Origin of the sequence: Pseudomonas fluorescens, assembly GCF_000802965.1 — a bacterium.
In the GTDB taxonomy this organism is placed as follows: Bacteria; Pseudomonadota; Gammaproteobacteria; order Pseudomonadales; family Pseudomonadaceae; genus Aquipseudomonas; species Aquipseudomonas fluorescens_A.
The window spans coordinates 1-55953 of record NZ_JSAK01000006.1 but is presented as its reverse complement, the minus strand read 5'-3'; the positions used below and the strand labels follow the sequence as shown (position 1 = coordinate 55953).

Here is a 55953-nt window from a genome sequence, read left to right as displayed (position 1 = left end):
TAGGCGTGATAACCCAGCTCCTTGAGCAGATCGAACACCAGCATGCGCACCGCTGGATCGTCTTCCACCAGCACCACGGTTTCGCCGGCAATCGCCGACGGCGCCTCACTGATCACGGGCGACAGCACATCTTCCAATTCCAATCCGTACAGCCGCGGCAGGTACAAACGCACGCTGGTGCCCTGGCCGGGCATGCTGAACAGGGTCACGTGGCCGCCGGATTGCTGGGCAAAGCCGTAGATCATCGACAACCCGAGCCCGGTACCCTGGCCGATGGGTTTGGTGGTGAAGAACGGATCAAACGCTTTGGCCAATACCTTGGGCGTCATGCCGGTGCCGTTGTCGCTGACGGCGATCATCAGGTAATCGCCAGCCTTGACCGGTTCCAGGGTGGTGATATCACTGCCGTCCAGGTACACGTTCGCGGTCTCGATGCACAACTGGCCGCCATCGGGCATAGCGTCCCGGGCGTTGATCACCAGGTTGAGCAGGGCGTTTTCCAACTGACTGACGTCGGTGCTGACCAGCCAGACGTCTTGGGTCAGTTGCAGCTTGAGTTCGATGTGGTCGCCCTTGGTGCGGCTGAGCAAGTCTTCCAGGGAGTGGATCAAGTCGTTGGCGTTCAGCGGTTTGCGATCCAGCGATTGACGCCTGGAGAACGCCAACAGGCGATGGGTGAGGGCGGCAGCCCGGTTGGCCGAGGACACTGCCGCTTCGGTGAACCGGGCGATTTCGGCGGCGCGGCCATCGGCAATGTAGCGCTGCATCAGGTCCAGACTGCCGATGATCCCGGTGAGCATGTTGTTGAAGTCATGGGCGATGCCGCCGGTGAGCTGGCCGACCGCTTCCATCTTCTGCGCATGCCGCAAGGCTTCTTCGGCGCGTTCACGCTCGAACATCTCGCTGAGCAGTTTTTCATTGGCCTCGGCCAACTGACGGGTGCGGGCGCTCACGCGTTCTTCGAGGGTTTCGTTGAGGTTGCGCAGGGCTTCTTCGGTCTGTTTACGCTCGGTTTCATCGATCACGAAAATGTAGAAGCCATTCACCGCGCCGTCTGCGCCGTGGCGTGGCAGGTAGTTCATCAATGCCTGACGGAGGCTGCCATCACGGTGTGGGGTGCTGATGCTGAAGCAGCAGGTTTTGCCGGACAGCGCTTCGGCGATGTACTCGGCGCGCAGGGCGTAGGCCTCATCACCCAAGACCTCGCGAATTGTCCGGCCAAACAGTTCCTGGGGCGTCAAGCCGTACCAGTCCAGATACGCGGCGTTGTTCAGGCGAAAGCGTTCCTCGCGGTCGACGTAGCTGATCAGGATCGGCATGGCGTTGATGATCAGTTGCAGCTCGGTCTGGCTCTGGCGCAGGGCCTGTTCGGTGTTCTTGCGATCAGTCAGGTCGAGGGCGGCGCCGAGGAAGCGGATCGGCCGGCCATGGTGATCCTTGTAGCAACGGCCTCGGGCAAACACCCAGCGCAATTGGCCATCGGGTTGCAGCAGGCGATATTCCTCGGCGTATTCGGTGCCGTGAGTGATGCAGTGCTTGATGCTGCGGGCGATCAGGGTGCGGTCTTCGGGGTGGACGCCGTGCAGGTATTCGCTGATCGGCAACTGGCCGGAGAGGGTTGGTTCGACGCCGTGCAATTGGGCGAAATGAGCGTCGGCGATGAAGCGGTCTTCACTGATGTCCCAGTCCCAGGTGCCGACCGCGTCGGTGGCCGCGAGCGCCAGTTGCAGGCGTTCTTCGGTTTCTTGCTGGGCCTTGAGGCTGGCGGCGGAGCGCTGTTCCAGTTCGAGGGCGATGCGCCGGCGCTCGTTGGTTTCGATGGCGGTGACCAGAATCCCGGCGACTTCGGCGTTTTCGTCGCGGATGGGGCTGTAGGTAAGGTCGAGCCAGAAGTCGGAATCCTCACCATCCCGTTGCAGGCTGAAGCGCTGTTCGCTGTAGGTTCGCACCTGGCCTTGTAGGACGGCGCTGTAAATCGGGTCGGTAAAGTCTTTTAACTCAGGCCAAATCAGGTGCGTTGGCTGTCCGAAAGCATGCGGATGCTTGTTGCCGGCCAGCAAGGCGAAGCCGTCGTTGTAGATCTGCGTCAGCTCTGGCCCCCACAGCAACAACATGGGCATCGGCGAATGAATCACGATGTCCACGGCCGTGCGCAGGCTCTGCGGCCAGTGACTGGCAGCGCCCAGCGGACTGCTCGCCCAGTCCAGTCTGGCTATCAAGGCCTGGGCATCGCTGCCGGTCGGTGATGCGTTCATCAAGGTGTCCTGCACTTAAGTCGGTGTGGCGGCGTCAACTATGCTTGCTGAGCGGTAGACGCTGGATGACCCGCTTCGGGTCATTTTCTCATTGAATGCTTCGCAGGTGTTTTTTGCCATGGAAATCGATGCGTTGTTAAGACGCCTGGCCAGCCAGGATGGCTCCGATTTGTATCTGTCTACGGGTGCGCCACCCAGCGCGCGGTTCGACGGCGTTCTCACACCCTTGACCGACCGGCCGTTCGAACCGGGGCAAATTGCGGCGATGGCCGCGTCCATCATGGACGCCGAACAGCGGCTGGAGTTCGATCGGGAACTGGAGATGAACCTGGCGATCTCTCTGCCGGGCATCGGCCGTTTTCGGGTCAATATTTTCAAACAGCGTAACGATGTGTCGATGGTGGTGCGCAACGTCAAACTCGACATTCCACGCTTCGAGACCTCAAGTTGCCCTCAGTACTGCTTGAAACGGTGATGTTAAGGCAAGGCCTGATGCTGTTCGTCGGTGCCACCGATTCGGGCAAGTCGACCTCTTTGGCGGCGTTGATCGATTATCGCAATCGCCAAAGCCATGGGCACATCGTCACCATTGAGGACCCGATCGAGTACATCCACCGGCACAAAAAATCGATCATCAATCAGCGCGAGGTCGGCGTCGATACCCGCAGTTTTCATGCAGCGTTGAAAAACACCCTGCGCCAGGCGCCGGATGTGGTGCTGATCGGCGAAATCCGCGACCGCGAAACCATGGAGCACGCACTGGCTTTTGCCGATTCCGGGCACTTGGTGCTTTCAACGCTGCATGCCCACAACGCCAATCAGGCGCTGGATCGCATTATCAACTTCTTCCCCGAAGAGCGCCGGGGGCAACTGCTCAATGATCTGGGCAACAACCTCAAGGCCTTCGTTTCCCAGCGCTTGGTACGCACCCGTGATGGTCAACGGCGGGTGGCGGTGGAGGTGATGTTGGGGACGCCGACCATTGGCGATCTGATCCGGCGTAATGAGTTTTCGGACCTCAAAGGGGTGATGGAAAAGTCGGCGGCGCTGGGGATGCAGACGTTTGATGCTGCGTTGTATGCGCTGGTGCTGGAAGGGGCGATTGATGAGCAAGAAGCGCTGAAGCATGCGGATTCGGTCAACAACTTGCGCTTGCGCCTGAAGTTGCATACCGAGGCATCGCCCGGTGAATGGGGACTGATGGATTGACACAAAACCCCCTGTAGAAGCTGCCGCGGGCTGCGATCTTTTGGGGCCGCTACGCAGCCCAGCGGGAGCAAGCTCCCTCGCCACAGGTATGAGAGTGATGCTGGGGGGTAGCGTAACTCTGTAGGAGCTGCCGCAGGCTGCGATCTTTTGACGTTGATTTTAAGAAGCAAGATCAAAAGATCGCAGCCTGCGGCAGCTCCTACAGGGGGGTATTTCAAGTCTTGAGTTCGGGGCGGTTGCGGAATTGCTCAAGCGCTTCTGGGTTGGCAAGCGCATCGGTGTTTTTCACCTTCTGCCCGTGTACCACATTGCGCACCGCCAATTCGACGACTTTGCCGCTGATGGTCCGGGGAATGTCGGTGACCGGGACGATCTTCGCCGGCACATGCCTCGGCGTGGTGTTGGCGCGGATGACCTGGCGAATCTGCTGTTGCAGCGCTTCATCCAGTTCAACGCCATCGCGCAAGCGCACGAACAGCACCACTCGAACGTCGTCCAGCCATTGCTGGCCGATGGCGACGCTGTCGAGTACCTGCGGGACTTTTTCCACCTGACGATAGATTTCCGCCGTGCCGATGCGCACGCCGCCGGGATTGAGCACTGCATCAGAGCGACCGTGGATCATCATCCCGCCGTGGGGCAACTGTTCGGCGTAATCCCCTTGCGCCCAGACGCCGGGAAACTGGCTGAAATACGAGGCCCGCAGCTTGTCGCCGTCAGGGTCGTTCCACAGGCCAATGGGCATCGCCGGGAAGTGCCGGGCGCACACCAATTCGCCTTTTTCACCCATCACCGGTTGACCCGCGTCGTTCCACACTTCGACGGCCATGCCCAGGCTCTTGCCCATGTTTTCACCGCGACGTACTGGCGACATAGGGTTGCCGTTGACGAAGCAGGAGACGATATCGGTGCCGCCGGACATCGAGGCCAGGCACACATCAGCCTTGAGGTCGCGATAAACGTAATCGTAACTTTGCGGCGATAGCGCGGAACCGGTGCAGAGCAAGGTTTTCAGGCTGCTCAAGTCGTGACTTTGCTTGGGTTTCACGCCGCTGCTTTCAAGTGTGGCGAGGTACTTGGGGCTGGTGCCGAACACGCTGATGCGCTCGTCGTCGATCAGGTCGATCAAGCGTTCCGGATCGGGTTGGAACGGCGAACCGTCGTACAGCACCACCGCACTGCCCACCGCGAGGGCCGAGACCAGCCAGTTCCACATCATCCAGCCGCACGTGGTGTAGTAAAACAGACGCTCGCCGGGGCCGAGGTCCGAATGCAAGCCGTGTTCCTTGACGTGTTGCAACAGCGTACCGCCGGTGCTGTGGATGATGCATTTAGGCACGCCGGTGGTGCCGCTGGAATAGAGGATGTACAGCGGATGGGCGAACGGCACCGGGACGAAATCCGGCTCGCCGCCGGGGACATAAAAGTCGTCCCACAGCGTGACGTTGGCCTGGGTGTGGAAGTTTTCGATGTGCGTTTCGGGCCGTGCGTACGGCACGATGACCAGCTGTTGCAACGAAGGCAGGCGTTCGAGAATTTCGTTGACCTTGATCGTTTGGTCGATTTCCTTACCGGCATAACGGTAGCCGGCGCAGGTGATCAGCACTTTCGGTTCGATCTGGCCGAAACGGTCGATCACGCCTTGGGTGCCGAAGTCCGGCGAAGAACAGGACCAGATCGCCCCAAGGCTGGTGGTCGCCAGCATCGCCACCAGGGTCTGCCAAGTGTTGGGCATGCATGCGGCCACGCGGTCGCCGAGTCCGACACCGGCGGCAATCAAGCCGTTCTGAAAACCGGCGATATGCTCGGCCAGTTCGGCCCAGGTCAGCTGTTCGCGCTGACCGTTTTCGCTCACGGCGATTACCGCCACGGCATCGTCGCGTCGGCTTAGCAGGTGTTCCGCGAAGTTCAGGGTCGCGCCTGGAAACCACTGGGCGCTTGGCATCTGCGGGCCTTCCACGAGCACCGCGTCGGGTTGCTGATGAAAGCGTATGTCAAAGAAATCGACGATGGCCTGCCAGAAGTCCGGGCGCTGGTCGATGGACCATTGGTGCAGGGCGGGGTAGTCGTCGATAGTCAGGTGGTGACGCTGATTGATGAAGCGCCGAAAGGCCTCCATGCGGGTTTTGCTGATTCGCTCGGCGGTGGGTTGCCAAAGGATGTCGGACATGGTCTGCCTCTTTGTTCTTTTGTAGGCACAAGGCTATGGTCGAGCACGCTGTTGTGGCGAGGGAGCTTGCTCCCGCTCGGCTGCGCAGCAGTCGCAAATGCAGGCAGCGGGTTGTGGCTGGGAACCTCTTGGGGCGGCTTCGCCACCCAGCGGGAGCAAGCTCCCTCGCCACAGGGAACGCGGTGAATTACTGCGCCAGCCACCCGCCATCAATATTCCACGCCGCGCCACGCACCTGGCTACCGGCTTCGCTGCACAGGAACAGCACCAGTTCACCCAATTGCGGTGGCGTCACGAACTCCAGCGACGGCTGCTTTTCGGCCAGCAAATCATGCTGCGCCTGCTGCGGATCAATGCCGGTGGCGGCGCGATCGTCGATCTGCTTTTGCACCAACGGCGTCAGCACCCAACCTGGGCAAATCGCATTGCAAGTGACGTTGGTGGTAGCGGTTTCCAGGGCGACCACTTTGGTCAAGCCAATCACCCCATGCTTGGCCGCGACATAAGCCGCTTTGCCCACCGAACCAACCAAACCATGCACCGAAGCAATATTGATCACCCGGCCCCAGCCCTTGGCGCGCATGCCCGGCAGGCTCAGGCGGGTGCCGTGAAACACCGACGACAAATTGATGGCGATGATCGAATCCCAGCGTTCCACCGGAAACTCGTCCACCGGTGCCACGTGCTGGATGCCGGCGTTGTTGACCAGAATGTCGACACCACCGAACTCACGCTCGGCGTAGGCGATCATGTCGGCGATCTGCGCCGGATCGCTGACGTCGGCCGGGTGATGGCCGACCTTGCCGCCGAATTGCTCGACTTCGGCAATCACTTTGGACGCATCGCCGAAACCATTGAGGATCAGATTGGCCCCGGCCTTGGCCAGGCTGAGGGCGATGCCCAGGCCGATACCACTGGTGGAACCGGTGACCAGTGCAGTCTTGCCCGAAAGAGTCGTCATGAATACCTCACACAATGCCAGTGGCGTAGAAAGTACCGATCACCACAAAAACCGCCAGGGTCTTGATCAGCGTAATACAGAAAATGTCTTTGTAAGCCTCGCGGTGAGTCAGGCCGGTGACCGCCAGCAAGGTAATTACCGCCCCGTTGTGCGGCAGTGTGTCCATGCCGCCACTGGCCATCGCGGCCACACGGTGCAGCACTTCCAACGGGATGTTGGCGGCGTGGGCCGCTGCGATGAAGTCATTGGCCATGGCCGCCAGCGCAATACTCATGCCGCCGGACGCCGAACCTGTGATGCCCGCCAGCAGGGTTACGGTGATCGCTTCGTTGACCAGCGGGTTAGGGATGCTTTTGAGCCAGTCGGCCAGAACCAGAAAGCCCGGCAACGACGCAATCACCGCACCGAAACCGTATTCCGACGCGGTGTTCATCGCTGCCAGCAATGAACCGCTGACCGCACTTCTGCTGCCTTCGGCCAACTTGCCGCGAATCGCCTGGAAGCCGAACGCCAGCACCATGATGATGCCGACCAGCAACGCCGCCTGAACTGCCCAGATCGCGGTGAGCTTGGCGATTTCGGTGGTCACCGGCGCAGCCATGCCCGGCAACGCGAGGCTGTGGGTCTTGCCGTACCACTGCGGAATCCACTGGGTAAACAACAGGTTCATGATGCCGACGGCCAACAGCGGCGACAGTGCGATCCACGGATTGGGGAGTTTGATGTCGGCGGCGGTTTCCGGCTCGTTGCGCAGCTCGGTGCCATAGCCTTCACCGCGAAGCTGAGCCTTGTTGCGCTGGCGCTGGAGAAACAGCATGCCGGCACAGACCACGAAGATCGAGCCGATCAGACCCAGCCATGGCGCGGCCCAGGCCGTGGTGTTGAAGAAGGTGCTGGGGATGATGTTCTGGATCTGCGGGGTGCCGGGCAGGGCGTCCATGGTGAACGAGAACGCGCCGAGGGCGATGGTTGCTGGAATCAAACGCTTGGGGATATTGCTCTGGCGGAACATTTCAGCGGCAAACGGATAGACCGCGAACACCACCACAAACAACGACACGCCGCCGTAGGTGAGCAGGGCGCAAACCAGCACGATCACCAGCATTGCCTGGCGGGTGCCCAACAGGCGAATGGCCGCAGCGACGATGGAGCGCGAGAAACCCGACAATTCGATCAGCTTGCCGAACACCGCACCGAGCAGGAACACCGGGAAATACAGTTTGATGAAGCCGACCATTTTCTCCATGAACACGCCGGTGAAGGCGGGCGCAACGGCGGAAGGATCGGTGAGCAGCACGGCGCCGAGGGCGGCGATGGGGGCAAAAAGGATAACGCTATAGCCACGGTAAGCAGCCAGCATCAGCAGCGCGAGGGCTGCCAAAGCGATGATCACACTCATGGTGTGTCTCCTGGATTGTTATTTTTGTGATGAAGCTTGGGTAAGGAAACCCTATAGCGAGTTCTGTGCCATAAACGTATATTGTTGAAATATAAGGAATTAATTTGTTTTCGGTATAAGATCGATTTCGTTATGTCTCTAGTTTGAGAATTTTAGTGAGCCGAAAAGATCGCAGCCTTCGGCAGCTCCTACAGGGAAACGCGAAAACCTCTGTAGGAGCTGCCGAAGGCTGCGATCTTTTGATCTTGAAAATTTATCTATAAATAGAGAAAAAAGTCTCTTTATAGAGACTCGGCAATCCCCAACGCCACCATCTTCTTGTACAAAGTAGACCGCCCCAACCCCAATCGCGCCGCCGCTTCAATTACCTTGCCCCCGCATTGCGCCAGGGTGTTTTCAATTAACTGTCGGTCAAACCGCTCCCGCGCAGCGCTGAACGTCTCATGCTCCACCGGTTCGATGGTCAACGGCGCCACACGCTCAACCGGCGTAAACGTCCCGATCGCCGCACGGATGTCCGCAACCGTGAGTCGCAAATCATCACTGAGCAGCGCCGCCCGTTCCAGCACGTTACGCAGTTCGCGAATATTCCCCGGCCAGGCATGCTGCCCCAGCAGCGCCAGCGCTTCGCTGTTCAATTCGTGTTGGCTGCGCAACTCTTCAAGAATCGCCTCGCTGAGGGCTGGCAGATCGTCGAGACGGTCGCGCAGCGGTGGCACCTGGATCGGCAAGACATTGAGACGGTAATACAAATCGGCACGGAACTCGCCGCGTTTGATTGCCGCTTCCAGGTCTGTAGACGTCGCGGCGATCACCCGCACATCGCTCTGGATCACGTCATTTGAGCCTACCGGTTCGAATTCCTTTTCCTGCAACACCCGCAGCAATTTGCTTTGTAGCGGTAGAGGCATGTCGCCGATTTCATCGAGGAACAACGTCCCGCCCTGGGCAATCTGCAACTTGCCGGCGCGACCCTTGCGGTCCGCACCGGTAAAGGCGCCGGGGGCGGTGCCGAAGAATTCGGCTTCCAGCAGTGATTCGGGGATCGCTGCGCTGTTGATGCTGACAAACGCCTTATGCGCGCGCGGCGATGCATTGTGGATCGCCTGCGCGAGCAATTCCTTGCCGGTTCCGGTTTCGCCGAGCAGCAACACCGGCGAATCGGTGCTGGCACTGCGCCGGGCGCGGCGTTTGACTTCCAGGCTGGCGGCACTGGTGCCGATGAAATGCGCGAAGTTGTATTTGGTCTGCCGCGAACGCAGCAGCGAGCGCGTGGAAGCCAGCTCTTCCTGCATGCTCATGTAGCGCTTGAGCATTGGCGACAGGCTGCGCAATTCGTCGAACAGGGCAAAGCCGATGGCGCCGATCACCTCGCCAGCATCGTCGTGAATTGGCAGGCGCATGACCACCAGCGGCTCTTTCGGAGTGTCCTGCATGTCGAGCAGAATCGGCCGACCAGTGCGCACCACCTCACGCAGCAGACTGCCGGGAATCACGCTTTCGCAGGCCTTGCCAATGGCGCCTTCGGCCGATGGCAAGCCGAAGCGCTTGGCATAGCGTTCGTTCATCCAGACGATATTGGCATCGCGGTCGACGATCACCGTGCCTTCACTCGACTGCTCGATGATCTCGAACAGCGAACGGATCGCCAGCAGGCGGACGCGCTGGTAGTCCTTGAGGCTTTCGGTGGTGTTCATGGTGTGCATCCATTTTGGAATCAGGATCAAAAGATCGCAGCCTGCGGCAGCTCCTACAGGGGAATGCGGTCCTGCGATTTTTTTGGGAATTATGCCTGCGCTACCTGCGCCGCCGCCAACAGCTCTTTGGTGTACGGATGCTGCGGCGAATCGAACACGTCGTGGCTGGCGCCGCTTTCCACCACTTTGCCGTCCTTGATCACGATCATGTCGTGAGCGAGAGCGCGCACCACCGCCAGGTCATGACTGATGAACAGATAGGTCAGGCCATGTTTTTCCTGAAGCTGGCGGAGCAGGGCGACCACTTGCTTTTGCACCGTGCGGTCCAGCGCCGAGGTCGGTTCGTCCAGCAGGATCAGCGCTGGCTTCAGCACCAGCGCCCGAGCGATGGCGATGCGCTGGCGCTGGCCGCCGGAAAACTCGTGGGGATAACGATGGCGGCTTTGCGGGTCGAGGCCGACTTCCTGCAGCGCCCGAATCACCTCGGCGTTGCATTCTTCAGGGTTCAACTGACTATGAACTTCCAGGCCTTCGCTGATGATCTGCGCCACGGACATACGAGGACTGAGGCTGCCAAACGGGTCCTGGAACACCACCTGCATTGTCTTGCGCCATGGGCGTAGTTGCTTCTGCGTCAGGCCATCCAGCGCCTGCCCCTGGAAGCGAATGCTGCCCTCGGAATCCAGCAGGCGCAGGATCGCCTGGCCGAGGGTGGACTTGCCGGAACCGGATTCGCCGACAATGCCCAGCGTCTTGCCGCGCTGGATATTCAGGCTGATGCCATCCACGGCGTTCAGATAAGTCTTGCGCTGGAAAAGCCCGCCGCTGACCGCGAACTGCACTCGCAGATTGTCCACCTCCAGCACATTTTCGCGCTCGTCCCGGGGCAAGGCTTCGCCTTCCGGCTCGGCGTTCAGCAGTATGCAGCTGTACGGATGCTTGGGTTCGGTGAAGATGGTTTCGCACGTGGCCTGCTCGACGATTTCCCCGGCCTTCATCACGCAGACGCGCTGGGCAATGCTGCGCACCAGATTGAGGTCGTGGCTGATCAACAGCAACGACATGCCCAGCCGTCGTTGCAGCGATTTGAGCAGCAGTAGAATCTTGCGCTGCACGGTGACGTCCAGCGCGGTCGTGGGTTCGTCGGCGATCAGCAATTCGGGCTCACAGGCGAGGGCCATGGCAATCATCACCCGTTGGCGCTGGCCGCCGGACAATTGATGAGGGTAGGCCTTGAGCCGCTCCTTGGGTTTCTGAATGCCCACCAGATGCAGCAATTCCAGAATCCGCGCCTGCGCCGCTTTGCCGGCCATGCCTTTGTGCACCAACAAGGTTTCGCCAATCTGTTTTTCAATGCTGTGCAACGGATTGAGGGACGTCATTGGCTCCTGGAAAATCATCGCGATCCGGTTGCCCCGAAGCTCGCGCAGTTTTTTCGCATCGGCGCCGACCAGTTCCTGGCCGCGATAGCGGATGCTGCCGCTGGTTTCGGTCCCGCATTCGGGCAGCAGTTGCAGGATCGAGTGGGCAGTTACCGATTTGCCCGATCCCGACTCGCCGACCAGCGCCAGGCATTCGCCGGGGCGGATATCCAGACACAGGTTGCGCACCACGGCCTGGCCACTGAAGGCCACGCTGAGGTCGCGGATTTCGATCAGGTTGGTCATATCAACAGTCCGCCTTACGACCGGGGATCAAAGGCGTCGCGCAACGCTTCGCCAATGAACACCAATAAAGAAAGAATCAACGCCAGGGTAAAAAACGCCGTCAGCCCCAGCCATGGCGCCTGCAGGTTTTGCTTGCCCTGACCGATCAACTCACCCAGTGATGCACTGCCGGCCGGCATGCCGAAACCGAGGAAATCCAGGGCGGTGAGGGTCGAGATGGCCCCGGTCAGAATGAACGGCAGGTAGCTCAAGGTCGCGTTCATGGCGTTGGGCAGGATGTGTCGCACAATCACCTTGCGATCGCTGAGCCCCAGCGCCCGGGCGGCTTTGACGTATTCCAGATTGCGTCCGCGCAAGAACTCCGCACGCACCACGTCCACCAGCGCCAGCCATGAAAACAGCGCCATGATCCCCAGCAGCCACCAGAAATTCGGCTCGACAAACCCCGACAAAATGATCAGCAGGTACAACACCGGTAACCCGGACCAGACTTCCAGCAGTCGCTGACCAAGCAGATCGACCCAACCACCGTAATAGCCTTGCAGGGCGCCAGCAGCGATGCCGATCAGTGCGCTAACGAAGGTCAGCATCAAGGCAAACAGAATCGACACCCGTGCGCCGAAAATTACCCGCGCCATCACGTCGCGCGCCTGGTCGTCGGTGCCGAGCCAGTTCACGCTCGAAGGCGGGCTCGGTGCAGGTTTGTTCAGGTCGTAGTTCGGCGTGTCATCGCTGAAGGGGATCGGCGGGAACAGCAGCCAGCCGCCGTCCTTCTTGATCAGGTTCTGTACGTACTCACTTCGGTAGTCGGCCTGGAATGGCAGCTGCCCACCAAATTCCTGCTCGGTGTAGCGCTTGATAGCCGGGAAATACAACGAGCCCTGGTAACTGACGATCAGCGGCCTGTCGTTGGCGATCAGTTCGCCACCCAGCGTCAGCGTGAACAAACCGATAAACAACCACAGCGACCACCAGCCACGGCGGTTTTTCTTGAAGCGTTCGAAGCGGCGACGGCCCAGCGGCGAGAGCTTGAACATCAGGCATTCCTCGCGGCGAAGTCGATACGCGGGTCGACCAGGGTGTAGCAGAGATCGCCGACCAGTTTTATCAGCAGGCCAAACAGCGTGAAGATGAACAGCGAACCAAACACTACCGGATAGTCCCGCGAAACTGCGGCTTCGTAACTCATGCGCCCCAGGCCATCGAGGGAGAAGATCACTTCGATCAGCAATGAACCGGCAAAAAACACACTGATAAACGCCTGGGGAATTCCCGATACCACCAAGAGCATGGCGTTGCGAAATACATGGCCGTACAGCACCCGACGTTCACTCAGCCCCTTGGCGCGGGCGGTGACTACGTACTGGCGGGTGATTTCATTGAGGAACGAGTTTTTGGTCAGGATGGTCAGGGTTGCAAAACCACCGATCACCAGCGCCGTCACCGGCAGCACGAGGTGCCAGAAGTAATCGGCGATCTTGCCCACGGTCGACAGCGACTCGAAGTTATCCGAAACCAGGCCGCGTACCGGGAACCAGTTCAGCGAAGTCCCCCCGGCGAACACCACGATCAGGAACATGGCGAACAGGAACGCCGGCATGGCGTAGCCAATGATGATCGCGGTGCTGCTCCAGATATCGAAATGGCTGCCGTGATGCACGGCCTTGCGGATGCCCAACGGGATCGACACCAGATAGGTAATCAATGTTGCCCAGAGCCCGAGGGAAATGGTCACCGGCATTTTTTCCAGGATCAAGTCGGTGACCGTGGCGCCGCGAAAGAAGCTCTTGCCGAAGTCCAGGCGTGCGTAACTGGTGAGCATCAGCCAGAGACGTTCATGGGCCGGTTTGTCGAAGCCGTATTGTTTTTCGATGTCCTTGATCAGTTGCGGATCGAGGCCGCGACTGGCCCGGGAGCTGCCATTCATGGTCTCGCCGGATCCGCCGCCGACACTGGCCCCGCCGATGCCTTGCAGATGCGCGATGGCCTGTTCCACCGGCCCGCCCGGCGCAGCCTGGACGATCACGAAGTTGACCAGAAGAATGATCACCAGCGTTGGGATGATCAGCAGCAGGCGCCGCAGAATGTAAGCCCACATCAATGCGGTCCTCCGGGTTTGCCGCGGCGAATGCGCTCGGCGGTCATTTCCTGGTTGGTCAATGGCGTGGTGCTAATTTCCCACCAGCTCTCGATGGCTTCGTCATTGCTGGCTTGCACGTTCGGGATGCCGAAGCGATTCCACCACACGGTGGAAGTACCTGGCGGGTAGTAGTTGGGAATCCAGTAGTAGTTCCATTGCAGCACCCGGTCGAGCGCATGGGCGTAGCGCAACATGTCCGCCTGAGTATTGGCGCGCACCAGTCCGGTGAGCAGGGTGTCCACCGCTGGATTCTTCAGCACCATGTAGTTGTTCGAGCCAGGATCGGTAGCCGCGGCCGAGCCGAAATAGTTGAGCAGCTCACCGCCGGGAGAGGTGGTGACCGGGTAGCCGGTGACGATCATGTCGTAGTCGCGGCTCATCAGGCGATTGACGTACTGGGACGAGTCGATGCGACGGATGTTCAGGTCGATACCGATCTGTTTCAGGGTGCGCTTGTACGGCAACAGCAAGCGGTCCATGCCGTTCTGGCTGACCAGGAAGGTGAAGCTCAGCGGCTCACCATCGGCGTTCACCAGTTGATCTCCCTTCGGTTTCCAGCCGGCCTGTTCCAACAAGTCCAATGCCTGGAGCTGTTTGTCGCGAATGACGCCACTGCCATCAGTTTTCGGTGGCTCGAAGACTTTAGTGAAGACTTCGTCGGGGATCTGCCCGCGCAAAGGCTCAAGTATCGCCAATTCGCCGGCATCCGGCAGTTGTCGGGCGGAGAGGTCGGTATTGGAAAAGAAGCTCTGCTGGCGAATGTACATGTTGCGCATCATCTGCCGGTTGCTCCATTCGAAATCCCAGAGCATGGCCAGCGCCTGGCGCACTTGGCGATCCTGGAACATCGGTTTTTGCAGGTTGAACACAAAGCCTTGGCTTGGTTGCGGGGCTTCGGTTGCCAGATGCGCCTTTTGCAGGCGACCGTCACTCAGGGCCGGGCTTTCGTAGCCGATGGAGTAACCGGTGGCGGAAAATTCGCGGTTGTAGTCGTAGGCACCGCCGCGCAGGACCTGGCGGGCCACGTCGGTATCGCCGAAGTACTCAATGCTGAAATGATCGAAGTTGTAGAGGCCGCGGCTGACCGGAAGATCCTTGCCCCACCAGTCGGGGTTGCGCTCGAAGGTGATGCTGCGCCCGGAGTCGACCTTGCCTACCTTGTACGGCCCGCTGCCCAGCGGCGGCTCATAACCGCCACCGCCGGCAAAATCACGGGTTTTCCACCAGTGTTCGGGAAACACTGGCAAGGTCGCGATGTCCAGCGGCAGGGTGCGGTTTTCGTTGTTCTTGAAATCGAAGCGCACGGTCAGCGGCGACTCCACTTCGACGCCTTTGACGTCGGCGAATTGCGTGCGATAACGCAGGCTGCCCTGGGTCATCAGCAAATCAAAGGTGTAGCGCACGTCTTCGGCGGTGATCGACTTGCCGTCGGCAAAACGTGCCTTGGGGTTCAGATAGAAGCGCAGGGACAGGCCGTCATCGGAACGCTCCATTTTCTGCGCCACCAGGCCATAGACGGTGTAAGGCTCGTCCAGCGAACGCTGGGCCAGGGGCGAGTAGAGCAAACCGTCGATCTGCGTGACGCCAATGCCTTTGTCGATGTATGGCAGCACATGATCGAAGTGACCGATTTCGATCGCCGAGCGCCGCATCGTGCCGCCCTTGGGTGCCTGCGGATTGGTGTAGGCAAAATGACTGAAACCGGCAGGGTATCTGGCCGGTTCGCCGTAGACGGTCAACGCATGTTGCGGTGCGGCATTCACACCGGCGGCGCCCAGCAGCAGGGCCACGGCAGTGAACAACAAAGTAGGGAAAGCCAGTCGCATTGTCAGCCTTAGAGCCGGGTGGTCGTTAACGACAATTTGTACGCTAGCGGCGCGTCCCTCGCCAGCCGAATTACGTATCCGAAGCACAACGGCCCACCAAAAGGCGGGCCGTTATGTAGAACGATCAGGCGACAATCAGTCCTGACGGCTGGTCACTTCCAGCAGGTGATAACCGAACTGGGTCTTGACCGGACCCTGTACGACGTTGAGCGGTGCGCTGAAGACCACGGTGTCGAATTCCTTGACCATCTGGCCCGGACCGAACGAACCCAGATCACCGCCCTGGCGGCTGGAAGGGCACGTGGAGTTGGCTTTGGCGACTTCGGCGAAGTCTGCGCCGCCCTCGATTTGGGTCTTGAGTTCGTTGCACTTGGCTTCGCTGGCAACCAGGATGTGACGGGCAGTGGCTTTAGCCATGGGAAATACTCCTTTTCAATGTTCGTTAAAGTGCTGAGCCTACCGGATTCAGTGAGCTATTTCTTCTCAAAGTTCCGTTCCATGCGGCCTGGGCGGCAGGGGGCGGATCAAAGGCCGGCTTTTTTCAGGCGTTCTGCGTGCTGCACATAGAGGTCGATGGGGTCGAAGCTGTTTGCGAGCAGGCTGGTGGTCTGGCGCAGGGTGCCCAGATGATCCAGCGGGAAGTCCGAACGAATGATTGTGCCCAAATGAGAGCTGTAGCGACCGACCATGCCATCGTTCTGCTCCGCTTCGGTGACGAAGTATTTGGAAAAGGCATGCAGCAAGCCGTGTAGCGGATCAAGCGCGTGAAGTCCTTCATCCAGAATATCCCCCGGCAAGACACCACTCCAAGAGTAGTAGCGAACGCCATTGACCAGTTCGCGGCCCTTGCCACCCCACGTTTTCGGCAGCCCTTGAGGGTATTTGTCGTTGAATGCGCCGACACCTTCTGTGGTCAGGGCATTCAGTGCCGCAATGGCGTTTTGCGGGAGGCCGGGGTTGCCACTGATTAATGAAAGGAAGTTAGCGAAAAGCGTCGCCACGGCCTCGGCGACATGCTCCGGCAATTGTCCGGGCTTCAGCGCCTTGCGCAGGAAGTCTGCCAGCTCCGATCCATGGTTCGGCCCACTGACCGATGTCACCGAAGCAACCAAGTGTGGCGCTAACGCTGCCGCATATCGTGCGGCCAGCGCGCCCTGACTGTGACCGATCAGGTTGACTTTGCTCGCACCTGTGCCTTCCAGAACTCGTTCGACCTGCGCCAGCAACTGCTCGCCCCGCGCTTCATTGCTGTGGGTTGCTGACAGGTGCGGGACGAAAACCCTCGCGCCTGCGCTTCTGAGGGCCTGTTTGACGTCATGAAAGAGTTCAACGGTGCCGATCCGGTCGAAGCCGAAGAGCCCGTGGACCAGCAGGATTGGGTGTTGAGTGCTTGCATTCCGTTGCATGGGTTTTACCTTTTTCAGGGTTCAGGGAGTTGCCTTGCGTTGCACTCTAAAACACTCGGACGATGGCGCGATGTATGAAAAAGCCGCGGTAAACAGGCGAAAACGGAATAGAACAGCGGTGAAAAATCAGATGTGCATGAGGTCCCGGTCGGAATGTTGCGCCATCCTTTCAGCGGGTCGCGGGCGTTTTCAGTCATTGGCCTACCCGGCGCAGGTCATTTGTCCGTGCTTTGCGAAGGGATCTCCCGACATCGGAATTCAGGCCTGTGCGGTTCAATAGGGTTCGTTTGATGCCAGCCAGCAGGCGGCATTTATTCCAAGGACTGGAGCCTATAAATGAACAGGTATGAAACCGAACACGAGCTACCGAAGCCGGTGGTGGATCAGGCTGAAAACGCCATGCTGGACCCCTCTGATAGAAAGGCAGTGATCAAGGTAGAACCTTATGCGGGCATGACCTGTGGCGACAAATTGCGGTTGTCCTGGGTTGGCCTGGATGTCGAAGGCCTGGTCTACCGACACGAAGCGACACGTTTCATCAGCGAAGCACAGGTGGGCATGGCGATGGTTTTTACCGTGTCAGCGGTACACATTGCGGCGCTTGATGGCGGCTCGCTTGAGATCTATTACACATTGGTCAGTGCAGGCCGGCCTGAGCCGGTGCATTCGCCGCGCTTGCAGTTGAGTGTTGGCGATATCAAGCAAGACCTGCTGCCAGTGATTGCGAACGATGCCGTAGGCGGCACGCTCGACCCGGAGCGGGTATCAGAGGGAACGCTGGTTTCAATCAGACCCTATTCGCGAATGGTTGCGGGGGACCGTGTTCTGCTGGCCTGGGCAGGCTCGACGCCTGAAGCGAGCTTCAATGACACGCTAAAGATTGAGCCCTTTGCGGTGGGTAGTGAGCTGTCATTCTGGGTGCCACCGGACTGCATCGCTCCCAACCTCGGCGCGACTGTGGCACTGAGTTATTGCGTCTATCACGAGGGACAACCTCCACGGTATTCGGAGCCGACACAGTTGGTGATCGGGACGTTGACACGTGAACCGCTTATACCGCCTATCGTGCTGGAGGCCGACGAAGGTTGGCTGGACCTGCAAGACGCGATGGATGGCGTCACGGTGGTGATCGAAGATGCGCAGACAGAGGAGGGCGAACTGGTTTATTTGAAATGCGATGGCGAGTATTTCAGTCATCGCGATGATCGGGACATCTCCAGGGACATGGCCGGTCAACCGCTGGTCTTCATCGTGCCCTACCGATTCTGGAGGGAGCACCGGGATTTGCCGGTGCGTGTCTCTTATTCCGTTGAGCGACTGGATGATGTCAGTCAGCTATCCGATGTGACGGTGGTGCAGGTGCGTTCTTAACATGGCTGACTGCCAAGCCGTTCCCGAATGAGGACGGCTTGGCGGGTGAAGGTCATCCGAAGTCAATTGCCGCCTTGCGCACGCAGACGTTCCGCTGCCTGACGCAGCAGATGTTCCGTCCCACTCCAGCCCAGGCAACCATCGGTGATCGACACGCCGTATTTCAGAGATTGACTCAACGGTTGGCAACCTTCGAACAAATGACTTTCGATCATCATGCCGATGAGCGAGCGGTCACCTTGCAGGCGTTGTTCAAGGACGTCATTGAACACCGCTGGTTGGCGCAACGGATCTTTACCGCTGTTGGCGTGGCTGCAGTCGACCATGATTCGTGCCGGGATCTTCAGTCTGGTCAGGTCGCCATGCATCTTGGCAACGCTCGTGCGGTCGTAGTTCGGTCCGTTGTGCCCACCGCGCAGCACCAGGTGGGTGTCCGCATTGCCCTGAGTTTGAATAATGGCGGGATGCCCCTGGCTGTCGACACCGAAATGGCGATGTGGATGGGCGGCAGAGCGCATGGCGTCACAAGCAACAGCGACACCACCATCGGTGCCGTTCTTGAAGCCGACCGGCATGCTCAGGCCGCTGGCCATCTCGCGATGGATCTGTGATTCGGTGGTGCGAGCACCGATGGCCACCCAGCTCAACAGATCGTCGAAGTAGCCGGCAGCCATGGGCTGTAGCAGTTCGGTCGCAACCGGCAAGCCCAGCATTAGCATTTGGCGCATCAACTCGCGGGACAGGGTCAGGCCGCCGGCCATGTCGTCGCTTCCATCCAGGTGCGGATCGTAGGCGAGGCCTTTCCAGCCGACAGTGGTGCGGGGTTTTTCGACGTAGGCGCGCATCACCAGCAGCATTTCGTCGCTGACCTCGGCGGCGAGGCGAGCCAGGTTGTGGGCGTATTCGAGCGCTGACTTGGGGTCGTGAATCGAGCAGGGGCCGACGATGACGAGCAGGAGGGAGTCTTCACCGTTGAGGATCGCGCGGACCGCCTCGCGGTGCGCAGCGACCTGTTGGGTCAGGGCGGTGCTGAGTGGCAATTGTTGTTTGAGTTGCAATGAGCTCGGCAGGCGCAGGGTCAGCGCTTCATTGGCAGGGCTCAGGGTGGATAGTGGCAAAGCAGAGACGGACGAGTTCATGTTCAGGCTTCCTGGGCTGGCGGCGGGTTCGGTCCCGCTCGCTCGGCCCTACTGGGGTGTTCGACAATTGGCCGGATTGGCTACGAGTGTGCGCTTGCCACCTGTGGGTGACCGATCGGAGGCGGCAGGCTGTCCCGAGCGGAGGGTGGTAAATCGCCAGGCGAAAAAACTGTCGTAACGGTAATAAGTGGCGTAGTTCATTTTCTAAATCCTCAAGTTGTCTGGTGTGTCGCTAAAAAATCTGGGGGCCGAAAAAACAAAACCCCCGGTCGGGAGGCCGACCGGGGGTTGAAAATTCTCTGGTGGCGACCCGTTTGATATGGGCGCCGTGTGGGTATCAGGCGCGCCAGTGGCTAAACCAATACCCAAAATAAAAGCTGACCGAAGCACAAACGTCGTTCACCCGGGCAGCCGCAACCGAGCGCAGGGCGCTGGTGGTATGAAGCTGTGAGAGGGCGTTGAACATGGTTTGACTCCGATGGATGCGCCGAGCTTACTCGAGGCTGGTGCGAGGATTCAATCAGAAATTGCTATTGATGTTTAGCGACGTTTTCTATCGCTTGGATGCTGCGAAGGGTGTGACACTCTCCCTTTCTTACGGATACACAGAGGGACTAATCATGCGCTCGTGGAGGCTTGATGGTATTTGAGTGGCGCCACGGGTCTGATCGCGACCTCGATTTTGCCCGCGATCTGAGCCGCAGCAACATGCTGCGTTACTACATTCAGCACAGCCTGCTGTGGCAAGACGAGGCCTTCGACGTCGCTTGGGCAGGACGTGAACACCGGATCATCACGCACACTGATAATCGCGTGGGTTACGTCAGCCTGAGCCGAGACGCCAGGGCTCTTTATATCCGCGAACTGCACATTGCCGAAGCTTTCCGCGGGCAGGGTGCTGGTTCCTGGGTGATCGACCAGGTAATGGCCATCGCGCGAAAGGAGCGACGCCCGGCATTGCGGCTGACGGTTTTCGAAAACAACCCGGCGCGATCGTTGTATGAAAGAAAGGGACTACAGGTGGTCGGGAAGGACGAGTGTTTCCTGAGAATGCAGCTGGATGTCAATGGCTCGCATCGCTGAAACACGCTAGGCACAAGCCTTTCAAGATGAATTGAAACTTTTTATATGACGCTTTCCGCTAGGTCTGCCAGTTGCTTTTTGCTAAGGTGTCGGCAACCCAATAAGACCATATCGCGAGGTGTCTGCTTGATTAGGGTGCTAGTAGTCGATGACCATGATCTCGTTCGTACAGGCATTACACGAATGCTGGCTGACATCGATGGCCTGCAAGTAGTCGGCCAGGCTGAATCAGGTGAAGAATCCCTGTTGAAGGCGCGTGAGCTGAAACCCGATGTGGTTTTGATGGACGTCAAGATGCCGGGGATCGGCGGCCTTGAGGCCACTCGAAAATTGCTGCGCAGCCATCCGGACATCAAAGTCGTCGCAGTGACTGTATGCGAGGAAGATCCGTTTCCTACAAGGCTGCTGCAAGCCGGCGCCGCAGGTTACTTGACCAAAGGCGCGGGTCTGCCGGAAATGGTCCAGGCCATCCGATTGGTGTTCGCCGGTCAACGCTACATCAGCCCGCAAATTGCCCAGCAACTGGCGATCAAATCTTTCCAGCCGACCAACGATTCGCCTTTCGACGCCCTGTCGGAGCGGGAAATCCAGATCGCGTTGATGATCGTGGGTTGCCAAAAGGTCCAGATCATTTCCGACAAGTTGTGCCTGTCGCCGAAAACCGTGAACACCTACCGTTACCGCATTTTCGAGAAGCTCTCGATCAGCAGTGATGTCGAGTTGACGCTGTTGGCGGTCCGTCACGGCATGGTCGACGCCAGCCTCTGAAAATGACCGAGACCTTTGATCCAAGCGCTTTTCTGTCAACCGTCAGTGGGCGCCCCGGTGTGTATCGCATGTTCGACAGCGACGCGCGCCTGCTCTATGTCGGCAAGGCCAAGAACCTCAAGAATCGCCTGTCGAGTTACTTTCGCAAAACCGGTCTGGCACCCAAGACCGCTGCACTGGTCGCACGTATCGCACAGGTCGAAACGACCATCACGGCCAATGAAACCGAGGCATTACTGCTTGAACAGACACTGATCAAGGAGTGGCGCCCGCCGTACAACATCCTGCTGCGTGACGATAAATCCTACCCTTATGTTTATCTCTCGGACGGCGATTTCCCACGCCTGAGCATCCATCGCGGTGCCAAGAAGGCCAAGGGCAAGTATTTCGGTCCTTATCCCAGTGCCGGCGCGATTCGCGAAAGCCTGAGCCTGCTGCAAAAAACGTTTTTCGTTCGGCAGTGTGAAGACAGTTATTACAAGAACCGTACTCGCCCTTGTCTGCAATACCAGATCAAACGCTGCAAGGCACCTTGCGTCGGTCTGGTGGATCCCGAGGTGTACGCCGAAGACGTGCGGCACTCGGTGATGTTCCTTGAGGGGCGCAGTAATGCGCTTACGGATGAGTTGTCCGCCGGGATGGAAGAGGCGGCGATCAACCTCGAGTTCGAGCGTGCCGCCGAATTGCGCGACCAGATCTCGCTGCTTCGTCGTGTTCAGGATCAGCAGAGCATGGAAGGCGGGACGGGTGATGTCGACGTGATTGCGGCATTCGTCAATCCGGGTGGCGCTTGCGTACATTTGATCAGCGTGCGCGGTGGGCGAGTCCTCGGAAGCAAGAACTTCTTTCCGCAGGTCGGTATTGAAGAGGACGTTTCCGAAGTCATGGCCGCGTTTCTCGGCCAATACTTCATCAGCAGTCCCGAACGCGACTTGCCAAGCGAACTGATCGTCAACGTGGTCCACGAAGACTTTCCGACATTGATCGCGGCCATTGACGAGTTGCGCGGTCGCGAGCTGACCATCAGTCACCGGGTTCGTGGTACACGAGCGCGCTGGCAGCAATTGGCAGTGACCAATGCCGAGCAGGCACTGGGCGCGCGCCTGGCCAACCGACAACACGTGGCCGCACGTTTCGAAGCGCTGGCAGAAGTGTTGAAACTGGACGAGCCACCACAACGCCTCGAATGCTACGACATCAGTCACTCCAGTGGCGAAGCGACCGTTGCCTCGTGTGTGGTCTTCGGTCCCGAAGGTCCGATCAAGTCCGACTACCGTCGCTATAACATCGAAGGCGTAACGGCGGGCGACGACTACGCGGCGATGCATCAAGCGCTGACCCGGCGCTTCAGCAAGCTGAAGGACGGGGAGGGCAAACTCCCGGACATTTTGTTGGTGGACGGTGGCAAGGGGCAGTTGTCCATGGCTCGCGACGTGCTCAATGAGCTGGCGGTGCCGGACCTGATCCTGCTCGGCGTAGCCAAAGGCGCAACACGCAAGGCCGGTTTCGAAACCTTGTACCTCAATGACGCCGCCCACGAATTCACGTTGCGCGGAGATTCCCCCGCGCTGCATTTGATCCAGCAGATTCGCGACGAAGCCCACCGTTTCGCCATTACCGGGCACCGCGCCCGCCGTGGCAAAACCCGTCGTACGTCTACACTTGAGGGCGTCGCCGGCGTCGGGCCGACCCGTCGCCGCGATTTGTTGAAACATTTTGGTGGATTGCAGGAGCTGTCTCGTGCCAGCATCGAAGAGATCGCCAAAGCACCCGGGATCAGTAAAAAGCTCGCAGAGTTGATTTATGCAAATCTGCACAGCGAGTAGAATGCCACCTCACCTCGTAGCCAGTTGTGCCGATGAATATCCCTAATCTGATTACCGTTCTACGCGTCCTGCTCATACCGATCTTTATTTTGCTGTTCTACCTGCCTTACCAATGGAGCTACCTGGCTTCCGCCTCGGTGTTCGCATTTGCCGCCGCCACTGACTGGCTGGACGGGTATCTTGCCCGCCGTCTGGAACAAAGCACGCCGTTCGGGGCTTTTCTCGATCCTGTTGCCGACAAGCTGATGGTTGCCGTTGCACTGGTATTGCTGGTGCAGGAACACGGTAACCTGTGGCTCACGCTGCCGGCTGCAGTCATCATTGGTCGCGAGATCGTGGTGTCCGCTCTGCGGGAGTGGATGGCCGAGCTCGGCGCTCGCGCACACGTTGCCGTATCGAACCTGGGCAAATGGAAAACCGCTGCGCAAATGCTCGCACTGGTCATCCTGTTGGCCAATCCCAAGGACTTCAGCTTCTGGGTTCTGATGGGTTACGTACTGTTGATGGTGTCTGCTGGCCTGACTTTGTGGTCCATGGTCCAGTACTTGCGGGCTGCCTGGCCGCATCTGAAGACCGACGTTGAAAAGAAATAAAACTTTTTTGAATCAAAGGGTTGACGGGGCTTCTGGATTCTATAGAATGCGCCACACCAAGACGCGGGAATAGCTCAGTTGGTAGAGCACGACCTTGCCAAGGTCGGGGTCGCGAGTTCGAGTCTCGTTTCCCGCTCCAAGTTTGTACACGTTTGTTGTTGAGCTACTGGCAACAAATGTTTTGAGGCCGAGTAGCAAAATGGTTATGCAGCGGATTGCAAATCCGCCTACGCCGGTTCGATTCCGACCTCGGCCTCCACTAATAAACAAGCTCCGTAGATCAATGATTTACGGAGCTTTTTTATTTGCACAGTCCTGCAAGATTTAGTCTTGAAAAGGACAGATGCGAACTTGCTTCACCGGGACGGGATGTATATATTTCCCCCTCTGCTGCACAAGCGTCAGGACTGCCAGATCGTTATTGGCCAAGACTCAGACTGCTTTATCGCGCTACCGCCCGAATGGCGAAACTGGTAGACGCATGGGACTTAAAATCCCCCGCTCGTAAGGGCGTGCCGGTTCGATTCCGGCTTCGGGCACCATCTTAAATCAAGGGTTTGCGGGCGAAAGCTGATGCAAGCCCTTGTTTGTTTCCGGGTTGAAAAATTTAAAGGAGAGGGTGCTATGGACAAGGCATTTCGAAACCCGCTGTTTCTCTGTGGTATCCCGTTGGTGATTTGCGGATTCAGTTTTGGTCTGACCGGGCTGCTCACCGAAGGGACGTTCGCGTATGTAGCTCCGGGCCTGCTTATCCCAGGATGTGCGTTCATGTTGATCGGATGGATGCAAAGGAATAAGTGAGAACCCGCGGATGGGTCAATCAGCCAGGCCCTATAACGCGATGTCCGACATTATCCCAACTACCAGAATCGAAAAAGCCCGGCATTTAGCCGGGCTTTCTGTAGATGGGCCAAATCCTTTTGGCTGATCCCATTGTGCTTGCTGGATGTGACGTGCGCATGACAGAAAGCAGAGAATCGACGCTGTACCGGGCTGGGACAAACAAGCGTTACTGACGCTTAACTCCCGGCTCTACTACCACCTTGAGTCGTTCCATCGTCCTTTGAGTCCGACGCGCCCGTGTCTTTTTTCATGGTTTCAGAATCGGCGCCGGAGTTGGACCCAGCAGCTTCCTCACCTTTTTTGTTGGCCTTTTCTTCGTTGGATTCAGAGGGGATTGGGTGAGTGCCGGGAATAGTCGCGGCCTCCGTTGCCTCGGTGGCAAGCGCTACAAGCGGGCACGTCGAGAGGAAACTCGCGAAGGTGAGGGCAGTGATTATTCTGTTCATCATTGTGGTCTTCCGAAAGAGATATAGATGTTGGAAGAACTGGGGCAGGGAAGGTGCTGGGAGGCTGACGAGCGGCAGAAATGGAAAACCCAGCCATTGGCTGGGTTTCAACTATGTGCTCCGAGCCACTGGCCCAGAAGTGAACGGCCATTACTGAGTAGCGTCGTCGCTCGCCAGATTCGGTTTACGTCGATCACTGCCGGCAGGATTGCCGGAATTGATCAGTCTTCTTTCCAGCAAAATATTCTGCAACGCCTGACGATCTGATGGGTTCAGCTGATGCTCTCGCTCCCTGAGTTCTAGCAGGATCGGGCTCGACCATTTGCGATAAGTTTGTTCGGCACTACGAATGGATGACATCTCTTCCTCCTTGATCAGGCTCCCGCCCATAAAGGAACGCAGTTCGACACGAAAGAGACCCTAGTTGAGGAAGCTGAATGCCGCCAATGCATTGCGTCGGACTAGTCCCCGCTTGCCCAGACTGCCGTAGCGGCGGTGCGCTGGACATAGTCACTGAAGTCGCGCGCCGGGCGGCCCAGGGCACGCTGCACGCCATCGGTAACCGCTGTGTTGCGGCCGTCGAGCACGGTGGTGAACAGATACAGCACAAGGTTGATTAGTTGCGCTGGCAGCTGTTCCTGCTCCAGCGCATCGCGATAGGCGTCCGGTGGGACGGCCACAAAATTTATATCGCGATGTGTCGCGCGGGCGATCTCGGCGACGGCTTCGGAAAACGTTATCGCTCGTGGTCCTGTCAGTTCATAGAGTTGGTCGGAATGCCCGGTTTGGGTCAACGCGGCGACGGCGATTTCAGCGATGTCTTCTACATCGACAAATGGCTCCGCGATGTTGCCGACAGGTAGCGCCAACTCGCCTTGCAGGATCGGCTCAAGAAAATGCGCTTCACTGAAGTTCTGGCAGAACCAGCTCGCGCGCAGGATTGTCCAGTCGACGCCGCTGTTCTGCACGACGCGTTCGGCCTGTTCTGCTTCGTGTTCACCGCGTCCGGATAACAACACTAATTTTCGGACGCCGTTCCTGACGGCCAGGTCAGTGAACGCCTGGACTGTTTCGAGGGCGCCGGGCACTGCGAGGTCCGGTTGATAGGAAATGTAAACCGCGTGAACACCATTGAGCGCGGCGTCCCAGGTCGATCGGTCTTCCCAGTCGAAGGCCGGAATTGCTGCGCGGGATCCCCGGCGCACGGGCAAGCCCGCGGCCTCGAGCCGTTGTGCGATCCTTCCGCCGGTTTTGCCATTTGCGCCGAGAATCAGGATGGTTTCTTGATTGTGGTCCATCGCGTTCATCTCCATCGGTTAATGTGAGTGATGCTCACGTTTAAAAGATGATAAACGCTCACGTTCTCTCGTCAATCACCAGAAACGTATAAACCGACGTACGGATCTGCCTATTGGGCGGGCACGTTCGCAGTGCTAAGGTGAGGCAATGTCATGTTATTGATCGGGTAGTATCTCCGTGCGCAAAAAGACTTCCGACGCGATTAACCATCCAGTTTCCGAGCCGACTCGACGCAACCCAACGCAACGACGCAGCCGCGAGCGTCAGGAGCGGATTCTCGCCGTAGCGACGCAGTTGATTGCGGCCAAGGGCAGCGATCAGTTGAAGATGAGTGAGATTGCTGAGCGCTCGGAAATTTCGATCGGTTCTCTGTATCAATACTTTCCTGACAAAAGTTCAGTCATCCGCACATTGGCCGAGCGCTACAACGCCGAAAGCCGTCGTTGCATCGAGGAGGCGCTGGGGGCGGTCGAGGATATGCAAGGACTGCAAGCGGCCTTTTCTGGATTGCTTGATGAGTATTACGAGATTGTTCTGTCTACGCCGGCGATGCGTGATATCTGGTCTGGTATGCAGGCCGACAAGCAACTGCTGGAACTGGAACTGCAAGAAAGCCGACTCGCAGGTTCGATGCTTGCGGCCGCGATGCTTCGAGCACATCCAGGTGCGGACCCGGTGCGGATGGCGGATGCTGCTTTCCTGATCTGGCACCTGGGGGAGGCGACCATGAGGCTGGCGGTTTCTTCCGCGCCAGAAGAAGGGCGTCGGCTGGTTGAGGCGTTCAGACGCATGTCGCTGCGCGAAATCATGCAGCCAGCGTTGCTGATCGATTGAGCTCGCAGGCAAAAACCGGAAAACCGGGCCAGGTTGATCGGCCCGGTTTTCTTCTATCTAAACGAAAGCCTGACCACGAAATCCCCGTGGCAGTCTTTGTCTTCCGGTCATGGCGGTCAGCCGCTCGGTCCAGGTCTGGCGCCAGTCATTGCCCGTATGGGTGACTTTCGATTTGCGTGACGCGCGGCGTGCAGCATTGCGCTGGGCTTTGCGTGCTTCTTTGTACGCGTCGGTGTTGCGGCAACTTCTGCATTTCACCCGGTTTAGTTCACGGGTTGAGGTGAGGTTGTTGCCTTTGTGACCGCAGGCAAGGTGCCCGCTGATTTTGAAGTGAGTGACCATCGGACGTCTCCTCGTGACGTGTGATCGTTTGACCTCTCGTAATCGGTGACGTTCTTTGGCGAGGTAAAAGCGCAAAAAAAATCCCGGCGCCTGGCCGGGTTGGGGGAGAAACAGAGAAACTTCAGACAGGCACATGCCCGGTGACAGCAACGTCGCCGATCATGCGTCCGGTGTCAGGCTGTGTATTCGCATCGAGCTTGCAGATCGAATCATCTGAACCGCGGCAGAGGCCGATCAACCGGTTTTAGCGCCGACAGGGTGTTGCGGATCAGGGGCGTGTCTTTCTCGATGTCGTTGAGACGATCGCGAATTCTGAGGGCGGTTGGATGTCCGCCTTGATGATCGACCCAATCGGCGATTTCCTTGCAGGCGGCTGCCAGGCGAACCTGACGCGAATCAAGCAGGGTGAGCAGGGTGGTGATGGACTCTTTTTCGGACATGGGAAACACCTCCGTTGAAGAAACCTGGCAAATGGCAGTAAAAAGCCCGCTGGAGGCGAGCTTTCTACCGATTGGCGCTGTTCCTTCAGCTCTCTTCAGTATAGACCCGTAACAGGTACGTAAACGTCAGCCTTGCCGGGCTGTGATTTGTGACTTTGCATTCAGCTGCTGGCAGAAATACCGCGCGTCTTCTTCAAGATCGTAGCCGTCACCGATGAAGCCGTTGGTGCGGGTGTCGACGATGCGGTACCAGACCGCGGCGTCAGGCGGCTGATGGCCGATTTCGCCCTCCCGCCGACCATGAATGATGATCTTGTTGCAACGCTTCACGATAAAAATGTCTTCCATGGCCTCACCGCGGCTGATTCGTGTACACATCAACTATAGAAGTCATTTGTAATCGTGCAAAAAATAGGCAGGTCAATTCGTCGGCTCAGACACCATTTTCTCCAACAACATCGCCAACCCGACTTCCTCGACACGCAGGCCTTTACGTACTCTCGGCCTCGGCAACTCCGCCAATGCGCCCAGCACAAAACCTTGTAGTACCGCCGGATGGATGTAGCACTTGCGGCACACCGCCGGGGTATTCCCGAGCTGTTTGGCAACGTTTTTTACCATCTCCACCACGTGCCGTTTCGCCTCGGATTCCGGTTGCCATTGCAACTTGCGCAAGGCTGCCAGGGCCAGGGCGCTGCCAGCCCAAGTGCGGTAGTCCTTGGCCGTGAAGTCGGCACCGGTCAGTGTTTGCAGATAGGCGTTTACGTCGTTAGACGTGATGGTGTGTCGTTCACCATTTTCATCGATGTACTGAAAGAGGTTTTGCCCGGGAATTTCCTGGCAACGCTTGATAATCCGCGCCAGCCGCCGGTCCTTCACAGTGATCTGATGCTCGACGCCACTCTTGCCGCGAAACTGGAACAGGATCGCACTGCCGTTGACCTCGACATGGCGGTTGCGCAAGGTGGTCAGGCCATAGGAACGGTTATCCCGCGCATATTGGCTGTTGCCGACCCGGATTAACGTCGCATCAAGCAAGGTGATAACCGTGGCCATGACTTTGTCACGGCTGAAACCCGGAGCGTCCAGCAACGCTTCCAGTTGTTTACGCAGTTTCGGCAGCGCCAGGCCGAAATCCCGTAGGCGTGAATACTTGTCGGTATCGCGCACTTCTCGCCAGCGTGGATGATAGCGGTACTGCTTGCGCCCTCTGGCGTCGCGGCCGGTGGCTTGCAAATGGCCGCGCGGATCGGCGCAAATCCACACGTCGGTGTAGGCCGGTGGCACCGCGAGCGCGTTGATGCGCTTGATCTCATCGGCGTCGGTGATGCGTTGACCCGCCGGGTCGAAATAGCAGAACTTGCCGCGCAGTTTCCTGCGGGTGAGTCCCGGTTGGGTGTCATCGACGTAATGCAGGTCGGGCGGGAGTGCATCTGGCATGGCAGTTGTCCTTGGCGAGGAGTCAGGGGCCGTTACAGCCATTGACCCCACGCCGCGGCAGTCGTGCCAGTGAGTTACGCCAGCACCGCGACAGCCTTGATTTGCGCCCAGAGTTGTTGGCCGGGATGCACGTTCAATTGGTCGCCGGAATAGCGAGTGATACGCGCCAGAAGCGGCGTACCTGCCGCGTCGAGGCGGACCAGCACATGGGCGGTGTTGTCGGCACCCATTTCACTGACGACAGTGACCGGCAGCCGATTGAGAATGCTGCTTTGTTCGACGCTGTGCAGGCTCAGGCTGACATCCCGCGCCTGCACCTTGCAGCGCAGCGCCTGACCCGGTGCCATGGGTGTGTGCGTCACGCGAATGTTCAGGACCGTGTCGGGCAGTTGCAACGTCAGCAACTGGTAGTTGGGATCGTAGGCACTGACGTTGCCTTCGATCACCACGCCAGCGTCATCGCCCATTGCCAGTGGCAAATCCAGCCGAGCGAGGGTTTGTCCGATCGGACCGCTGGCCAGTGCTTTGCCTTCGCTGAGCAGGACAATGTGGTCGGCCAATCTCGCCACCTCATCCTGAGAGTGGCTGACGTACAGCACCGGAATGTCCAATTCATCGTGAAGCCGTTGCAGGTAAGGCAGGATTTCGCTTTTGCGTTGGGAATCCAGGGCGGCCAGCGGTTCGTCCATCAGCAACAGTTTCGGGCTGGTGAGAAGGGCGCGGGCCATGCCTACGCGCTGTCGCTCACCGCCAGAAAGGTGCTGCGGATGCCGGTCCAGCAAATGGCTGATCCCTAGCAGTTCTGTCGCGTGTGCCAGGTCGACCCGGCGCTGTTGTTTCGGGATTCGTTTCAGTCCGAATTCCAGGTTGGCCAATACCGATAGATGCGGGAACAGACTGGCTTCCTGAAAGACATAACCCAGGGCGCGTTTATGCGGCGCCACGAAAATCTTCTTTTCGCTGTCCTGCCACACTTCATCGTTGACCTGGATAAACCCCTGATCGACCTTTTCAAGGCCGGCGATACAGCGCAGGCACGTGGTTTTGCCCGAGCCCGAATGACCGTAAAGCGCCGTGACACCGCGGCCAGGCAGTTGCAGGTCGACATCGAGGGCAAACCCTGAATAAGCAAGTTTAAGGCGTGTGTGAATCATCGATCAGCTCCAGCCCGCTTTGGTTTTACGGCTGGAGTACAGCGCCAGCAACACCGCAAAGGAGAACACCAGCATCGTCCCGGCCAGCCAATGCGCCTGGGCATATTCCATGGCTTCAACGTGATCGTAAATCTGCACCGAAACCACCCGGGTTTTGTCCGGGATGTTGCCGCCGATCATCAGCACCACGCCAAATTCGCCGACGGTGTGGGCGAATCCAAGGATGGCGGCGGTGATGAAACCTGGCCGGGCCAGGGGCAGGGTGACGCTGAAGAACGTGTCCCAGGGATTGGCGCGCAACGTCGCGGCCACTTCCAGCGGGCGGGTGCCAATGGCGGAAAAAGCGTTTTGCAGAGGCTGGACCACAAACGGCATCGAGTACAGCACCGAGCCGATGACCAGGCCTGCAAAACTGAACGTCAGGGTGCCCAGCCCCAGTGATTGGGTGAACTGGCCGACAAACCCGTGGGGACCGAGCGCCAGCAACAGATAAAAGCCGATCACCGTGGGCGGCAGCACCAGGGGCAGGGCGACGATTGCGCCGACCGGGCCGCGCAGCCAGGACTGGGTGCGCGCGAGCCATAACGCAAGGGGAGTGCCGATTACCAGCAGGATAACGGTCGTCAGGGACGCCAGTTTCAGGGTCAGCCAGATGGCGGAAAAGTCGGCACTCGTGAGCGTCATTTAGAGTTGGTAACCGTAGGATTTGATGACAGCGGCGGCTTTTGGACCCTTGAGGTAGTCAACCAGCGCCTTGGCGGCGGGATTGTCCTTGCCCTTGTTGAGGATCACGGCGTCCTGTTTGATCGGGTCATGCAGGTCCGCCGGAACGATCCACGCCGAACCGCTGGTGATTTTGCCGTCCTTGTAGATTTGCGACAAGGCAACGAAGCCCAGCTCGGCGTTGCCGGTAGAGACGAATTGATAGGCCTGGGTGATGTTCTGGCCTTCAACGATCTTGTCCTTGACCTTGTCGGTCAAGCCTTGCTTGGCCAATACCTGAGTTGCGGCGAGGCCGTAAGGCGCGGCTTTCGGGTTGGCGATGGACAGATGCTGATACTTGTTGTCAGCCAGCACTTTGCCTTGGGCGTCGACATAGCCTTCTTTGGCCGACCACAGTGCCAGCGTGCCGATGGCATAAGTGAAGCGCGAGCCTTTGACCGTGTCGCCTTCGGCTTCGAGTTTTTGCGCGGTGGTGTCGTCCGCCGAGAGGAACACTTCGAACGGCGCGCCATTCTTGATCTGGGTGTAGAACTGACCTGTCGCGCCGAAGGAGGTCACCAGTTTATGCCCGGTGTCTTTTTCGAAATCTGCTGCGATCGCCTGAATCGGCGCGGTGAAATTGGCAGCGACAGCGACCTGGACTTCGTCCGCCTGAGCAGAGCCCAAGGCGAATACGGCGAGCAGGCTCGCCAGGCAGGTGGGGGCAAAACGTGAGGCACGAATGGTCATGAAACGGCTCCGTTGAAGGCACATGTAGCGAGGGGCTGAAAACGCTATATAAATAAATATATAGCGAAATGCCTGCAAACGGAACTTGGCTGTATTGAACTGGATTGTGAGCACTACCCTGTGGCGAGGGAGCTTGCTCCCGTTGCGATGCGAAGCAGCCCCGGCTTTTGCGACTGCTTCGCAGTCGAGCGGGACGGTGCGGCGATCCGACAAGCTCCCTCGCCACGGGTTAGTATTGTTCCCGACATTAACGTCCGAGTAATTTCGCCAATCCTTCCTCAGCCAGGCGCCGGGTCAATTCTGCGGTCGTCAACTCCACGCCCAACGTGAACGCCTGCCCGGCCCAAAGGTTACTGAAATCCGCTTCCCCTTTGGCGCGCAGCGGCATCAGCGCACCACCGGCCAGCGGGAATGCCGGTGCCTTGGCGCTCATCGGTCCGAGCTCACGCATCACGCGATTAAGGATTCCTCGGGCCGGACGCCCGGTGAAAATGTTAGTGAGCGCGGTCTCGCTTTCCTTGGCCGTGCGCAGCGCCTTGTGATGGGAGGCGCTAACTTTGGCCTCCGGCGTGAACAGATAGGCCGTGCCCACTTGTACCGCCGAAGCGCCGAGCATGAACGCCGCAGCGACGCCTCGCGCATCGGCGATACCGCCAGCGGCGATCACTGGTACTTTCACCGCATCGACGATTTGAGGCACCAAGGCAAAGGTGCCGACCTGGCTGCTCAGGTCATCGCTGAGAAACATCCCGCGATGTCCTCCCGCTTCGTAACCCATGGCAATGATCGCGTCACAGCCATGTTGCTCAAGCCAGATAGCCTCTTCTACGGTAGTGGCCGACGACAGCACTTTCGCGCCGGTGGCTTTCACTCGATCCAGCAGCGATTTTTCCGGCAGGCCAAAGTGAAAACTCACAACTTCGGGACGAAATTCTTCAATGATGGCGCAGCCTGCTTGATCGAACGGCGCGCGATTGGACACTGGCGTCGGCGCTTCGAAATCGACACCCAGTTCCCGGTAGTAAGGTTCCAGGAGGTTCTTCCAGTCTTGCGCGCGTTGCTCATCGGCCGGTGGCGGTTGATGGCAGAAGAAGTTGACGTTGAGCGGACGCTGGCTGTGTTGACGAATAGTCTTTAGCTCTTCGCGCAACTGCTCGATGCTCAGCATCGCCGCTGGCATTGATCCCAGGCCGCCAGCGTTGCTCGCCGCAATGACCATGGAAGAGTGAGTGGCGCCGGCCATCGGGGCCTGGATGATGGGCAGTTCGATCCCGAGCAGGTCAAGAATGCGAGTGTCTGGCCATTGGCTCATTTCTGTTCTCCGACATTGAAACCGGGCAGGGGCGGTGGACCGGATTTGTAGCAGCAATGGCTGACGCAACGCCAGTCACTTTACAGGGTGGCGAAAAACTATAACCACAGGTCATGGAAAAACCCGAGAGTTTTGTGGATTGGCTTAAAGTCGAGTACGGCAATTTTTTGCGATGTGGTATTTAATTCAGACCACAACGGGTGATCCCACCAGGAGGCAGCAATGTTCCAAGGTATTTTGATCGAAAAAGACGACAGCGGTTATCGCTCCACGCTGCAAGAAATCAATGACGATCAGTTGCCCGAGGGCGACGTGACGGTGCGTGTGGCGTACAGCACGCTGAACTTCAAGGACGGCCTGGCGATCACCGGCAGCAGCCCGGTGGTGCGAAAATTCCCGATGGTGCCGGGGATCGATCTGGCAGGAACCGTCGAAGTCAGTGGGCATCCGGACTACAAGGTAGGTGACAAAGTCCTGCTCAATGGCTGGGGTGTGGGTGAAGGACATTGGGGCGGACTTGCGCAGAAAGCGCGTCTGAACGGCGACTGGCTGATTCCGCTACCCACGGCTTTTACCGAGGCCCAAGCGATGGCCATCGGTACGGCGGGCTACACGGCGATGCTGTGCATCCTGGCGCTGGAACACAACGGCGTGACACCTGAACAAGGCGAAATACTGGTCACTGGCGCCAATGGCGGCGTAGGCAGTTTCGCCATCGCGCTACTGAATAAACTGGGTTATCGAGCCGTTGCCTCCACTGGTCGAACCTCGGAACACGAATACCTAAAGCAGCTGGGAGCCAGCGAAATTATCGATCGCGCCACATTGTCGGAACCGGGTAAACCGCTGGCCAAAGAGCGTTGGGCCGGGGTCATCGACTCGGTGGGCAGCCACACCCTGGCCAACGCCTGCGCGAGCACCAAGGCCAATGGCACGGTCGCTGCCTGTGGTCTGGCGCAAGGCATGGACTTCCCGGCCTCGGTTGCACCGTTCATTTTGCGCGGCGTGACCCTGGCCGGCATCAACAGCGTGACGCAACCCAAAGCCAAGCGAGTAGAGGCGTGGAGTCGGCTGGCCAAGGATCTGGATTTCAATCTGCTGCCGCTGATCAGCCATGAAATTGGTTTGAGCGAAGCGATCGACGCTGCACCGCGCCTGCTGGCGGGCCAATTGCGCGGCCGGGTTGTGGTGGATGTAAATCGTTGATAAAAAAGTCGCAACCTTCGCGTAGGAGCTGCCGAAGGCTGCGATCTTTTGCTTTTATAACGTTTCGCGCTCCAGCAACTGCCGTTTGCGCTCCACACCCCAGCGATATCCCGACAGATTGCCATCGCTACGCACCACGCGATGGCAAGGGATCGCCACCGCCAGGCTATTCGCGCCGCAGGCCTGAGCCACGGCGCGAACAGCTTTCGGCGAACCAATGCGTTGGGCGATATCGGCGTAGCTGGCGGTGCTGCCGACGGGAATCTCCCGCAAGGCTTGCCAGACTCGTTCCTGAAACGCGGTACCGCGCACATCCAGCGGCAAGTCCAGACCGAGGGCCGGGGCTTCGATAAAGCCGACAACTTTGGCGATCAGTTGCTCGAAATCTTGATCGGCGCCTATCAGATTGGCTCGGCGGAATTTGTCCTGCAGATCGCAAACCAATTGGTGCGGATCGTCGCCCAGCAAGATCGCACAAACCCCGCGCTCACTTTGCGCCACCAATATTGCACCGAGCGAACACTGACCGACCGCAAACCGAATGTCGTTGTTTTGGCCCGCCGCGCGGAAATCAGTAGGTTTCATGCCCAGAAGCTGATCAGCTGCTTCATAAAAGCGACTATTGGAATTGAAGCCGGCGTCGTACAAAGCGTCCGTCACCGAGCCGCCGTCTGTGAGTCGCTCCCGCACCCGACGTGAACGATGAGCCGCCGCGTAGCCCTTGGGCGTCAACCCAGTGACAGCCTTGAACACCCGATGAAAGTGAAAGCTGCTCAGGCCCGCCGCATCGGCCAGTTCGCCAAGCGCCGGGAGCGTCTCGGCACTTTCGATCTGGCGGCATGCGGCGGCCACGGTTGCCGCATGTTGTGCGGCGATGTCGCTTTGATCCTTTGCCGCCCGTTTGCTCGGACGATAACCCGCTGCCTGGGCTTGCTCGGCAGTATCGAAAAATTCCACGTTCTGCGGATTCGGCAAGCGCGCCAGGCTGCTGGGGTTGCAATAGATTCCAGTGGTTTTTACCGCGTAGACAAACTGCCCATCCGCCCGTGGATCCCGGGCAACGACGGCAGTCCAGCGTGGATCATTTTCAGTGGTGATTTTTGTCGTTTGGTTTGTCATGGCGTTTTGTCCCTTGACCCGTTTCCAGCAGATTAACCATGCAATCGTGTCGATACACTCCGGCGCTTGCGGTCAAACTCCAGGGCTTCAACCTGCCATTCGAAAGGTGAAGTTAATTCGCTGCTCACCCAAGCGAGAATGTTGGCCATCCTTGATCGGCAGGACGCCGTGATAACGCAAGCGATCCACGCCCCCCCAGACCACGATATCGCCATGCAGCAGCGGCACTCGCTGGCTTTTATCGGCGCGGGCAAAACCGCCGAACAGAAACATGGCCGGCAACCCCAGCGAGACGGAAACGATGGGCGCCGCGTAGGACTTTTCGTCTTTGTCTTGATGCAAAGACATTTTAGACCCCGGGACATATCGGTTGATCAGGCAGGAATCCGGGATGAAATCGGTAAACCCGGCAGCTTGCGCCGCTGCTTGCGCCAATTGTAAAAACACGTCGGGCATTTCCGGCCACGGCTGGCCGGTCTGCGGATCGTTGCAGGTATAGCGATAGCCGCTGCGGTCGGTGGTCCAGCCGAGGGTGCCGCAGCTGCTGAGGGCCACCGACATGGTGAAACCACCCGGGGTGACCATCTGCCGAAACGGCGCGGCCGTCAGCACCGCGTCCAGGGCAGGCAGCAAGCGGTCCAGCCAGGGCAGGGCAAAGCCTCTCAAGACGCAGGACTGTTCACCAATAGGCTCGTGCCGGGGCTGCTGCTCGGGCTCGGCGTCGGCAAACAAATCAAAGGTCGTCGGATTCATGGTGTTCATAACGCGTCGTGAAAGATGATGCCAAGGGTATGCCGTTTTCCACTGTGCAGGCGACTGACGCCGTGGCGCATGGTCACGCGGTAGTAACCACGCAGGCCTTTGACCGGCCGTTGGTTGACCGCAAAAATCAACGCGTCACCTTTTTTCAGGTCAACGACTTGAGGGCGCGATTGCATCCGTGGGCGTTGCTCGGTCAGTACGAACTCCCCGCCGGTAAAGTCTTCATCCGGTTCTGACAGCAGAATCGCCACTTGCAGTGGGAAAACGTGCTCGCCGTACAAGTCTTGATGCAAGCAGTTGTAGTCCTGCGGCCCGTATTGCAGCAACAACGGAGTCGGACGCGTCTGACCGGCTGCGTGACAGCGTTCGAGGAAGTCTTGATGGGTGTCAGGGAAACGGCTTGGCAGGCCCATCTGTTGGTGCCAGCGATTGGCGATCGGCACCAGTCGCGGATAAAGTGCGCTGCGCAATCGAGCTACCAGGTCGGGTAAAGGGTATTTGAAATATTTGTACTCGCCGCGACCAAAACCGTGCCGAGCCATGATCACTTGCGAACGGAAGGGCTCCGATTGCGCGTACAGGGCACTGATGTCGTCATAGGTTTCAGGGCGCAACAGCGACCGGAGGACCGCGCAACCGTCCTGATCGAGTTGTTGCTCCAGTAGCGCCCAGTCGGTGGACATGGTTCTGACTCCTTAACCCAGGGTTGAGGTGGCCAGTCTAGGGAGCGGGGAGGGCGCCAGCACTCCGGCGCTTGCGGTCGAACTTCAACGCCGGGAGCAGACGTCCTTGCTGTCGCTCCGGGTCAAGTTACAGCGCTTTGCTGACGCTGATTTCGCTGATGACGTCTTCGCTCTGGCCATGAAGGGCATCCAGCGCAGCTTTGGCTTCTGCTTCGGTGCCGTTCTCCAGTTGGGCAAATTCGAAGCGGCGCTCGCCGTTCAGTTTGTATTTGATGACGTATTTGGTCGTCTGGGCCACGGTCATGTCTGCCTGTATGCGAATGGGGTGTCACTCAGCTCAGTTTCGAGCTGGAGCGGCGGATGATCTTGATCGAGTGAGTCAGGGTTGGTTTGCGGGTCACGCTGATCGGACGGCGATTGACCGTGTCGATGGTGATGTTCCAGAAACCGGTGCTCGGCGCCGTGATGCGGGCCGGAAAGGTATCGAACGCACCGCCGTGGTAAGTGTGGCGGCCGCCATTTTTGAAGCTGCGGAAATTGGCGTCGTTCATCAAACGGATGTTGCACATTTGCGAGCATTGAATGACGACGATGTCGTCTTCGTTGAGGTGCTCGCGCTGGTGGATAAATTTCATGAGGCGCCTCCAGAAGGGCTTTTTCTACAAAATCAAAACGATAGCTTGGGCGATTGGCGCGCAGTTTATCAGCCCGGGGGCGTTATTATCCGACGGTCGTGTCCCGCTTTGGCAATTAAAACCAGATATTACGCATTCGATGAGGGATAAATGCAGTGGGCCTCGGATAAAAACCGTATCTGTGCTGTCGGAGGGTCTTTATCGGAGGTTTCGTATGAAGTGGGGTGTGTGTTTCCTGCCGTTGGCGTTGGTGATGACGGGTTGTGCAAGTGTCGAGGACATTAACGAGACGCTGCCCACCATGAGCGTGATTTCAGGCAAGAATCCCCATGAGTACGCGCAATGCCTGGGTGAAAAGCTCGCCGATAGCCGTGGCGCCTTGCAAGTCGAGCCGCAGAAAGACGGCGTGCGAGTGATCGTGCCGCAGAAGCTTTCATCGGGGCCGGCCGCCGTGTTTGACATCGAAGATCGCGCTGGCGGCAGCAGCATCAAGCTGCATGAGCGTATTTCCAATGTGCCTGTGCGCCCATGGGATGTACGTAATGCTGCCACCGCGTGTATTTCCGGCTGATAGAATGTCGCCAGTCAGCAACGATGCCGTCAAAGCTACGCTTTGGCGGCATTGTCATTTCTGGAGTCGAGCATGAAGCGAGAGCAGGTGCGTGAGCGCCATGCAGAGGGTCTGATCTCTGCCACACACGTGATTCAGAACCCGGCGGATCCGGGGGAATGGATCGTGTTTTTCAAGAAAAGCGCCGGGCGCAGTTATTTTCTGGTGGATGAAAACGATGAAGTCGAATCCTTCAGTCGCCTCGACGACTTGATCGAGACCGTGCGCGGGCTCGGGATCAAGTTCGCCGAAATCCACATGTAGGGCAGGGGCGCCTTACTTGCAGACCACCACGACACTGCGGTTCTTGTAATTGCCGACGTCGACTCCCAGGGTCTTGTCGCTTTCCTTGCTGGACGGCGTACCATCGGTGCCGACGATGCGGTAACCAGTGCCGGCACAAGACGCATCGGCCTTTTCATAACAGGTTGCCCAGGAATTGGCTTCGCCGGAGCAATCGATGGCCAGGCCTTGTTCGCCGTTGTTCAGGTAGGTTGTTTCGGACGTCGCGCAGCCACTCAGGGCCAATACCGCAATCAGTGGCAAAAATTTAGTCATGTCGTTGTCGTCGCAAAGGGGTGGGCAAAGCCTGTGACAGCGCCGTGAGCAAAAGGTTATAGCGAAAGGCCACTTCCTGCTCACTTTCACAAAAAAGCCCTGCGCGAGGGCAGGGCTTTTGGGCATGTCAGGTGTCGATCAGGTCTTGTCCTTGCCGCGTCGTTTAGGTTCTGGGTGCTCCAGTTCCAGCACGGCCGCCACTTCGATCGCCATGGCTTCAGTCGGAAACGATCCGGCGACATTCTCGCCTGCAGCGTTGCATATCGCCCATTGGCCGTCCTTTGCCTTGTTGATCAAGTACCCGTTGACGCTCTTTGCTTCCGACATCTATTTGCCTCGTTGGCTGGTTCAATTGCGCCATGATAGCGCCAAATTCACGCAGCGGGTGCCGATGGGCGTATGGTGGTGCGATTGCCTGTTGCGATGACAAAGCGTGCAAGTCTGCCGGTCTCTGCTATCAATAACGGGCGGCTACTCGATCTGCGGAACTATCCGCGAGAATATTTCTCTATGATGGCATCGGTTAGCCAGCGCGGGGCATTGTAAGGTGCACGCCGCCTGATTAGACTGCGCCGAAACTCGTACACACAGCCCTTTCAAGGACTTATATGATCAAGAAATGCTTGTTCCCAGCAGCCGGTTACGGTACTCGCTTCCTGCCAGCGACTAAAGCCATGCCCAAAGAAATGCTGCCGGTGGTAAACAAGCCACTGATCCAGTACGGCGTTGAAGAAGCACTGGATGCCGGGTTGACCGAAATCTCGATCGTCACCGGCCGTGGTAAGCGCGCCCTGGAAGACCATTTCGACATCAGCTACGAGCTGGAAAACCAGATCAAGGGCACCGACAAGGAAAAATACCTGGTCGGCATCCGCAAGCTGCTCGACAACTGCTCGTTCTCCTACACCCGCCAGACCGAAATGAAAGGCCTGGGCCACGCCATCCTGACCGGCCGTCCGCTGATCGGCGACGAACCGTTCGCCGTGGTGCTGGCGGACGACTTGTGCGTCAACCTCGAAGGCGACGGCGTACTGACCCAAATGGTCAAGCTGTACAAACAGTTCCGCTGCTCGATCGTGGCCATCCAGGAAGTCGATCCGCAAGAGACCAACAAGTACGGCGTTATCGCCGGCGAGATGATCCGCGACGACATCTACCGCGTACACAGCATGGTTGAAAAACCAAAGCCAGAAGATGCGCCGTCGAACCTGGCCATCATCGGTCGCTACATCCTGACCCCGGACATCTTCGACCTGATCGAACAAACCGAGCCAGGCAAGGGCGGCGAAATCCAGATCACCGACGCCCTGATGAAACAAGCCCAGAACGGCTGCGTCATGGCCTACAAGTTCAAAGGCAAGCGTTTCGACTGCGGTGGCGCTGAAGGCTACATCGACGCGACCAACTTCTGCTTCGAGAACTTCTACAAGACTGGCAAGGCTTACTGATAGTTTGCTTGTGTGAATCGAAAACCCCGACTTGTTCGGGGTTTTTTTTGGCCTTCTTGATGGAGGTCCGGGCTCTCGAAAGAACGTGCACCGCAACAGCAACCGAGCGGACCTGCGAGCCGAGCTATCCCCCTGTTATACGCACTCCCCTGTAGGAGCTGCCGAAGGCTGCGATCTTTTGACTTTGATTCTTGAAAGCAAGATCAAAAGATCGCAGCCTGCGGCAGCTCTTACAGGTTTTTTGCTGTCTGTGCTATCTGGCTTCCATGAAGAAAGCTAACCCCAATGCCGGCCGATTAGTCGTGCTCCAGACAAAGTGTTTCCAGCAGGAAATACTTTTTTCATTGTCGGACAGATCTCTCTGCGCAATTAATGCCGCTCAACAGGCTTTGGCAAAGGAGTGCCAAGGATTCAATAATGGGGGTAATTCGAATTCCCCCTGTTGATATTTCGCTGGCAATAGGGAGTTTTGCTGATGGATGTACCGGTTAATGCAAAACGGGAAGGGAAATCAAGTCGATGGTTGGGCCTAAGCATACTGATGCTGCCTGTATTGCTGGTAACAATTGACAATACGGTACTTGGATTCGCGCTACCCAAAATCGCGGAGGCCCTGCGCCCGACTGCCAGCCAGCAACTGTGGATGATCGATGCTTATTCGCTGGTATTGGCGGGATTGCTGGTGTCGATGGGTAGTTTGGGAGATCGAATCGGTCATCGTAAGTTATTGCTGGCTGGGTCGTTGGGTTTTGCGATTGTGTCGGTGCTAACCGCGTATTCCAATACCGCCACGCAACTGATTGCCGGGCGAGCTTGTATGGGTGTTTTCGGTGCAATGTTGATGCCCTCGACTTTGGCATTGATACGTTCGGTGTTCGAGGATCGAGAAGAGCGGAGATTAGCGGTCGCGATATGGGCTACTACATTGACGGTAGGATCGGCACTCGGTCCTGTAGTCGGTGGGGTATTGCTGGAGTTCTTCAGTTGGGGGGCGATTTTCCTCTTGGCGGTGCCCGTGTTGGTGCCACTGCTGGTATTGGGGCCACTGTTGTTGCCCGAATCCGAGCGAGATGCTTCAGGGGCTTTTGATCCGATAAGCATCCTGCAATCGATGGTGGCTCTTGGTGCCATTGTTTATGGCATTAAACACAGCGCCAGTAATGGTATCGACTGGATGGCGCTGACAGCATTTGCAGTAGGCACGGTTGCGGGCTGGATGTTTGTACGTCGGCAGTTACGACTGTCGGTGCCGCTGATGGATCTGAGTCTGTTCCGCAGTGGCACTTTTAGCGGATCGGTCCTGATCAATTTGATGAGTCTCGCGTTTCTCGTCGGCTTCGTATTTTTTACCACTCAGTTCCTGCAGATCGTTCTTAAGATGTCGCCGTTGAGTGCCAGCCTCGCGTTGGTGCCAGGTCAGATCATGGCGATTGTAGTGGGGATGGCGGTCGTACCTGTCGCTCAGCGATTACAGGTGCATGTTCTGATTCCGATTTTGTTGGCGTTTGCTGGAGCGGCGTTTTTGCTCGTCGCCAGCATGGGCAGTAGCCTGATCGTTCTGGTGGTGGCTTTTGCCTTGCTGAATATTGGCGTGGGCGCGATCGCGACGGTGTCCAATGATGTGATTTTGTCAGCCGCGCCACCGGCTAAGGCGGGTGCCGCGTCGGCCATTAGCGAAACGGCCTATGAAGTGGGCGTAGTTTTGGGGACGACAGTGCTCGGTGGCGTCGTTACCGCCTACTATCGCGGCGCATTGCAGCTTCCGGGGTTCCTGAGCGAAGTGCAGATGATGCTGGCGAGCGAGACGCTGTCTGGCGCCTATCATGTGGCGGCAGACTTGTCGGGTGATCAAGCAAGTGAGTTGATGGCGCAGGCGGGAAGGGCATTTGAAGGTGGAATCGGTTTGGTTTCGTGGGTGACGTTCGGTTTGGCGGTTATTGCGATTCTGATTGCCTGGCGCACTCTGCGGACACCGAAAATGCAATCCGCAGAGGTCCATTGATCGAAAGCTAGAATTGGGTCGCGCATCTTACAGTCCGAGCTTTTCAGCACAATGCTTGCTCAGCGGCCGTCCGCAGGTATGCTGTTGGCCTGCCGAGGAGATTGAAAATGGCCTACGATTTTGACCTTTATGTGATTGGTGCCGGTTCTGGTGGTGTGCGCGCTGCACGATTTTCGGCCGGTTTCGGCGCGAAGGTGGCGGTGGCCGAGAGCCGCTACCTGGGTGGTACTTGCGTGAACGTTGGCTGTGTGCCGAAAAAGTTGCTGGTCTACGGTGCGCACTTTGCCGAAGACTTTGAGCAGGCTTCCGGTTTTGGCTGGAGTCTGGACGAAGCGCAGTTCGATTGGGCGACGCTGATCGCCAACAAGGACCGCGAGATCAATCGCCTGAACGGTATTTACCGCAACCTGCTGGTCAACAGCGGCGTGACCTTGCATGAAGGGCACGCCAAGATCGTCGACCCGCATACCGTCGAGATCAATGGCGAGCGCCACACTGCCAAGAACATCCTGATCGCCACTGGTGGCTGGCCGTTGATTCCGGAGATTCCGGGACATGAGCACGCGATCAGCTCCAATCAGGCGTTCTTCCTTAAAGAGCTGCCCAAGCGTGTGCTGGTGGTGGGTGGTGGTTATATCGCCGTCGAGTTCGCCGGGATCTTCCACGGCTTGGGCGCGCAGACCACGTTGCTGTATCGCGGTGAAATGTTCCTGCGTGGCTTCGACGGTTCCGTGCGCAAGCATTTGCAGGAAGAGCTGACCAAGCGCGGCATGGATCTGCAATTCAATGCCGACATTGAGCGTATCGACAAACAAGCCGATGGCAGCCTGAAGGTCACGCTCAAGGATGGTCGCCAGCTCGAAGCCGATTGCGTGTTCTACGCCACCGGACGCCGTCCGATGCTGGACAACCTGGGCCTGGAAAATACCGGGGTGAAACTCGACAAGAAAGGCTTTGTTGAGGTCGATGAGCAGTATCAAACCGCCGAGCCTTCGATCCTGGCCCTGGGCGATGTAATCGGTCGAGTTCAATTGACGCCGGTGGCGTTGGCTGAGGGCATGGCAGTCGCTCGTCGTTTATTCAAGCCTGAGCAGTATCGTCCGGTGGACTACAAAATGATCCCGACGGCAGTGTTCAGCATACCGACCATTGGCACCGTCGGCTTGACCGAAGAAGAGGCGCGCGATGCCGGGCACGATGTCGTGGTCTTCGAAAGCCGTTTCCGCCCGATGAAGCTGACCCTGACTGAATGCCAGGAGCGCACGCTGATGAAGCTGGTGGTGGACGCCAAGACCGACAAGGTGTTGGGTTGCCACATGGTCGGTCCGGAGGCGGGTGAAATCGTCCAGGGGCTGGCGATTGCGCTGAAAGCCGGTGCCACCAAGCGCCACTTCGACGAAACCATCGGGGTGCACCCGACGGCAGCCGAAGAGTTTGTCACCATGCGGACCCCGGTCGCCGGTTAATCGTCCTTGGCATTGTCTGGCGCTGTCGCAATGGCAGCCGCCAGACGCACGCTTTCTTCCAGTTCTGACTGGGTCTTCGCCAATTCAATTTCCAGTGATTTATTGATCTGCGACTGTTCGTCGATGTTCTGTTTGAGCGACTGACTTTCCAGCAGGGCGACGCGCAAGCGTTCCTGGAGGAGGGTGCGTTCGCCGTCGACCCGGGTGGTTTGCTCCAGTAGCTGATCCTGACGATTGTTGCTCTGCTTGAGTTGCTCTTGCAGCAGGCTCAGTTCGCGTAGCGTTCCCCGGTTTTCGGTCAGCAGGCGCTCGTTGTCGCGGTGCAATTGGGTGATTTCGTCCTGGCGCACCAGCGCGCTTTGCTGAGCCTGGCGCACTTCCATCTGCAACTGTTGCACCTGGCTTTCATGGCGACTGTGTTCCTGCTCGCGCTGCTCTTTGACGGCATTGCGGTAGTGCTCAAGTGCCTCCCGTGCATGCAGGTGTTTCTCTTCAAGCGAGCGGATCTGCTCGTCCTTGTCTTGCAAGCGTAATTCGAAATCGGCCAGTGCCTGGTTCAGTCCGGCATTGCGGGTTTGCTCGGTCTGCAGGGTAGAGCGGGTGCTTTGCAGTGCCTCGGATTCCTGGGTCAGCGCCAGACTCTGCAGCTCGTAATGCTGCTGCAACTGCGTGTTGGCTTGCTCGGCTTGATGCAGTCGGGCTTCCAGTTCTTTTCTTTGCGTTTCGAACTGCTCGCGGGCCTGGTCGATGGGTTCTTGTGCCTGTTCCTTGAGGCGCTGCGCCAGGCGCGAAACCAATGCCAGCAACTCATCGTCGATCAGTTCCGCAGGCTCGGTTTCGGCCGGTTGAGCGACGTCGCCCAGTTCTTTCAAGTAGCGATGAATGGTGGTTTTCGAGCCGGTATTGCCCATTTCGATCCGTACTGCATCGATGCTCGGGTTTTCGCCACGGGCGAGAATCGCCAGACGCGCGGCTTGAACCACTGCTTTGTTAACGCCGCCACGGGCCATGATTTCTCCTACGATTTTTCTGTGTGGTACGTACTATTCGAATACACATTGTACCATTCATTGTTAAAACTTAGATACAGAGTGTTATTAACGCGGGATATACTGGTATTACCCCGTGTGATAGCTGTTTTGCCGCACCTGTTGCCCTATATCCGTACACAACACCCTGTAGGAGCTGCCGCAGGCTGCGATCTTTTGATTTTCCCCAAAAAGCAAAGTCAAAAGATCGCAGCCTGCGGCAGCTCCTACAGGGGTCTCCGCAAGGTCATCCCCATGAGCGATCTGGATCGATATCTACACGCCGCGACCCGCGACAACACCCGTCGCAGTTATCGCGCGGCCATTGAACACTTCGAGGTGAGTTGGGGTGGATTCCTGCCAGCAACCGGAGACAGCGTGGCGCGCTATCTGGTCGCTCATGCGGGCGTGTTGTCGATCAATACCTTGAAGCTGCGCTTGTCGGCGCTGGCGCAGTGGCACAACAGCCAGGGCTTTGCCGATCCCACCAAGGCGCCGGTGGTGCGCAAGGTGTTCAAGGGCATTCGTGCATTGCATCCGGCCCAGGAGAAACAGGCCGAGCCCCTGCAACTGCAACATCTGGAGCAAGTGGTCGCCTGGCTGGAGCAGGAAGCACAAACCGCCAGGCAGCAAGGTGATCGGCCGGGATTGTTGCGGGCCAGGCGCGACGCGGCGTTGATCCTTCTGGGCTTCTGGCGTGGCTTTCGCAGCGATGAGTTATGCCGTGTGCAGATTGAGCACGTTGAAGTGCGCGCAGGTTCCGGCATCACGCTGTACTTGCCGCGTAGCAAAGGCGACCGGGAAAATCTCGGCAAAACCTACCAGACGCCTGCGCTGCAACGATTGTGTCCGGTGCAGGCCTACATCGAATGGATCACCGAGGCTGCGCTGGTCCGCGGTCCGGTGTTCCGCGGCATAGACCGTTGGGGGCATTTGAGCGAGGAGGGGCTGCACGCCAACAGCGTGATTCCTTTGTTGCGTCAGGCGCTGGAGCGCGCAGGCATTGCGGCCGAGCACTACACCAGTCACTCCCTGCGACGCGGTTTTGCCTCGTGGGCACATCAAAGCGGTTGGGACTTGAAGTCGTTGATGAGCTACGTCGGCTGGAAGGACATGAAGTCTGCCATGCGCTACATCGAAGCCAGTCCGTTTCTTGGCATGACTCGCCTCGCAGAAAAACCACTGGAGTCGTAAATACGGTTTTCTTCTATTAATACTGATGGCTAATAGCGAAAGCCAATCAGCGGCATGAGGTTTGCCAATGAGCCAACCGTCCGTCGAGTGGGTAAAGTTCTCTCCATCAACTTCTTAACCCCTGACGGAGAGTCAACGATGCCTATCATCAACAGCCAAGTTAAACCGTTCAAAGCTGATGCATTCAAAAATGGCGACTTCGTAAAAGTCTCGGACGCTGACCTGAAAGGCAAGTGGTCTGTGGTTTTCTTCTACCCAGCCGACTTCACCTTCGTCTGCCCAACCGAACTGGAAGACCTGGCTGACAACTACGACGCATTCCAGAAACTGGGCGTCGAGATCTACAGCGTTTCCACCGACACTCACTTTGCTCACGCTGCCTGGCACAACACTTCGCCAGCCATCGGCAAAATCCAGTACACCATGATCGGCGACCCGACTCACGCTATCTCCCGCAACTTCGACGTGCTGATCGAAGAAGCAGGCCTGGCTGACCGTGGCACCTTCGTGATCAACCCTGAAGGCCAGATCAAAATCGTCGAACTGAACGACGGTGGTGTGGGTCGTGACGCTTCCGAACTGCTGCGCAAAATCAAGGCTGCCCAGTACGTCGCTGCTCACCCAGGCCAGGTTTGCCCAGCCAAGTGGAAAGAAGGCGAGGCCACTCTGGCTCCGTCCCTGGACCTGGTCGGCAAGATCTAAGTCTGTGACGCGCTTCATCAGGGCGGACTTCCGCACCTTCTAAGCAAGCTGCACCGCCCAATAAAAACGCCCGGGCGAGATTCGCTCGGGCGTTTTTTTATGTCTGTGAATACAAAGGAAATCGCCCGTATGTTGGACGCCAATCTTAAAGCCCAGTTGAAATCGTACCTGGAACGGGTCACCCAGCCGATCGAGATCGTTGCCTCCCTCGACGACGGTGCGAAATCCCAGGAAATGCTTGAACTGTTGAAAGACGTTGCCAGTCTTTCCACCCAGATTACTTTGCTCGATAACGGTGACGATGCACGCAAGCCATCGTTCTCGATCAATCGCCCGGGAGCCGACATCAGTCTGCGTTTTGCCGGCATCCCGATGGGCCACGAATTCACTTCGTTGGTGCTGGCCTTGCTGCAAGTCGGCGGCCACCCTTCGAAGGCGAGTGTCGAAGTCATTGAACAAATCCGTTCGCTAAAAGGCGAATTCAGCTTCGAGACTTACTTCTCGCTGTCCTGCCAGAACTGCCCGGACGTGGTCCAGGCGTTGAACCTGATGGCCGTACTGAACCCGAACATCCGCCACGTCGCCATCGACGGCGCGCTATTTCAGGCTGAAGTCGATGAGCGCCAGATCATGGCGGTGCCTAGCATCTACCTCAACGGCGTGAACTTCGGCCAGGGTCGCATGGGCCTGGAAGAAATCCTCGCCAAGATCGACACCAGCGGCATCGAGCGCCAGGCCGAGAAAATCAGCGCCAAAGAAGCCTTTGATGTGCTGGTTGTCGGCGGTGGCCCGGCCGGTGCTTCGGCGGCGATTTATGCCGCTCGTAAAGGCATTCGTACCGGTGTCGCGGCTGAGCGTTTTGGTGGGCAGGTGCTGGACACCATGGCCATCGAAAACTTCATCTCGGTGCAGGAAACCGAAGGGCCGAAGCTGGCGGTCGCGCTGGAAGAACACGTCAAGCAATACGACGTAGACATCATGAACCTGCAACGTGCCGATAAGTTGGTGCCAGGCAAAGCAGGCGAGCTGCATGAAGTCCACTTCGCCAGTGGCGCCAAACTGAAAGCCAAGACCGTGATCCTGGCGACCGGCGCCCGGTGGCGTGAAATGAACGTGCCGGGTGAGCAGGAATACCGCAACAAGGGCGTGGCGTACTGCCCGCACTGCGACGGACCGCTGTTCAAGGGCAAGCGCGTGGCGGTGATTGGCGGCGGTAACTCCGGCGTTGAAGCGGCCATCGACCTGGCCGGTATCGTGTCCCATGTCACGCTGCTGGAGTTCGATGTACAGCTGCGTGCCGATGCGGTGTTGCAGCGCAAGTTGCACAGCCTGCCAAACGTCACCGTGATCACCAGTGCGCAAACCACTGAAGTGACGGGCGACGGGCAGAAGGTCAACGGCCTGCGTTACAAGGATCGTCAGAGCGACGAACTGCGTACCATTGAGCTGGAAGGGATCTTCGTGCAGATCGGTCTGTTGCCCAATACCGATTGGCTCAAGGGCACCATCGAGTTGTCGCCACGTGGCGAGATCATCGTTGATGCTCGCGGTGAAACCTCGATGCCGGGTGTGTTCGCTGCTGGCGACGTCACCACCGTGCCGTACAAGCAGATCGTGATCGCGGTGGGCGAGGGCGCCAAGGCTTCCCTCAGCGCATTCGACCACTTGATCCGGACCTCGGCCCCGGCATAAACCCGGGCGCTGAAAACAAAAAACCCCATGAGTGATCATGGGGTTTTTTCGTATCTGCGCTCTGTAGGAGCCGGCTTGCTGGCGATGGCGTCCTTGAAATCGCCATCGCCAGCAAGCCGGCTCCTACGGGACGTCTTACAGCGGCGCTGGCTGGATGATTTCGACCCAATAGGCATCCGGGTCCTTGATGAACGCCAGGCTCTTCATGCGGCCATCGGTCAAGCGCTTCTGGAAGTCGCAGCCCAGTGCTTCAAAACGCTCACACGCAGCAACGATGTCGGGCACCGAAATACAGATGTGGCCGAAGCCGCGCGGGTCGGTGTTGCCGTTGTGGTAGGCGAAATCCGCGTCGTTCTCGGTGCCATGGTTATGGGTCAGTTCGAGAATGCCGGGGATCGATTTCATCCACTCGGTGCGAGCGGCGGCATCGGCCGGGATCTGGTTTTTGTCGACCAGCGCCAAAAAGTACAGGCTGAATTCCGCTTCCGGGAAGTCGCGTTTTTCCACCAGCGAGAAACCCAGGATGCGCGTGTAGAAGTCCAGGGACTTTGTGATGTCCTTGACCCGCAGCATGGTGTGGTTGAAGACAAACTTCTGCGTCGCGGTGTCCGGTTGTGCGGTGACGCCGGGGAAGGTGTTCAATTCTTGCAGGCTCATGGGCCCTCCGGAAAATAAGTGGGGCTAACGAATGGCGACAATGATACGCAAGGGCTCTGACATCACCAAACCAAAACCGTCGGCTATTGCCTGACGGTCGGTCGAGGCTCAGACTTCAGGGCTTAATGGGTGGGTGTGCATGGCAATGATTCGATTCTGTAAAACGCTGTTCGTCCTGGTGGGTGTGCTCTCAGTCGCTGTCAGCGCTCACGCCGATGTACCAGTCATTACGTGGCCAGCTGGCTGGCAGGTCGAAGAGGTTCCGCAAGGTGATGCCGCTTCTACGGTCAGCCGTCAGCGAGCAGTGAAAAACGACCAGGGTGGTACGCCTGTGATGGTCATGGAGTTGACCATGACCCAGGTCGAAAGTGGTCATCAGGTAAACCTCGAAGGCGTGTTACTGGAGATGCGCAAGTCGGTGCAGAAAGACTTCTTTCAGGGCGGATATCAAAGTGCCTGCAACAAGATTCATTCGGCTACCTTAAGCCGCTTATCGGCGCTGGAAACAACCTGCACCATCACGCAAAACGGTCGTCACGTGCTCTCTCAAACATTGGTCGCCGCAGTGGATGGCGATAAAGCCTACGTTCTTTCCTACGCGGGGCAGGCGCAGGCTTATAAGGCCAGCCAGGACGAAATAGAGGCGGCCCGTAACGGCTTGAAACTTTAGTTGAAGACTTCAATGGCAGTGGTTTTCAGCTCATGCTGAAATATTTAGATACCCGAAAGGGTTAAGCACAAAGTTGGTCGGCAAGTAGCGAGTTGATCGACCCACATCGTTGCATTTAGATGGTGTTCATGAAAAAGCCCTGCATTGGCAGGGCTTTGTTTTTTCAGCGCGAGTGGTTAGCCGCGCAGCCAGGAGTCGACGGTGGCGGCACCGTATTGTTCCTTCCAGGCTTTCAGGCCGCGATGGTTACCGCCCTTGGTTTCGATCAGTTCACCGGTGTGCGGGTTCTGATAAACCTTGACCACGCGAGCGCGACGGGTTTTAGGCGCAGCGGCCTGTTGCAGACCGGATTTTGCCGGGTTCGGATCGAGAATGGCGATGATGTCGCGCAGGCTTTTGCCGTAGGTTTTCATCAGCCCCTGGAGCTTTTCTTCGAATTCGATTTCTTTCTTGAGCCCGGCATCGTTCTTCAGGGATTCAAGCTGCTTGAGCTGTTCTTGAAGGGCCTTTTCAGCTGCACGAAATTCAGCGAGTCTGGACAATATCTTTACTCCAATAGTGTGTTTGGCTGAAACCAACCGCAAACAAAGCTATAAGCCAAGAGCCTTGTAGCGACTCGGTGATAATGGCTCACCTGCCAAATTATCGCAGGCATGAAAAATTGTAGTAGTTAATTGGCCAAGAGTAAATCATGACTTTTTCTTCATGTAACAAGTGTAGTCTTTTGATTCAATTTGGTGCGTATATCGTTGTCTCGTCACATAAAATCGCTAGTTAATGGTCGCTTAATGCACTAATGAATTCCGCGCCAGGCATCGGTTTGCCGTAAAGATAACCTTGCAAGAAATTAACGTTATGAGCGGACAGGTAATCACTTTGCTCTTGGGTTTCCACACCTTCGGCAACCATTGCCAGGTCGAGCTTGGCCGCGAGTTCGATGATGCTGTCCAGAATGTGGCTGGACAGGGTATCGATGCCGATCATGGCGACGAAGGTCTGGTCGATTTTCAGGAAGTCGACATTGAACTGACGCAAGTAGCCAAGGCTGGAATGACCGGTGCCGAAGTCGTCGATGGCGATCTTCACGCCCATTTCATGAAGTTGCTCGAAGAGTTGATGGGTTAGGTCCGTGGGTTCAATCAGTTCGCGCTCGGTCAATTCCAGCACCAGATGGATAGAGCCGGGGGCGAACGCATCTAGAAACGCCCGGCAATCCTTCACCAGTTCCAGGTTCTGGCAATGACTGGCAGTGATGTTGATCCCGATATGAAAGGGTTCTTCGAAAGACGCGGACAGCGGTGCAAACAACTGGGCGGTTTGCTGCATGATCGAGCGAGTCATTGGCACGATCAGACCGGAGTGTTCGGCAAATGGAATGAACAGATCGGCGCGAACCAGGCCTTCTTGCGGATGCTTCCAGCGCATCAACACTTCCATGCCCGACCACTTTTTGCTGTCGCCGTGCACAACCGGTTGAAAATACGGAATGAATTCCGCTGCTTCCAGCGCCCGCTGCATTTCATGGCTGGGGGACGATGTGCGTTTCTGTAAAAAGTATCCGATCGATCCGGCAAGCACGCCGAAAAAGATCAACAAACTGAACAGTGGCGGATACTCACGGCTCATGTAACGCCAGATTTCCCCTTCGGGAAAACCGGCCGCCACGCTAAAGGCATAACGTGCGGATGCGAGGTTGTTTTGCGCGACGGGAAACGTAGGCAGGGCGTCGGCGTGAAACTTGCCGTCGGCGCTCAGCCAATGGGGGCCGACTTCCAATACCAACAATGTCTGGCGACCAATCAGGCGTAAAACATTGCTCAGGTGGTAACCGTCCAGCGCACTCATTGCGCCTTGTTTGCCATCGCCAAGTCGATAGACCAGCAGCGCGGTATCGGGCGTGACCGGGTTGCCCTTCATCAGCAGCAACTGGCCTTGGGTGTAGTCACCGGGCGTAATCTTTTCGTCGATGTCGCCGAACAAGGAACTGCAGTAGATGGTGTTGTCCCACACCAGATTGGTCGAGCGCACGAAGGGGCGACGGGTGACTTGTTCGCGCAAGGCCAGGTTGACGTCGAGGCAACTTTGCCCCGCCAACGGCAGTAATTCACGCGCAGCCTGAGCCGTATTGTCGAGCATCAGGTCGAACTGGCGTATGGCTTCTTCAGCGGTGTGTCGAGTGCTGTGGTCGAGTACGCGTTCGGCCTGCATATAAAGGATGGCAAATCCGAGCATCACCGGGAGCAAGCCGCTCAACAGCGTGATAGCCACCTTTGTGCTGTGTTTTCGGCGTGTGGATTTCAGTGGCATTTGCGAAACCTGTGTAAATGAAGTCGGGCTCTCAAATGCTGGCAGGTCACGACGCCCCCCAAAAAGAGTTCAGGTACGAGCCATGATAGTTGGCGCTTGGTCAATTTGCCGTTCATCAGTAATTCTGGTGCGCGGCGAGTTTGAAGAAGGCCGGTGTCGCCGGGCAGACTGAACGCTGGTCAACGACAGCAACTTGATCGGTATGAGTCGAATGATACGTCATACCGAAATCTCCGGACCGCACAAACCTGTGGCGACATATGAACAAGGCCTGAGCAAGGCCTGCGATATGCCTGGGAGGAGGGCTGATCCTGGCGGGGATTTTCCTCTGCGACAAACCCCTTGCGCAGGCAGTGAAAAAGGGGATTTGATACAGAAGGCGGACAAACCAAGTTACGCTGTGTAGAATCAGGTTACGCATACAAGAATAATCGTCTTCTGGCAGCAGAAGCCTCGCCCGCAAGAGCCTTGGGTCGACAATGAAGATATTTGGGTTCCAATTGATCTACGGTGACTTCCTCGCCCGCAGCGTGCGGGGCATCTCCTGCGCGCCACCCACCGGTCTCAGCATTGCTAGCAACTGACATTTGTTAATTCTAAAAGCATGATGAGGCGCCAAAATGGCAGATTTATACGAAAACCCAATGGGCTTGATGGGCTTTGAGTTCATCGAATTCGCATCGCCAACCCCGAACACCCTGGAGCCGATCTTCGAGATCATGGGCTTCACCAAGGTGGCGACCCACCGCTCCAAAGACGTGCACCTGTATCGCCAGGGCGCGATCAACCTGATCCTCAACAACGAACCGAACAGCGTAGCCTCGTACTTCGCCGCCGAGCATGGTCCGTCGGTGTGTGGCATGGCGTTCCGGGTCAAGGATTCGCAAAAAGCCTACAAGCGTGCCCTGGAACTCGGCGCCCAGCCGATCCACATCGAAACCGGCCCGATGGAGCTGCACCTGCCGGCGATCAAAGGCATTGGCGGCGCGCCGCTGTACCTGATCGACCGTTTCGGTGAAGGCAGCTCGATCTATGACATCGACTTCGTGTTCATTGAAGGCGTTGACCGCAACCCGGTCGGTGCCGGTCTGAAGATCATCGATCACCTGACCCACAACGTGTACCGTGGGCGCATGGCCTACTGGGCGAACTTCTACGAGAAGCTGTTCAACTTCCGCGAGATCCGCTACTTCGACATCAAGGGCGAATACACCGGCCTGACCTCCAAGGCGATGACCGCGCCGGACGGCATGATCCGCATCCCGTTGAACGAAGAGTCGTCCAAGGGCGCCGGGCAGATCGAAGAGTTCCTGATGCAGTTCAACGGCGAGGGCATCCAGCACGTTGCTTTCCTGGCCGATGACCTGATCAAGACCTGGGATCACCTGAAAAGCATCGGCATGCGCTTCATGACCGCGCCGCCGGACACCTACTACGAAATGCTCGAAGGCCGTTTGCCGAACCACGGCGAGCCAGTAGGCGAACTGCAAGCGCGGGGCATTTTGCTGGACGGTTCGTCCGAGTCAGGCGACAAGCGCCTGCTGCTGCAGATCTTCTCGGAAACCCTGATGGGGCCGGTGTTCTTTGAATTCATCCAGCGCAAAGGCGACGATGGTTTCGGTGAGGGCAACTTCAAGGCGTTGTTCGAATCGATCGAGCGTGATCAGGTTCGTCGTGGTGTTCTTTCTACCGACTGATTCTTGGTAAAGATCAAAAGATCGCAGCCTGCGGCAGCTCCTACAGGGGAATGTAAAACCCATGTAGGAGCTGCCGCAGCCTGCGATTTTTTGTTTTTAAGGCCTGCGCTGCCGCATCAAATGCTTGAACCCTTCAAACATCAACACCAGCACCGCCATCCAGATCGGAATGTAGGTCAGCCATTCTCCTGCCTTGATACTTTCCCCCAGCAACAACGCAACGCCAAGCAACAGCACCGGTTCGACGTAGCTCAACAACCCGAACAGGCTGAACGGCAGCAAGCGGCTGGCGATGATGTAGACCACCAACGCCGAGGCGCTGATTACGCCAAGCAACGGGATCAGCAGCGACAGCCACGGGTGCTGATCAAACACGTTGAAGCCTTGTTCACCGCTCTGCACGAACCAGAATGCCACGGGCAGCGTCAGGGCCATGTCCATCCATAACCCGCCGAGGTTGTCCGTTGCCAGACGCTTGCGCAGGACGAAATAGGTTGGATAGCCAATGCACACCAGCAAGGTCGCCCAGGAAAAACCGCCGACCTGATACAGCTCATTGATGACGCCGAGGCAGGCGAAAAACACGGCAATCTTTTGCAGGTAAGACAGGCGTTCGCCATAGGCGAGCCGGCCGGTCAGAACCATGGTCAGCGGCAACAGGAAATAACCCAGCGACACATCCAGGCTGTAGCCATTGAGCGGCGCCCACATGAACAGCCAGAGTTGCACGCCGAGCAGCGCAGAGGAGGCGATCAGGGCGGCCATCAGTTTTGGCTTGGCCATGACGCGTCGCACAATCTCGGCCACCCGTTTCCATTCCCCGGACACGACCATGAACACCGTCATGCACGGCACGGTCAGCAACATCCGCCAGCCAAAAATTTCCACGCCGCTCAAGGGGGTGAGCAGCGATGTGTAGTAATACATGACGGCAAACAGCACCGAGGCTGTGACCGATAAAGCGATACCTTTAGACAAACTGTCCTCGCGAAGTAGACGGTAAAACGGGCTGCGGAGGATACGTGGTTTTTGTGCTGAATATTGGCCGGTTGATCGATATTTTCAACATTGCTGCCAGGACTCAAAACCCTGTAGGAGTGAGCCTGCTCGCGATGGCGGTGAATCAGCCAACATTGATGTTGAATGTGAATCTGCTATCGCTAGCAGGCTAGCTCCCACAGATTTCAGACGAGTATTGAACGATCAATCAACACGGACCTTGTGGGAGCGAGCCTGCTCGCGATAGCGATCTTCCAATCAACATCTCTGTTGAATGTAGTACCGCCATCGCGAGCAGGCTCGCTCCTACAGTGGGTTTTGTGTTGCTTCAGTTAGCGCGTGGTTTACGGCCCGACACAAAATGACTCACGTCGTTGAACCCCGGTGTCGAGGCATGCCCCGGTGTCACCAGCGAATCGATAAACGCTTCATCTTCAGCCGTAATCTTCACCGCCTGCGCCTTAGTGTAGGCATCCCACTGTTTTTCGGTGCGCGGGCCGACGATGGCCGAGGTGACGGCGCTGTTGTTGAGAACCCACGCGATCGCGAATTCAACAATGCCGACGCCACGCTCCTGGGTGTATTGCTGGATTTGCTGAGCGATGCGCAAGGATTCCACGCGCCATTCGGTTTCCAGGATGCGCTTGTCGGCGCGTCCGGCCCGGCTATTGGCGTCCGGTTTTACATCGGGCGCGTACTTGCCGCTGAGCACACCGCGCGCCAACGGGCTGTAAGGCACGACGCCAAGGCCGTAGTTTTGCGCGGCGGTGATCTGTTCGGTTTCAGCCTGGCGATTGACGATGTTGTACAGCGGCTGGCTGATGACGGGACGGTCGACCCCGAGTTTGTCGGCGATGCGAATCACCTCTGCGATGCGCCAGCCCCGATAGTTCGACAAGCCCCAGTAACGGATCTTGCCTTGGCGAATCAGATCGCCAATGGCCGACACCGTCACTTCCAGCGGCGTGTTGTGGTCTTCGCGGTGCAGGTAGTAGATGTCGAGATAGTCGGTACCCAGGCGCGTCAGGCTGGCGTCGATGCCGTTGAAGATGTGCTTGCGGCTCAAGCCGCTGCGGTTCGGCACGCCGTCCACCGGACCGAAGCCGACCTTGGTCGCCAGCACCCATTCGTGGCGGCGACTGGCGATGGCTTCGCCGACGATTTCTTCGGAGTGGCCGTTGGTGTAAACGTCGGCAGTGTCGATGAAATTGATGCCCTGATCCCAGGCCTTGTCGATGATCCGCAGGGAATCTTCGGTGCTGGTCTGTTCGCCGAACATCATGGTGCCCAGGGTCAGGGTGGACACCTGCAAACCCGAATGACCCAGCGTGCGGTAGCTCATGAGGAAATCCTTTTGCCGGAGGGAAAGGCTCAATCAAATACCAGAACCATCGCGGGTATCAAACAGAAATATCAAGCACCGCAGATCAAACTGTGGGAGATTCT

The 55953-nt window shown here is 57.8% G+C and carries 55 protein-coding genes, 3 tRNA genes and 1 pseudogene (1 of these 59 only partly in view); 22 read left to right on the top strand and 37 right to left on the bottom strand.

Annotated features, from left to right (window positions below; genetic code table 11):
* Positions 1–2255: the 5' portion of a PAS domain-containing hybrid sensor histidine kinase/response regulator gene (locus NL64_RS05585; RefSeq protein ID WP_034147158.1), read on the bottom strand. It extends 283 nt beyond the left edge of the window; 2255 of the gene's 2538 nt are visible here — the first part of the coding sequence; its start codon is at positions 2253–2255; its stop codon lies beyond the left edge, outside the window.
* Positions 2256–2373: 118 nt separating this feature from the next.
* Between NL64_RS05585 and NL64_RS05580 the strand changes: the two are divergent.
* A pseudogene (locus NL64_RS05580) lies at positions 2374–3464 on the top strand (PilT/PilU family type 4a pilus ATPase).
* 214 nt (positions 3465–3678) lie between these two features.
* On the opposite strand, the gene NL64_RS05575 reads toward NL64_RS05580, so the two are convergent.
* The 10 genes from NL64_RS05575 to NL64_RS05530 all read right to left on the bottom strand — a co-directional run bounded on the left by NL64_RS05575 (position 3679) and on the right by NL64_RS05530 (position 16730).
* Positions 3679–5634, bottom strand: coding sequence for an acetoacetate--CoA ligase (locus NL64_RS05575; RefSeq protein WP_034147157.1), 1956 nt, complete (start codon positions 5632–5634; stop codon positions 3679–3681).
* Positions 5635–5821: 187 nt separating this feature from the next.
* Complete coding sequence (hbdH, locus tag NL64_RS05570) at positions 5822–6595, bottom strand: 3-hydroxybutyrate dehydrogenase (RefSeq protein ID WP_034147156.1); 774 nt, start codon at positions 6593–6595, stop codon at positions 5822–5824.
* 7 nt (positions 6596–6602) lie between these two features.
* A complete protein-coding gene (locus tag NL64_RS05565; protein ID WP_034147155.1) occupies positions 6603–7994 on the bottom strand; it encodes a GntP family permease in 1392 nt (463 codons plus the stop codon).
* A gap of 281 nt (positions 7995–8275) precedes the next feature.
* Positions 8276–9691: a sigma-54 interaction domain-containing protein gene (locus NL64_RS05560; protein WP_034147154.1), complete on the bottom strand. Its 1416-nt coding sequence runs from the start codon at positions 9689–9691 to the stop codon at positions 8276–8278.
* A gap of 89 nt (positions 9692–9780) precedes the next feature.
* Positions 9781–11358, bottom strand: coding sequence for an ABC transporter ATP-binding protein (locus tag NL64_RS05555; protein ID WP_034147153.1), 1578 nt, complete (start codon positions 11356–11358; stop codon positions 9781–9783).
* Positions 11359–11372: 14 nt separating this feature from the next.
* A complete protein-coding gene (locus tag NL64_RS05550) occupies positions 11373–12395 on the bottom strand; it encodes an ABC transporter permease (RefSeq protein ID WP_034147152.1) in 1023 nt (340 codons plus the stop codon).
* The gene (locus NL64_RS05545; RefSeq protein ID WP_034147151.1) at positions 12395–13456 is read right to left on the bottom strand and encodes a microcin C ABC transporter permease YejB; all 1062 of its coding nucleotides are present in this window, start codon (positions 13454–13456) and stop codon (positions 12395–12397) included. The genes NL64_RS05550 and NL64_RS05545 overlap by 1 nt, the downstream gene beginning before the upstream one ends.
* Entirely contained in the window at positions 13456–15324 is a 1869-nt protein-coding gene (locus NL64_RS05540) for an extracellular solute-binding protein (protein ID WP_034147150.1), read from the bottom strand. The genes NL64_RS05545 and NL64_RS05540 overlap by 1 nt, the downstream gene beginning before the upstream one ends.
* A 135-nt stretch (positions 15325–15459) precedes the next feature.
* Positions 15460–15741: a peptidylprolyl isomerase gene (locus NL64_RS05535; RefSeq protein WP_034147149.1), complete on the bottom strand. Its 282-nt coding sequence runs from the start codon at positions 15739–15741 to the stop codon at positions 15460–15462.
* A 107-nt stretch (positions 15742–15848) separates the two neighbouring features.
* Positions 15849–16730 carry an esterase/lipase family protein gene (locus NL64_RS05530; protein WP_034147148.1) on the bottom strand — a complete coding sequence of 294 codons (882 nt, stop codon included), beginning with the start codon at positions 16728–16730 and terminating at the stop codon, positions 15849–15851.
* A gap of 336 nt (positions 16731–17066) precedes the next feature.
* On the opposite strand from NL64_RS05530, the gene NL64_RS05525 reads away from it, so the two are divergent.
* Positions 17067–18101, top strand: a complete 1035-nt coding sequence (locus NL64_RS05525) for a hypothetical protein (RefSeq protein ID WP_034147147.1) — start codon at positions 17067–17069, stop codon at positions 18099–18101.
* 62 nt (positions 18102–18163) lie between these two features.
* On the opposite strand, the gene NL64_RS05520 is transcribed toward NL64_RS05525, so the two are convergent.
* Together NL64_RS05520 and NL64_RS30890 are read right to left on the bottom strand one after the other, a co-directional pair.
* Positions 18164–19240 carry a 3-deoxy-7-phosphoheptulonate synthase gene (locus NL64_RS05520; protein WP_034147146.1) on the bottom strand — a complete coding sequence of 359 codons (1077 nt, stop codon included), beginning with the start codon at positions 19238–19240 and terminating at the stop codon, positions 18164–18166.
* A 337-nt stretch (positions 19241–19577) separates the two neighbouring features.
* Positions 19578–19706 carry a hypothetical protein gene (locus NL64_RS30890; protein ID WP_263386139.1) on the bottom strand — a complete coding sequence of 43 codons (129 nt, stop codon included), beginning with the start codon at positions 19704–19706 and terminating at the stop codon, positions 19578–19580.
* Between the two features lie 173 nt (positions 19707–19879).
* Here NL64_RS30890 and NL64_RS05515 point away from each other — a divergent pair, with 173 nt between their 5' ends.
* The 8 genes from NL64_RS05515 to NL64_RS30345 all read left to right on the top strand — a co-directional run bounded on the left by NL64_RS05515 (position 19880) and on the right by NL64_RS30345 (position 24311).
* Complete coding sequence (locus NL64_RS05515; protein WP_034147145.1) at positions 19880–20323, top strand: GNAT family N-acetyltransferase; 444 nt, start codon at positions 19880–19882, stop codon at positions 20321–20323.
* A gap of 126 nt (positions 20324–20449) precedes the next feature.
* Entirely contained in the window at positions 20450–21091 is a 642-nt protein-coding gene (gene gacA / locus NL64_RS05510; protein WP_008015884.1) for a response regulator transcription factor GacA, read from the top strand.
* Between the two features lie 2 nt (positions 21092–21093).
* Positions 21094–22917: an excinuclease ABC subunit UvrC gene (gene uvrC, locus NL64_RS05505; protein WP_034147144.1), complete on the top strand. Its 1824-nt coding sequence runs from the start codon at positions 21094–21096 to the stop codon at positions 22915–22917.
* Between the two features lie 32 nt (positions 22918–22949).
* A complete protein-coding gene (gene pgsA / locus NL64_RS05500) occupies positions 22950–23510 on the top strand; it encodes a CDP-diacylglycerol--glycerol-3-phosphate 3-phosphatidyltransferase (RefSeq protein WP_034147143.1) in 561 nt (186 codons plus the stop codon).
* 63 nt (positions 23511–23573) lie between these two features.
* Positions 23574–23649: transfer RNA gene (locus NL64_RS05495), tRNA-Gly, on the top strand.
* A gap of 46 nt (positions 23650–23695) precedes the next feature.
* Positions 23696–23769 (top strand) — tRNA-Cys (locus NL64_RS05490).
* Between the two features lie 196 nt (positions 23770–23965).
* Positions 23966–24052: transfer RNA gene (locus NL64_RS05485), tRNA-Leu, on the top strand.
* 82 nt (positions 24053–24134) lie between these two features.
* On the top strand, positions 24135–24311 hold the full coding sequence (locus tag NL64_RS30345; protein WP_172668644.1) for a hypothetical protein: 177 nt from the start codon (positions 24135–24137) through the stop codon (positions 24309–24311).
* Between the two features lie 218 nt (positions 24312–24529).
* Here NL64_RS30345 and NL64_RS05480 read toward each other — a convergent pair whose 3' ends face one another.
* The 3 genes from NL64_RS05480 to NL64_RS05470 form a co-directional block, all read right to left on the bottom strand.
* Positions 24530–24910 (bottom strand): hypothetical protein, encoded by a 381-nt coding sequence (locus NL64_RS05480; protein ID WP_317846751.1) that lies wholly within the window; start codon positions 24908–24910, stop codon positions 24530–24532.
* A 39-nt stretch (positions 24911–24949) separates the two neighbouring features.
* Complete coding sequence (locus tag NL64_RS29360; protein WP_080757866.1) at positions 24950–25159, bottom strand: hypothetical protein; 210 nt, start codon at positions 25157–25159, stop codon at positions 24950–24952.
* A 101-nt stretch (positions 25160–25260) separates the two neighbouring features.
* Entirely contained in the window at positions 25261–26097 is an 837-nt protein-coding gene (locus tag NL64_RS05470; RefSeq protein WP_034147141.1) for an NAD(P)H-binding protein, read from the bottom strand.
* A 178-nt stretch (positions 26098–26275) separates the two neighbouring features.
* Here NL64_RS05470 and NL64_RS05465 point away from each other — a divergent pair, with 178 nt between their 5' ends.
* Positions 26276–26932: a TetR/AcrR family transcriptional regulator gene (locus NL64_RS05465; protein ID WP_034147140.1), complete on the top strand. Its 657-nt coding sequence runs from the start codon at positions 26276–26278 to the stop codon at positions 26930–26932.
* Between the two features lie 57 nt (positions 26933–26989).
* On the opposite strand, the gene NL64_RS05460 is transcribed toward NL64_RS05465, so the two are convergent.
* From NL64_RS05460 to NL64_RS05425, 8 genes are all read right to left on the bottom strand, one after another.
* Positions 26990–27274 carry a hypothetical protein gene (locus NL64_RS05460; protein WP_034147139.1) on the bottom strand — a complete coding sequence of 95 codons (285 nt, stop codon included), beginning with the start codon at positions 27272–27274 and terminating at the stop codon, positions 26990–26992.
* 209 nt (positions 27275–27483) lie between these two features.
* Positions 27484–27714 carry a hypothetical protein gene (locus tag NL64_RS05455; RefSeq protein ID WP_034147138.1) on the bottom strand — a complete coding sequence of 77 codons (231 nt, stop codon included), beginning with the start codon at positions 27712–27714 and terminating at the stop codon, positions 27484–27486.
* Between the two features lie 126 nt (positions 27715–27840).
* Positions 27841–28062 carry a hypothetical protein gene (locus tag NL64_RS05450; RefSeq protein WP_034147137.1) on the bottom strand — a complete coding sequence of 74 codons (222 nt, stop codon included), beginning with the start codon at positions 28060–28062 and terminating at the stop codon, positions 27841–27843.
* Between the two features lie 72 nt (positions 28063–28134).
* Entirely contained in the window at positions 28135–29154 is a 1020-nt protein-coding gene (locus NL64_RS05445) for a DNA topoisomerase IB (protein ID WP_034147136.1), read from the bottom strand.
* A 74-nt stretch (positions 29155–29228) separates the two neighbouring features.
* Positions 29229–30308, bottom strand: a complete 1080-nt coding sequence (gene modC / locus NL64_RS05440; protein WP_034147135.1) for a molybdenum ABC transporter ATP-binding protein — start codon at positions 30306–30308, stop codon at positions 29229–29231.
* Positions 30309–30311: 3 nt separating this feature from the next.
* Complete coding sequence (gene modB / locus NL64_RS05435) at positions 30312–30992, bottom strand: molybdate ABC transporter permease subunit (protein WP_034147134.1); 681 nt, start codon at positions 30990–30992, stop codon at positions 30312–30314.
* Positions 30993–31760, bottom strand: a complete 768-nt coding sequence (gene modA / locus NL64_RS05430) for a molybdate ABC transporter substrate-binding protein (protein WP_034147133.1) — start codon at positions 31758–31760, stop codon at positions 30993–30995.
* A 247-nt stretch (positions 31761–32007) separates the two neighbouring features.
* Complete coding sequence (locus tag NL64_RS05425) at positions 32008–33072, bottom strand: NAD(P)H-dependent flavin oxidoreductase (RefSeq protein WP_034147132.1); 1065 nt, start codon at positions 33070–33072, stop codon at positions 32008–32010.
* Positions 33073–33294: 222 nt separating this feature from the next.
* On the opposite strand from NL64_RS05425, the gene acuI reads away from it, so the two are divergent.
* Positions 33295–34278 (top strand): acrylyl-CoA reductase (NADPH), encoded by a 984-nt coding sequence (gene acuI, locus NL64_RS05420; RefSeq protein ID WP_034147131.1) that lies wholly within the window; start codon positions 33295–33297, stop codon positions 34276–34278.
* A gap of 54 nt (positions 34279–34332) precedes the next feature.
* Here the strand turns inward: acuI and ada are convergent, their stop codons facing one another.
* From ada to NL64_RS05400, 5 genes are all read right to left on the bottom strand, one after another.
* Entirely contained in the window at positions 34333–35397 is a 1065-nt protein-coding gene (ada, locus tag NL64_RS05415; RefSeq protein WP_034147130.1) for a bifunctional DNA-binding transcriptional regulator/O6-methylguanine-DNA methyltransferase Ada, read from the bottom strand.
* 87 nt (positions 35398–35484) lie between these two features.
* Positions 35485–36150, bottom strand: a complete 666-nt coding sequence (gene alkB / locus NL64_RS05410; protein ID WP_034147234.1) for a DNA oxidative demethylase AlkB — start codon at positions 36148–36150, stop codon at positions 35485–35487.
* Between the two features lie 5 nt (positions 36151–36155).
* A complete protein-coding gene (locus NL64_RS05405; RefSeq protein ID WP_034147129.1) occupies positions 36156–36842 on the bottom strand; it encodes a 2OG-Fe(II) oxygenase in 687 nt (228 codons plus the stop codon).
* A gap of 127 nt (positions 36843–36969) precedes the next feature.
* Positions 36970–37140 (bottom strand): hypothetical protein, encoded by a 171-nt coding sequence (locus tag NL64_RS30340; protein WP_172668643.1) that lies wholly within the window; start codon positions 37138–37140, stop codon positions 36970–36972.
* Positions 37141–37174: 34 nt separating this feature from the next.
* On the bottom strand, positions 37175–37477 hold the full coding sequence (locus NL64_RS05400) for a DUF1883 domain-containing protein (RefSeq protein WP_007900033.1): 303 nt from the start codon (positions 37475–37477) through the stop codon (positions 37175–37177).
* A 214-nt stretch (positions 37478–37691) separates the two neighbouring features.
* Between NL64_RS05400 and NL64_RS05395 the strand changes: the two genes are divergently transcribed.
* Positions 37692–38048: a hypothetical protein gene (locus tag NL64_RS05395; protein WP_034147128.1), complete on the top strand. Its 357-nt coding sequence runs from the start codon at positions 37692–37694 to the stop codon at positions 38046–38048.
* A 72-nt stretch (positions 38049–38120) separates the two neighbouring features.
* Entirely contained in the window at positions 38121–38351 is a 231-nt protein-coding gene (locus tag NL64_RS05390; RefSeq protein WP_034147127.1) for a hypothetical protein, read from the top strand.
* Between the two features lie 12 nt (positions 38352–38363).
* Here NL64_RS05390 and NL64_RS05385 read toward each other — a convergent pair whose 3' ends face one another.
* Both NL64_RS05385 and NL64_RS05380 read right to left on the bottom strand, forming a co-directional pair.
* The gene (locus tag NL64_RS05385) at positions 38364–38645 is read right to left on the bottom strand and encodes a lipoprotein (protein ID WP_034147126.1); all 282 of its coding nucleotides are present in this window, start codon (positions 38643–38645) and stop codon (positions 38364–38366) included.
* A 138-nt stretch (positions 38646–38783) separates the two neighbouring features.
* Positions 38784–38972 carry a hypothetical protein gene (locus NL64_RS05380; RefSeq protein ID WP_034147125.1) on the bottom strand — a complete coding sequence of 63 codons (189 nt, stop codon included), beginning with the start codon at positions 38970–38972 and terminating at the stop codon, positions 38784–38786.
* A gap of 281 nt (positions 38973–39253) precedes the next feature.
* Here NL64_RS05380 and galU point away from each other — a divergent pair, with 281 nt between their 5' ends.
* The 3 genes from galU (at position 39254) to gorA (ending at position 43561) form a co-directional block, all read left to right on the top strand.
* Complete coding sequence (gene galU, locus NL64_RS05375; protein WP_008065368.1) at positions 39254–40093, top strand: UTP--glucose-1-phosphate uridylyltransferase GalU; 840 nt, start codon at positions 39254–39256, stop codon at positions 40091–40093.
* A gap of 475 nt (positions 40094–40568) precedes the next feature.
* Positions 40569–42095, top strand: a complete 1527-nt coding sequence (locus tag NL64_RS05370; RefSeq protein WP_034147124.1) for an MFS transporter — start codon at positions 40569–40571, stop codon at positions 42093–42095.
* A gap of 107 nt (positions 42096–42202) precedes the next feature.
* Positions 42203–43561, top strand: a complete 1359-nt coding sequence (gene gorA, locus NL64_RS05365) for a glutathione-disulfide reductase (protein ID WP_034147123.1) — start codon at positions 42203–42205, stop codon at positions 43559–43561.
* Here gorA and NL64_RS05360 read toward each other — a convergent pair.
* A complete protein-coding gene (locus NL64_RS05360) occupies positions 43558–44571 on the bottom strand; it encodes a DNA-binding protein (RefSeq protein WP_034147122.1) in 1014 nt (337 codons plus the stop codon). The genes gorA and NL64_RS05360 overlap by 4 nt on opposite strands.
* 273 nt (positions 44572–44844) lie before the next feature.
* On the opposite strand from NL64_RS05360, the gene NL64_RS05355 reads away from it, so the two are divergent.
* The 3 genes from NL64_RS05355 to ahpF all read left to right on the top strand — a co-directional run bounded on the left by NL64_RS05355 (position 44845) and on the right by ahpF (position 48177).
* Positions 44845–45783 (top strand): site-specific integrase, encoded by a 939-nt coding sequence (locus NL64_RS05355; RefSeq protein WP_034147121.1) that lies wholly within the window; start codon positions 44845–44847, stop codon positions 45781–45783.
* A 138-nt stretch (positions 45784–45921) separates the two neighbouring features.
* Positions 45922–46485 (top strand): alkyl hydroperoxide reductase subunit C, encoded by a 564-nt coding sequence (gene ahpC, locus NL64_RS05350; RefSeq protein WP_007975937.1) that lies wholly within the window; start codon positions 45922–45924, stop codon positions 46483–46485.
* Positions 46486–46614: 129 nt separating this feature from the next.
* On the top strand, positions 46615–48177 hold the full coding sequence (gene ahpF, locus NL64_RS05345; protein ID WP_034147120.1) for an alkyl hydroperoxide reductase subunit F: 1563 nt from the start codon (positions 46615–46617) through the stop codon (positions 48175–48177).
* A 135-nt stretch (positions 48178–48312) separates the two neighbouring features.
* Here ahpF and gloA read toward each other — a convergent pair whose 3' ends face one another.
* Positions 48313–48834, bottom strand: coding sequence for a lactoylglutathione lyase (gene gloA, locus NL64_RS05340; protein ID WP_034147119.1), 522 nt, complete (start codon positions 48832–48834; stop codon positions 48313–48315).
* 145 nt (positions 48835–48979) lie between these two features.
* Between gloA and NL64_RS05335 the strand changes: the two genes are divergently transcribed.
* Positions 48980–49504, top strand: a complete 525-nt coding sequence (locus NL64_RS05335) for a DUF4946 domain-containing protein (protein WP_034147233.1) — start codon at positions 48980–48982, stop codon at positions 49502–49504.
* 176 nt (positions 49505–49680) lie between these two features.
* Here the strand turns inward: NL64_RS05335 and NL64_RS05330 are convergent, their stop codons facing one another.
* Both NL64_RS05330 and NL64_RS05325 read right to left on the bottom strand, forming a co-directional pair.
* The gene (locus NL64_RS05330; RefSeq protein ID WP_008075430.1) at positions 49681–50046 is read right to left on the bottom strand and encodes a histone-like nucleoid-structuring protein, MvaT/MvaU family; all 366 of its coding nucleotides are present in this window, start codon (positions 50044–50046) and stop codon (positions 49681–49683) included.
* 232 nt (positions 50047–50278) lie between these two features.
* Entirely contained in the window at positions 50279–51811 is a 1533-nt protein-coding gene (locus NL64_RS05325) for an EAL domain-containing protein (protein WP_034147118.1), read from the bottom strand.
* Between the two features lie 620 nt (positions 51812–52431).
* On the opposite strand from NL64_RS05325, the gene hppD reads away from it, so the two are divergent.
* On the top strand, positions 52432–53508 hold the full coding sequence (hppD, locus tag NL64_RS05320; RefSeq protein WP_034147117.1) for a 4-hydroxyphenylpyruvate dioxygenase: 1077 nt from the start codon (positions 52432–52434) through the stop codon (positions 53506–53508).
* 96 nt (positions 53509–53604) lie between these two features.
* On the opposite strand, the gene rarD is transcribed toward hppD, so the two are convergent.
* The gene (rarD, locus tag NL64_RS05315; protein ID WP_034147116.1) at positions 53605–54486 is read right to left on the bottom strand and encodes an EamA family transporter RarD; all 882 of its coding nucleotides are present in this window, start codon (positions 54484–54486) and stop codon (positions 53605–53607) included.
* 349 nt (positions 54487–54835) lie between these two features.
* A complete protein-coding gene (locus tag NL64_RS05310; protein WP_034147115.1) occupies positions 54836–55849 on the bottom strand; it encodes an aldo/keto reductase in 1014 nt (337 codons plus the stop codon).
* Positions 55850–55953 lie beyond the last annotated feature (104 nt).

Bases quoted from the DNA above. Each gene is read 5' to 3' on its own strand.
- NL64_RS05370 (WP_034147124.1), top strand. From the start codon at position 40,569: ATGGATGTACCGGTTAATGCAAAACGGGAAGGGAAATCAAGTCGATGG.
- gorA (WP_034147123.1), top strand. From the start codon at position 42,203: ATGGCCTACGATTTTGACCTTTATGTGATTGGTGCCGGTTCTGGTGGT.
- NL64_RS05360 (WP_034147122.1), bottom strand. From the start codon at position 44,571: ATGGCCCGTGGCGGCGTTAACAAAGCAGTGGTTCAAGCCGCGCGTCTG.
- galU (WP_008065368.1), top strand. From the start codon at position 39,254: ATGATCAAGAAATGCTTGTTCCCAGCAGCCGGTTACGGTACTCGCTTC.
- ahpC (WP_007975937.1), top strand. From the start codon at position 45,922: ATGCCTATCATCAACAGCCAAGTTAAACCGTTCAAAGCTGATGCATTC.
- NL64_RS05425 (WP_034147132.1), bottom strand. From the start codon at position 33,072: ATGAGCCAATGGCCAGACACTCGCATTCTTGACCTGCTCGGGATCGAA.
- NL64_RS05540 (WP_034147150.1), bottom strand. From the start codon at position 15,324: ATGCGACTGGCTTTCCCTACTTTGTTGTTCACTGCCGTGGCCCTGCTG.
- NL64_RS05390 (WP_034147127.1), top strand. From the start codon at position 38,121: ATGAAGCGAGAGCAGGTGCGTGAGCGCCATGCAGAGGGTCTGATCTCT.
- NL64_RS30890 (WP_263386139.1), bottom strand. From the start codon at position 19,706: ATGTTCAACGCCCTCTCACAGCTTCATACCACCAGCGCCCTGCGCTCG.
- NL64_RS05560 (WP_034147154.1), bottom strand. From the start codon at position 9,691: ATGAACACCACCGAAAGCCTCAAGGACTACCAGCGCGTCCGCCTGCTG.
- NL64_RS05335 (WP_034147233.1), top strand. From the start codon at position 48,980: ATGATTCGATTCTGTAAAACGCTGTTCGTCCTGGTGGGTGTGCTCTCA.
- NL64_RS05515 (WP_034147145.1), top strand. From the start codon at position 19,880: ATGGTATTTGAGTGGCGCCACGGGTCTGATCGCGACCTCGATTTTGCC.
- NL64_RS05545 (WP_034147151.1), bottom strand. From the start codon at position 13,456: ATGTGGGCTTACATTCTGCGGCGCCTGCTGCTGATCATCCCAACGCTG.
- NL64_RS05535 (WP_034147149.1), bottom strand. From the start codon at position 15,741: ATGGCTAAAGCCACTGCCCGTCACATCCTGGTTGCCAGCGAAGCCAAG.
- NL64_RS05310 (WP_034147115.1), bottom strand. From the start codon at position 55,849: ATGAGCTACCGCACGCTGGGTCATTCGGGTTTGCAGGTGTCCACCCTG.
- acuI (WP_034147131.1), top strand. From the start codon at position 33,295: ATGTTCCAAGGTATTTTGATCGAAAAAGACGACAGCGGTTATCGCTCC.
- NL64_RS05520 (WP_034147146.1), bottom strand. From the start codon at position 19,240: ATGAACTCGTCCGTCTCTGCTTTGCCACTATCCACCCTGAGCCCTGCC.
- NL64_RS05550 (WP_034147152.1), bottom strand. From the start codon at position 12,395: ATGTTCAAGCTCTCGCCGCTGGGCCGTCGCCGCTTCGAACGCTTCAAG.
- NL64_RS05530 (WP_034147148.1), bottom strand. From the start codon at position 16,730: ATGCAACGGAATGCAAGCACTCAACACCCAATCCTGCTGGTCCACGGG.
- NL64_RS05445 (WP_034147136.1), bottom strand. From the start codon at position 29,154: ATGCCAGATGCACTCCCGCCCGACCTGCATTACGTCGATGACACCCAA.
- NL64_RS05555 (WP_034147153.1), bottom strand. From the start codon at position 11,358: ATGACCAACCTGATCGAAATCCGCGACCTCAGCGTGGCCTTCAGTGGC.
- NL64_RS05525 (WP_034147147.1), top strand. From the start codon at position 17,067: ATGAACAGGTATGAAACCGAACACGAGCTACCGAAGCCGGTGGTGGAT.
- NL64_RS05395 (WP_034147128.1), top strand. From the start codon at position 37,692: ATGAAGTGGGGTGTGTGTTTCCTGCCGTTGGCGTTGGTGATGACGGGT.
- pgsA (WP_034147143.1), top strand. From the start codon at position 22,950: ATGAATATCCCTAATCTGATTACCGTTCTACGCGTCCTGCTCATACCG.
- modC (WP_034147135.1), bottom strand. From the start codon at position 30,308: ATGATTCACACACGCCTTAAACTTGCTTATTCAGGGTTTGCCCTCGAT.
- uvrC (WP_034147144.1), top strand. From the start codon at position 21,094: ATGACCGAGACCTTTGATCCAAGCGCTTTTCTGTCAACCGTCAGTGGG.
- alkB (WP_034147234.1), bottom strand. From the start codon at position 36,150: ATGAATCCGACGACCTTTGATTTGTTTGCCGACGCCGAGCCCGAGCAG.
- NL64_RS05405 (WP_034147129.1), bottom strand. From the start codon at position 36,842: ATGTCCACCGACTGGGCGCTACTGGAGCAACAACTCGATCAGGACGGT.
- NL64_RS05380 (WP_034147125.1), bottom strand. From the start codon at position 38,972: ATGTCGGAAGCAAAGAGCGTCAACGGGTACTTGATCAACAAGGCAAAG.
- ada (WP_034147130.1), bottom strand. From the start codon at position 35,397: ATGACAAACCAAACGACAAAAATCACCACTGAAAATGATCCACGCTGG.
- hbdH (WP_034147156.1), bottom strand. From the start codon at position 6,595: ATGACGACTCTTTCGGGCAAGACTGCACTGGTCACCGGTTCCACCAGT.
- gloA (WP_034147119.1), bottom strand. From the start codon at position 48,834: ATGAGCCTGCAAGAATTGAACACCTTCCCCGGCGTCACCGCACAACCG.
- NL64_RS05455 (WP_034147138.1), bottom strand. From the start codon at position 27,714: ATGTCCGAAAAAGAGTCCATCACCACCCTGCTCACCCTGCTTGATTCG.
- NL64_RS05460 (WP_034147139.1), bottom strand. From the start codon at position 27,274: ATGGTCACTCACTTCAAAATCAGCGGGCACCTTGCCTGCGGTCACAAA.
- ahpF (WP_034147120.1), top strand. From the start codon at position 46,615: ATGTTGGACGCCAATCTTAAAGCCCAGTTGAAATCGTACCTGGAACGG.
- NL64_RS05565 (WP_034147155.1), bottom strand. From the start codon at position 7,994: ATGAGTGTGATCATCGCTTTGGCAGCCCTCGCGCTGCTGATGCTGGCT.
- NL64_RS30345 (WP_172668644.1), top strand. From the start codon at position 24,135: ATGGACAAGGCATTTCGAAACCCGCTGTTTCTCTGTGGTATCCCGTTG.
- NL64_RS05575 (WP_034147157.1), bottom strand. From the start codon at position 5,634: ATGTCCGACATCCTTTGGCAACCCACCGCCGAGCGAATCAGCAAAACC.
- NL64_RS05400 (WP_007900033.1), bottom strand. From the start codon at position 37,477: ATGAAATTTATCCACCAGCGCGAGCACCTCAACGAAGACGACATCGTC.
- modA (WP_034147133.1), bottom strand. From the start codon at position 31,760: ATGACCATTCGTGCCTCACGTTTTGCCCCCACCTGCCTGGCGAGCCTG.
- NL64_RS29360 (WP_080757866.1), bottom strand. From the start codon at position 25,159: ATGTCATCCATTCGTAGTGCCGAACAAACTTATCGCAAATGGTCGAGC.
- NL64_RS05450 (WP_034147137.1), bottom strand. From the start codon at position 28,062: ATGGAAGACATTTTTATCGTGAAGCGTTGCAACAAGATCATCATTCAT.
- NL64_RS05325 (WP_034147118.1), bottom strand. From the start codon at position 51,811: ATGCCACTGAAATCCACACGCCGAAAACACAGCACAAAGGTGGCTATC.
- NL64_RS05385 (WP_034147126.1), bottom strand. From the start codon at position 38,645: ATGACTAAATTTTTGCCACTGATTGCGGTATTGGCCCTGAGTGGCTGC.
- modB (WP_034147134.1), bottom strand. From the start codon at position 30,992: ATGACGCTCACGAGTGCCGACTTTTCCGCCATCTGGCTGACCCTGAAA.
- NL64_RS05355 (WP_034147121.1), top strand. From the start codon at position 44,845: ATGAGCGATCTGGATCGATATCTACACGCCGCGACCCGCGACAACACC.
- hppD (WP_034147117.1), top strand. From the start codon at position 52,432: ATGGCAGATTTATACGAAAACCCAATGGGCTTGATGGGCTTTGAGTTC.
- NL64_RS05470 (WP_034147141.1), bottom strand. From the start codon at position 26,097: ATGGACCACAATCAAGAAACCATCCTGATTCTCGGCGCAAATGGCAAA.